The following is a 56,216-nucleotide window of genomic DNA, read 5'->3' on the forward strand; positions in this document are numbered from 1 at the left end:
TGCTTTTGCTCTCGACTTGCACTATCTTTGCGAATAAACTAAACCCCCGAACGACATGGTTAAATTCGCATTTATGTCTTTATCGCTTTTCTCGCTGGCATCGTGCTGCCACGCCCCCGAAGCAGATGCTCCCTGGATCGTCGACCGTTTCGACGACATCAAGGTCATCCGCTACGAGGTTCCCGGATTCGAGAAACTCCCCCTGGAACAGAAAGAACTGGTCTATTACCTCTCGGAAGCGGCCAAATGCGGCCGCGACATCCTCTTCGACCAGAATTTCAAGTACAATCTGGCCGTGCGCCGCACGCTGGAGACCGTCTACGAAAACTATGCGGGCGACCGTACGACCGATGAGTGGAAAGCGCTGGAGAAATACCTCAAGAAAGTGTGGTTCGCCAACGGCATCCACCACCATTACTCCAACGACAAGTTCACGCCCGAGTTCTCGGAGGAGTATCTGCTGACAGCGATCGAAACCATCCCCGAAGAAAAATTCGGCGAGCTCAACACCCTGCGCGGCGAGGTCTGCCGGGCCATCTTCGATCAGAACCTCTATAAAACACGGCTCAACCAGCGCGCGGGCGACGACCTGATCGCCACCTCGTCGAACAACTACTACGAGGGCGTCACGCAGGCCGAGGTCGAGAGCTTCTATGCCGGCATGGCCGCCGCCGATGCGGGCAATCCCCGCCCGGTCTCCTACGGGCTGAACTCGAAACTCGTCAAGGAGAACGGCGTGGTCGCGGAGCGCGTCTGGAAAGTGGGCGGCATGTACTCCCCGGCCATCGAGCGGATCGTCTACTGGCTCGAAAAGGCGCAAGGCGTAGCCGCCGAGCCGCAGAAATCGACCCTCTCGAAACTCATCGGCTACTACCGCACGGGCGACCTCAGTCAGTTCGACGCCTACAACATCGCCTGGGTGCAGGACACCGTCTCGCACGTCGATTTCGTCAACGGCTTCATCGAGGATTACGGCGATCCGCTGGGACGCAAGGCGTCGTGGGAGGCCAACGTCAATTTCATGGACACCGAGGCGTGCCACCGCACGGAGGTCATTTCCGAAAACGCCCAGTGGTTCGAGGACCACTCGCCCGTCGATCCGGCTTTCCGCAAACCCGTCGTGAGGGGCGTCTCGGCCAAGGTCATCACCGTGGCCATGCTCGGCGGCGACTGCTACCCGGCCACGCCCATCGGCATCAACCTCCCCAATGCCGACTGGATCCGCAAGGAGTACGGCTCCAAGTCGGTGACCATCGACAACATCACCTACGCCTACGACATGGCCGCCCACGGCAATGGCTTCAACGAGGAGTTCGTGCTGCGCGCCGAGGACCGCGAGCGCATGGACAAGTACGGCAAGCTGGCAGACGACCTGCACACCGACCTGCACGAGTGCCTGGGCCACGGTTCGGGCCAGCTGGCGCCGGGTGTTCGGGGCGGCGAACTGAAGAGCTACTCTTCGACGCTCGAAGAGACCCGCGCCGACCTGTTCGGGCTCTACTACCTGGGCGATGAGAAACTGGTCGAACTGGGGTTGATCCCCTCGCTCGACGTGGCGTGGGCCGGCTATGCCAAGTACATTCTCAACGGCCTGATGACCCAGCTGGCCCGCATCGAACCGGGCAAGAACGTCGAGGAGTCGCACATGCGCAACCGCAAGCTGATCTCGGAGTGGTGCTACGAGCGCGGCAAGGCCGACAAGGTGATCGAATGGGTGACCGAGAACGGCAAAACGTACGTGGTGGTCAACGATTTCGAAAAATTGCGCGAGTTGTTCGGCCAGATGCTCCGCGAGGTGCAGCGCATCAAGTCCGAGGGCGACTATGAGGCGGGCCGCGAGCTGGTCGAGCGGTATGCCGTTCGGGTCGACCCCGCGCTGCATGCCGAGGTCCGCGAGCGCTACTATGCATTGGGAATCGAGCCTTACGGCGGTTTCGTGAACCCCGAATACGAACTGGTCGAAAAGGACGGCAAGATCGTCGACGTGAAGATCTCCTATCCGGCCGACTACAAGGAGCAGATGATGAATTACTCGAAGAACTACTCCTACCTGCCGAACATCAACTGAGCCGTGGGCCTGTGAAATGCAGCGAGGCGCACCATGCAGGTGCGCCTCGTCTGTTTTGGCAGCTTGCGGGTCCCTTACTCCTGGACCTCCTCGAACTCGTCTTTGCCCACTCCGCAGACAGGGCAGACCCAATCTTCGGGAATCTCTTCGAACGGGGTGCCCGGGGCGATGCCGCCGTCCGGGTCGCCGATGGCCGGATCGTAGATCCAGTCGCATACGGTGCAACGGTACTTTTTCATCTTTCTACTGTTTTATTAGGTGAACGTTTCTCTGTAATGCAATTCCGCTGCCGGAATTTTCGCTCCCGGCCGCTTATGCCTCCTCTTCCTCTTCCGGGTCGCGGTTGCCGCCGGGCGGGGTCAGCTCGGCCACCAGGCGGTCGGCCTCGCGGCACGAGACGTAGAGCCGCTCCTCGTAAATGTCCACGATCTCGACGAAATTCTTCCACTCCGAGGCGTAGACCCTGACGCGCTCCAGCCGCCTCAGGTCGATGAAGTGGCCGTAGTATCCGAAGAAGCCGCAACCGCCGAAGAGCGGAAAGAACCACTTGATGCGTCCCGTGTCGACGCGCCGCACCGAGGCGATCTCGTCGCGGCGGATTTCGGTGATGTCCAGCAGGCAGCGCACCTCGACCTTTTCGTCCGTCACCACGATCCGTCGCGGGATCGAGAGGGCCATCAGTGCGACGAGCGCCACGATGAACGAGGTGAACCACGCCGAGAGGTAGCCGCCCTCGTAAAGGTAGAAGAGCACGACGCCCAGCAGCACGAAGACCACCAGGTAGACCAGCGACCAGTAGATCGTGTGGCGGTCGAAACGGTATTTATAGGTACTCTCCATTGGCAGGGGATTTATCGCCAGCTGCCCGCGCCTGAGGGCGTATCGCTATCTTCGGCCGAACCTGCTGCATCGGCTGTCGCATCGGCTCCGGCGGCTTCCGCAGCGGCTTGGGCTGCGGCCGAACGGTGTTCGGTGCCGTCGTCCTCCCCGCCGTTTTCGCGGGCCGCGAGGAGGGCTTCTGCGACAAGCAGGTCCTCGGGGGTGGTGATCTTGAGATTTTGCCGTTCGCCCTCGCACAGGAAAACGGTCGTGCCGCTCCGCTCCACCACCGAGGCGTCGTCGGTGAATTCGGTACAGTATGCCGCTTCGTAAGCCCGTCGCAGCACCTCGGCGCGAAACACCTGCGGGGTCTGCACCGCGCGCAGGCGGCTGCGGTCCACGGCCCGGGAGGTCGTGCCGTCGATTTCGCGCAGCGAATCGACCACCTCGACGACCGGAATCGCCGCGCCGTGTTCGGCTGCCGCGGCCGCCACGCGGCGGATCAGCTCCGCCGAGCCGAGCGGCCGCACGCCGTCCTGCACGGCGATCAACTCGGCCGCGGGATCGATCGCCGCCAGCGCATTGCGGACCGAGTGGAACCGCGCGCTGCCGCCCGTTACGATGGTGTGTCCGGCCACGTCGAAACGCGCCGCGAGGTTGCGCCAGAAAGCGATGTGCTCCGCGGGCAGCGCCACGACGAGCTGCGCCCCCGGCAGGGCCGCGGCGAAATTGGCGATCGTGCGCGCCAGCACCGGCACGCCTCCCAGCAGCCGGAACTGCTTGGGGATGCCGCCGCCCATGCGCTGTCCGCCGCCTCCGGCCACGATGATGACTGCCATGCGTTCCATGTCGCGTCTTTAGTTTGCGGCCAGTTCCGTCGCCGCAGGCGATGCGGGAAGTTCCAGCGAATCGAGTTGGGTGATGCGCAGCTCCTCGGCCAGGTCGCCGTTCAACTCGGCCGAGATGCGGTCGCGGACGAATTCGAACAGGGCGCGGTTCTCTTCGGAGATCGGTTCCGAGGGCTTCTGCGGCACTTTCAGCGGGTCGATGGGCGTCCCGTTCTTCCAGATGCGGTAGTCCAGGTGCGGCCCCGTCGAAGCGCCTGTCGAACCGACGTAGCCGATCAACTGCCCCTGTGAGACGTGCGAGCCCTTGGAGATGCCCCGGGCGAAGCCGCTCAGGTGGAGATACCCGGTCATAAGATTACCCGGATGCTTGATCTTGAGTGTGTTGCCTCCACCGCCGCCCCAGCCCTTGAACGTCACCACGCCGTCGGCCACCGCATGTACGGGCGTGCCTTTCGGTGCGGCGTAATCGACCCCCGTATGCGGGCGGTAGACCTTGTAGATGGGGTGCTTGCGGGCGTAGGTGAATTTCGAACTGATGCGCGTGAATTTGAGCGGCGCCTTGAGCAGCTGCTTTCGGAGGCTGCCGCCGTCGGCTTCCCAGTACTGGATCTTGCCGCCCTGACGGAACGGAATGGCATAGTACTCCTTACCGCCCTGCGTGAACCGGGCGCCCCAAACGCGGCCGATCCCGGCCGGGATCGTGTCGTCGATGAAACGCTCGTCGTAGATGACCGTGAAAGCGTCGCCTTTCTGGATACCGAAGAAATCGACCGTCCACTGGTAAATATCCTCCATCTCCGAGGCCAGCGCGTAGGGGAGCTTCTGCTCCATGATGGCGCCCCAGAGCGAGGAGTTGATCACGGCGCTCTTTTTCGTGCGGCGCAGGGTAAACTCCTTTTCGCCCGTGGAGACGCTCACCGAATCGTCGTGGAATCCGAAAGTCACGTACTGGGTGGCGCTGCGCTCGTAGACCAGGTAGTCCAGGTGCGGCGCATAGAGCGAGTCTTCGTGGATGAAAGCGGTGTATTTGTGCCCCGCGCGGATGTTGCGCAGCGGAAAAATGTCTTTGGCGGCGCGGTCCAGCCGGTCCACTTGCAGGGCCGTTACCCCATACCCCGCGAGAATGCCACCGAGCGTCTGGCCCGGGCCCACCTCGCCCGTTTGGGTGCGGTACTCGTCGGCATCGATACCGTAGATAAGGTTGCGCGGCGGCTCCTCGATTTCGGACGCTGCCTGCTGCGTGGTCGTGCGACAGGCACCCGCCGCCACGAGCACGAGGGCGGCCAGGTAGAATTTCAGGCTTTTCATAGATGCGGACAAAGTTAGCAAAAAATCGCAAAAAACCGCCGATTTCCTCCCCGTTTGTGACCCGGGCCCGAGATTTGCTTCCTAATGTTTTGCCGAACCGGGAATTATTGTTATCTTTGAAAGTCCCGTATACTGACCGAAAGAAAAGTAGAACATGTTCAGATGCCTGCTCGCGCCCGCGGCTTTCCTGTATAAAGCAGGGGTGGTGTTCCGTCACCGCCTCTTCGACTGGGGTATCCTCAAGAGCGAGCGGTTCGACATTCCGATCGTCTGCATCGGCAACATCACTGTCGGCGGTACGGGCAAGACCCCTATGGCCGAGATGATCGTGGGCTACATGTCGCAGATGCACAACGTGGCGCTCCTCTCGCGCGGTTACGGCCGCCGAACCAAGGGCTACCGCGAGGTGCAGGCCGATTCGCACTACCGCGACGTGGGCGACGAACCGTTGCAGATCAAGTTCAAATTCCCCGATACGGTGGTCGCCGTGTGCGAGAAGCGCGCCGAGGGCATTCGCCGCATCCGGGCCGAGCACCCCGAGGTCGACCTCGTCGTGCTGGACGACGGCTTTCAGCACCGCTACGTCGAACCCAAGATCAACGTGGTGATGATCGACGCCACGCGCCCCATCCAGCACGACCGGATGCTGCCGGTGGGTTCGCTGCGCGACGTGCCCGAGGAGCTGCACCGCGCCCACTATTTCGTGGTGACCAAATGCCCCGAGAAGATGGCCCCCATCGACCGGCGCATCCTGCGCAAGGTGCTGATCCAGGTCGCCTACCAGCGGGTCTATTTCACCCGCTTCGAGAGTTTCATGCCCCAGCCGCTCTTTGCGGATGAGGCGCCGCCGGAGCCGCTCGGTCAGGGCCGGCAGGTGATCGCGCTCTCGGGCATCGGCAATCCGCGGCCGTTCCTCGACTCGCTCCATGCGCGCTACGAGGTGGTGGCCGAGATGACCCTCGACGACCATCACGTCTACAAGGTCCGTGACATGCATGCGCTCCGGGCCCTCTTGGCCAAGCATCCGGGGGCGGCGATCGTCACCACCGAAAAGGACGCCGTGAAGATGACGCGCCGGGAGCGGATTCCCGAAGAGATCCGCCGCAGCCTGTACTATCAACCGATCAATATTTCATTCATAGAGGATTCGGCGACGGATTTTCTGCAAAAACTGGAACAAGATGTTAGAGGAAATTAAGCAAACCGCGGAGTTTATCAGGGCCCGGACCGGGGATTTCCGGCCTGAGGTGGGCATCATCCTGGGCACGGGCCTGGGCGGCTTCGGCGACCGCATCGAAGCGAACTACACGCTCGACTACCACGAAATCCCCGACTTCCCCGTCTCGACGGTCGAGGGGCACAAGGGCCGCATGATCTTCGGCCGCGTCAAGGGGCGCCGGGTAGTGGCCATGCAGGGCCGCTTCCACTATTACGAGGGATATACGATGCAGCAGGTGACATTCCCCGTGCGCGTGATGCAACAGTTAGGCATCGGCTACCTCTTCGTCTCGAACGCCTCGGGCGGTATCAATACCTCGTTCCGCGTGGGCGACCTGATGGTCATCACCGACCACATCAACCTCATGCCCAACCCGCTGATCGGCCCCAACCTCTCCGAACTGGGCCCCCGCTTCCCCGACATGCACAACTGCTACGACCGGGAGCTTATCGCCCGCGCCACGGAGATCGCCGAAGAGGAGGGAATCAAACTCCAGTACGGCGTCTACGTCGGCGGCACGGGCCCCACGTTCGAGACGCAAGCCGAGTACCGCTATTTCAAGGCCATCGGCGGCGACGCCGCGGGCATGTCGACCGTTCCCGAGGTGATCGTGGCGCGCCACATGTCGATTCCGGTCTTCGGCGTCTCGGTCATCACCAACTGCGGCCTGTCGGACGAGGCGGGCGACCACGAGGACGTGCAGCGGCAGGGCCGAAAAGCCGGGGTGCGCATGGAACTGCTGTTCAAACGAATGATTAAATCGCTGTAATTATGGTAAATAAAGTAATATTGATCGGCAACGTGGGCATCGATCCCGAGGTCCGCACGCTCGAAGGCGGTGCGAAAGTCGCCCGCGTCCGCTTGGCCACCACCGAACGGCTGTTCGACCGCCAGGCCAACGAAACCAAGGAGCACACCGAGTGGCACACGATCACCTTGTGGCGCGGTCTGGCCGATGTGGTGGACCGTTATGTCCGCAAGGGCACGCAGATCTACGTCGAGGGGCGCCTGCGCACCCGCGAGTGGATGGACAAGGACAACAACAAACGCTACACGACCGAGATTCTGGCCGATGTGATGAACCTCCTGGGCCGCCGCAGCGACAACCCCGCCTCGGCCGAGGGCAGCGCTCCGGCCTACGGACAGTCGGCTCAGGGATACGGGCAGTCGTCGCCCGCGGGCGGTTACCAGCGTCCCGCCCCGCAGCCCGCGGCTCCGGCTGCTTCGCCAGCCCCCTCGATCCCGGCCGACGATCCCGACGACCTGCCTTTCTGATTTTTGGGAACGAACCGAATTCAGCCGCGATGCAAGAGTTGTTTATTCGCTTGCCTCGCGGCTTTTGTTGCACGCGAAACTCACTTGATGATGGAACCTTTCATTTTGAACCGCATCGACGAACGGCGCACCCGAAGCGTGGGCCGCATCCTGCTCTATGCACTGGCTTTTTTCCTGGTGACGCGGGTTGTCACGGGGCTGCTGGCCGGCATTGCGATGGCGATATACAAGTTGGGCTGGGGCATCGACGCCATGAACCGGTTGCAGTTCATGGGAACGCCGGACGAAATGGCTGCCCTGGGATGGTGGGCCCTGCCGCAGCTGCTGCTCGCCGCACCCTTGTTCGAGGAGTGCGCATTCCGGCTGGGGCTGTCGTTCCGCCGTTCCCATGCAGCGATCGGATCGGGGGCGCTGACCGCTTTTTTCGCCGTGCATCTGCTCCGTCTGGCGGGCGCGGGGCAATCCATGTGGTGGGGCGTGCTGCCGGGAGTCGTCGTGGCCCTTGCCCTGTGGTGTCTGACCACCGATCATTTCTGGATGGCCCGCCGGGAGCGGTGGCTGCGACCGACGATGTGGGTTTCTGCCATCCTGTTCGGTGCGGTGCATCTGTTCGCCATGCCGGGGCTTACCTGGACTCTGCTGCCGATGGCGCTGATCATGGTCCTGATGCTGGCTCTCTCGGGTTGCGTGCTCGTTTACCTGCGCGTGAATCTGGGATTCTGGTGGGCCGTGGGCGCGCATGCGCTCATCAACCTGCCGGGAGCGCTCATGCTGCTGCGCCAGCTGCTCGGCTGACGAATTGCAATTCGAATCCGGGAAAGCGCATCCGCCGGGTGCGCTTTTTCGTTCCTCTCCTCACCGGTTGAGCCACTGCCGGAACGCCTGCACGCGGTCCGTACTGACGAACGCCTCCTCTCCCTCGGGCAGCGGCGGTTCGAGCACCACCTTGATGCGGCTGCCCGAGTAGCGGATCATTTCGCGGATCGCCTCGAACGAGACGATCAGCCGTCGGTTGATGCGGAAAAAGAGGCCCGGCGAGAGTTTCTCGCCCACGTCCGTGAGCGTGCGGTCCAGGAGATAATCTTTGCCGTCGCGCGTAATGAGGTGGAGGTACTTGCCCTCGGCCATGAAATAGGCGATCTCGGGGACGGTGACCGAGCGCATCCGGGCGCCCACGTGAACCAGGAACCGCTCCTGATAACTCGGCGCCGTCGGTACGGCGTCAGCCGGACCCCCCCCCGCCAGCAGTCCCAGTTTGGCGATTGCCCGGCGCAGGTCCTCGCGCCCGAATGGTTTCAAGAGGTAGTCGATTCCTTTATTTTCGAACGCTTTGAGCGCATACGTGTCGTAGGCCGTGATGAAGATCACGGGCACTTCGATTTCAGCCCGGTCGAAGAGATCGAAGCCGCTGCCGTCCTCCAGGTGGATGTCCATGAAGATCAAATCGTGCGGCACGCTGCCGATCACCACGGCCGCCTCGGCGACCGAGCGGGCCGTGGCGACGACCTCGATCTGCGGCGCCACCTCCCCGAGGGCCGTGCGCAGCTCGGCCGCGGAGAGGGGTTCGTCCTCGATGATGATGGCTCTCATGGTCCGTAAAATTACAAAAAAAACAGTCCGGTGCAAAAACCGGACTGTTTTTCAAGCATCGAACGGCAAGATCGAGCCGTTTTCGATCCGGGATTTCAGCTCAGATCGGGGTTGGCGTCGATGGCCGACTGCGGGAACGGCAGCGTGTAGCGCGAGTCGTTTGCACGCAGTTCGACCGGGCTGCCGTCGTGCATTTTGGTAATGGCCGGCCGGGTGGTGCGCCGCAGGTCGAACCAGCGGTGGCCCTCCATCAAGAGCTCGCGGGCACGCTCGTCGGCCACCTCCTGCAACAGGGCCTCGGCATCCATCGCCCCGATCCTCGCGCGCTGCGCATCCATCGCTTCGGACTTGAATCGCCTGGACTGCAAGGCCAGCAGGTGCTCTTTGGCTTTCGCCAGCTCAGCCGGCAGGTGCGCTCCGGCTTCGGCGGCGATCAGATACATCTCGGCCACGCGGATCGAGACGCGCGATTTGGTGTCACGAGCCACGCCCAGCCCCAGGTCGGTGGGGCCCATGATCCAGTCTCCGTCGTCGAGCATCGTCAGGTAGGCGCTGCGGTTGTCGGTCGTCTCGTCGAGCAGGGCGAGCATCCCGTCCGAGATGATGCAGGCGCCGATCAGGTCGCGCTGCGCGCCGTAGAACGGACGCTCCAGCCCCAGAATGATCTCCGGCGAGGCGGTCGCCCACGGCAGCGGGCTCTCCTCGCCCATCGCATTCAGGTCGACCAGTTCGTAAGCCGGAAGCAGCGACGTGGCCAGGTCGTAGGCCTCCTGCCACGCGCCCATGTAGAGCATCACGCGCGCCTTGAAAGCCGCCAGCGCGTTCTTCGAGAAGCGGTAGTTGTAGTCGGTCGCCTGTTTCTCGACCTCCATGCACGCTTCGGCGGCGGCGATGTCGTCTAAAATCTGCTTGTACACGGCCGCGACGGTCGAGGTGGGGTAGCGCTGTTCGATGTCGATGTAGGTGGCCAGCGGTACGGTGCGGTCCGTGGCGGCCGTGGCTGGGTCGTAGGGCGCGCCGTAAAGGTTTACCAGGTCGAAAAAGCTGAATGCCCGGAGCGTGTAGGCTTCGGCCATGATCTGATTCTTCGATTCGGTCGGCGTGTCCTCTTCGGCGCCGGGCAGGTTCTCCAGCACGGCATTGGCCTGGAAAATGGCGCTGTAATATTGCTGATAGGGGAATTCGCGCATCTGCCGGCCGTACTGCCACGTGAAGTTGTAGACCAGCGGGGCGCCGTCGTTGCCGTAGATGTTGGCCTCGTAGAAATTGCCCACCTCGTCCGAAAGCAGGCACAGGTAGGCTTTCGAGTCGAAATAGGGAAACTTGGCGTAGCCCTCGGTCATCAGGGCCCGGAATTCGGAGGTCTTGTGGGGAATGACCTGCCCGACGGGGTCGATTTCGAGGTAGTTGCACGAGCCGAGGCCCAGTGCGGCGCAAAGGATATAGAGTGTCTTTTTCATGATCGGTGCGGGTTTAGAAGATGATGTTCAGACCGAACGAGTAGCTGCGCGAAATGGGCTGCGCATAGATGTTGCCGTAGCTCTCGGGATCGAAATAGCCGTCGTAGTTCGAGGCGATCACAAACGGGTTGCGGGCTTCGAAATGGACCCTCAGCCCGGCCATGCGGAGCTTGCGGGCGATCTTTTCGGGGAACGAGTAACCCAGTCGGATGCTGTTCACGCGCAGGTAGCTCACTTTCTTGTTCCAGATGTCGAGGCTGTTCCAGAACGAGGCCCCGCCCGAGTTGGGATAGCCGTTCAGAATGTAGTACATGACGCGGTACGGATCGGGGTTTTCGTCCCACTCCCCCTGGTAGCTCGAACCGTCCGGCCGCAGGTTGCCCACAATGGCGGGGTAGATGCCCGACGGGTTGTCGGGCGACCACACCTGCCGCATCTCGGTGGTGTAGTTCTGGCCGGGATTGACGGCGATCGGGTCGTAGAACGGCGTGCGGGTCATGAGCTGGTTGACGACGAAATTGGTCGAGATCGACAGGTCGAAATTCTTGAAATAGAACCGGTTGTTGAAACCGCCCGTCAGATCGGGGTTGCGCGAGCCGATGTACGTCAGCCGGTCGCGCACGTCCTTGTAGGATATGTTCATCGCCGGAAGAGTTTCGGTGTAATATCCGTAGTCGGTCGTTTCGAGCCGGAACCCCACAAACTGTTCGAGCGAGACTTTCCGGCCGTCCTGCCAGAACATCGGGATGCCCCGCTCGTCCAGCCCGGCGGTGCGGATGGCGAATACGGCGCTCGACGAATAGCCTTGCAGCGAGGGCACGTAGCTGTCGTCGTCGATGCGGACTTTCTCCACGCGGTCGGTGTTGCGGGCGAGGTTGAACTGCGTCTCCCAGCGGAAACTGGGCGTGCGGACGTTCACCGTATTGAGCGTGAACTCGATACCGCGGCTCGAAATCTCGCCGTAGTTGGTCGAGGTCTTGGTGTAGCCGTTCTCCGAGGGGATCGTGCGCAGGGTGATGAGGTTCTCGCTGCGCCGGCCGTAGACCTCGAACGTGAAGCCCAGCCGGTTGTCGAGGGCCGAGAAATCGAGCGCCGTGTTCCACGAATAGGTCGTCTCCCACCGCAGGTTCTGGTTGGGCGGCGACGAGACGGTGATGCGGTCCTCGTTCACCCCGCCGATGGTGGCGTTGCCCCATGTGCCGAGGATGTAGGGCGAGGTCGTGCGGTCGATGTTGCCCTGTGCGCCGTACGAGGCCCTCAGACGCAGGTTGTCGAGCCACTTGGCGTTCTGCAGGAACTGCTCGCGGTTGATGTTCCACGCGCCGGAGATCGACCACATGGGGTTGAACTTGTACTTGGGGTCCACGCCGAAAAGGTTGGTACCGTCGTAGCGCATCGACCCGAAAAGGGTGTAGCGGTTGGCGTAGGTGTACGAGGCCGTGAAGAAATAGGAGAGGTAGCGGTTCTCGTAGAACGATTTCTGGTACTGCTTGAACTTGGGATGATCGACCAGGGGGCTGCCGTCCGGCAGGTCGAGGGGCTTGGTGGTCATGGTCTTGCTGTCGTAGCCGAACCCTTTGGTGTGGACCGAGGTGTTGGTCACCCCGCGCATCTCCAGACCGGCCATCACGTCCACCTCGTGCCGCTGGGCAAACGTGCCCGAATACTCGGCCTGCGCTTTCCAGTTGTACTGCGAGAGATCGCTGTTCCAGTTCTGGATCACACCGCCCTGGGGCAGCTGGGGAACCCCGTTTACGCGCGAGTCCATGGCGTATTTGCGCGTAAAATAGGAGTTCTCCTCGGCCATCTTCTCGGTCGCGGAGTTGTCCACCTGCAATCCGAACTGCGTGTAGAGACGCAGCCCCTCGACGGGTTTGTAGTCCAGGTCGAAGAGCGTCTTGATCGAGCGCGTCTTGAGCGTGTACTCCGTGCGGGCGCGCTCTTCGAGGATGTTGTAGTCGAGCGTCGTGCTCTCGTTGCCCAGGGCGTAGACCATGTCGGGGTCGTAGGCATACGATCCGTCGGGGTTATAGGCGGTCATGTAGGGGTTCACCGTGCGGGTGTAGCGGGCCGGGTTGGTGTACACGTCGGTATCGGAGAGGTAGGAAGAGTTTTTGTTCTGCCCCACGAACACCGAGGCCCCGAAGCGCAGGTTCTTCAACAGATCGTAGTCGGTCTTCATCGTCAGGTTCAGGCGCTCGAAGCCCGTGCCCACGGTCGTTCCCTGCTCGTTGTAGTAGCCGCCCGAGAGGTAGTACGAGGCTTTCTTGCCGCCGCCCGAGAGACTTAGGCTGTACTGCTGGTTGAGCGACACGCGGTAAATCTCGCGTCCCCAGTCGGTTCCGTCGCTCCGCAGCGCGTTGATCGCAGCCTGCGTCTCGGCCGTGAGGGCCGGGAAGCCGCCCTCGCGCAGGGCGGTGCGTTCGCCCGCCTTGTCCAGAATGCGGGCCACGCCGCCCATGTAGTTCATGTAGCCGAGCGTGCCGTTCGCTGCCAGCCCGAGCTCCAGATCGACCTTTTCGGAGGCGTTCATCAGGTTGAGCTTCTCCATGCTGGGGCGGTCGGTGACGAAGATCGACGCCGAGACATTTACGCGCGTGGCCTGGTTGCGCGACCCTTTCTTGGTGGTGATGATGATGACGCCGTTGGCGGCCCGGGCACCGTAGATGGCCGTCGCGGCGGCGTCCTTGAGGACGGTGATGTCCTCGATGTCGGCCGGGTTCAGCCCGGCGATCGACATGTTGTAGAGCTGGTCGATGTTCTGTTTCGACGACCAGTCCGCGGGAATATCGTTGCCCTCCAAAGGCATACCATCGAGCACCCACAGCGGGTCGGTATTGCCTTGCAGGGTAGCCGTGCTGCGGATCTTGACCTTGCTGGCACCGCCCGGCGCGCCCGTGGTCGGGGTCGAGACCACGCCGGCGAGCGAACCCGAGAGCATCTCGTCGACGCTGGCCACGCCGTCGCGTGCGATGTCGGCCATCTTGACGCTCGAGATGGAGGAGGTCAGCTTGCGCTTTTCGATGCGCTGGTAACCGGTCACCACCACGGCGTCCATCTTGGTGTCCACGGTCGAGAGGTAGACGGTGAACTCGCTCTTGCCCGCGATGTCGAGCGTCTGGGTTTCGTAGCCGACGAAGCTCACGACCACCTTTTTCACGCTTGCGGGCAGCGTGAATGCGAAACGTCCCTGCTCGTATGCGATCGTGCCCTGGGGGTTGTAGTCTTTGGCTTGGGTCTCTTCGGGGGCGATGAACACCGTGGCGCCCACCAGGGGCGAGCCGTCGGCGCGGTCGAGCACCCGGCCCGAAATCTGACGTGTCGGCTGGGCCAGGGCCAGCAGCGGACAGATCAGAACAGCGAATGTGAGTAATTTTTTCATCCTGTCGAAATATAAGTGTTTCCTGTGTTTTCGGTTTTAAATTGCAGCCATATCGGCTCGGTTTCTTCGAGATCATAACCTCCGAAGGCGACCTCCAAGGAGCCGCAAAGCCGTCTCTTTTCAGCGAGACGGCTTTGCAAACCCAACTTTTTAAATCATCCTCAATGCTTCCCTCAATCTGAGTTCAAGGTCCCGATAGTGGTTCCGGGTCGCCTGATCGCCGCTCTCCAGGCGGCCGCGGACAATGCCCAGCAGCCTGCGCAGTTCGGCCCGCTTCACCGAAGCGGTCTCGCTCACGCGCTGCATCATCGTGTAGTTGCGCACCGTGCGGACGCCCAGCTCCTCGGGCCGGGGCAGCCGCTCCATCTCCGGTTCGGGTGCCGTCTGCATCAGGCGGCAGACGCAGTTGCTTTCGTGGAGCGTCGAACCCAACTTGGTGGTCTTGACCATCGTGATGTTCGACGAGACGATCAGCGCGTCGATGTAGTTCTTCTGGCTCATGCGCTCCCAGATCGAAAGCGTCCGGCCCCCGTGGCGCAGGAAGACGGCGCGCGTTATGTCGTCGAGCATCTGCTCGGGGGTGTAGGTCTTCGGGCCGCGCCCCTGCCGGGCTTCGACCTCGTACATGCGCAGCAGCCGCTCGTCTTTCAGCAGATCGTAGTAGACCTTGTATTGCAGTTCGCGGGCGAAATTGTAGGGCGAGTACTCCATCTGTCCCACGGGCGACGTACGCTGGGGGTAGCTGCGGTCCCAGGCCTCGGCCCCGAAGAGCCATTGCGGGGTGATGAACACCTGGTCGATAAGGTAGCCAACGCTCTTGCGCTGCCGGTCGGCCGGCACCGGGACGTAGCGGTCCAGCTCCTGCCCCGAGACCACGTTGTTGAGGTAGAAGCCCCCGACGTTGGTCTTCACGTGGTCGGCATAGGCTGCCCACTGAAAGACGATCGACAAAAGGAAACGCCCGGCTTCGAACTGCAACTTGCCCTCCTCGGCGGTCCAGTCCGCGACGTGGGGGATGATGCGCTTGAGGTTCGCAAGCCCGTAGAGGCTCGCCCGCACGGCGTCGTCGCCCAGGTCCTCCGACTGCGACCGGGGGTCGATACCCTCGCCCGACTGCTCGCCGTACCAATATTCGGGATCGTTCTCGTGCTCGCGCAGCCAGGCATTGAGCGTCGGCAGCTCTTCGTGCGGGTCTTCGACATCGAGCCAGCGGTAGCCCCAGCGGATGGCGTGCTTGTCGTAGACGCCGATCTTGGGCGTGAGCTGCGCGATGCCGTCTTCGGGCTGCGCCACGTAGTTGAAACGGGCGTAGTCCATGATCGAGGGGGCGGTGCCGCGTGTCGAGGTGTAGGTCACCGAGCGGAGCGAGTCGACCGGCACGGCGAACGACGAACCGAAATTGTGCTTCAGCCCGAGGCTGTGGCCCAGCTCGTGTGAAGAGACGAAGCGCACGGCGTTACCCATCAGCTCCGTCGGCAGTTCGTTGTGACGGGCTGCGGGATCGACGGCGCCGGTTTGGAGCCGGATCCAGGCGTGCAGGACGCTCATCACGTTGTGCCACCAGATGATGTCCGCTTCGATGATCTCGCCGCTACGGGGGTCGATCACCGAGGGGCCCATGGCGTTGGCCATCTCCGATGCGGCGTATGTTACCACCGAGTAACGTACGTCGTCCACGTCGAAATCGGTGTCGCGCGCGGGGTCGACCTCGCGCGCCTGGATGGCATTCTTGAATCCGGCCTCTTCGAAGGCCTCCTGCCACTCGACGATCCCCTTTTTGATGTAAGGTACCCACACGGGCGGCGTGGCGGGGTCGATCCACAGCACGATGGGTTTCGCGGGCTCGACCAGCTCGCCGCGCTTGTAGCGCTCCACGTCCTCGGGACGGGGTTCGAGGCGCCAGCGGTTGACCAGCTCGCGCTCCTCGGCTTTCTGCTGGCGGTCGTTGAAATAGAGGTGCCCGATGGTGAAATAGCCCACGCGGTCGTCGGCGAAGCGGGGCCGCATCGGTTCGCGGGGCAGCAGCACCAAATTGGAGGTGATCTCCACGGTCAGCGGCGCCGAAGCGTCGCCCTCGGTGTGGACGGTCGTCAGGGCCGACTTGACGACGACGTTCCCGGGAAACGAGCGGGCCGATTCGATCCGCGACAGTTCCTTGCGGGCCGATGCGCTCATCGACAGTGCTTTGAAGACGTTGTTGAAGCTCTTTTCGCTGCCGTCGAAGACCTTGTTGGCCTTGATGACCACCGACGCGGAGTCCTTGCCCCATGCTTCGATGGGGAACTGCTCAATGATCGACTCGCGGTAGTTGTCCCTGACGGACCGGGTGATGGCATCGCCCTCGGGCGAGGTGATGCGCGGGTCGTAGGTCGCCACCCACACCTTTTTATAAACGGTGTCCTTTCGGAAGCGCACGATCTTCTCCCCGAAGCCCATGCCCTTGTTGATACCGGCGTCGTTCAGCAGGTAGGGGACGCCCGAAATCTTGTTGACGATCAAAATATCGCGGCCAAGAATCGAATCGGGAATCTCGAACCAGAGGTCGGTGCCCTTGCGGTGTAGGTCGAAGAGGCCCTTGTCCGTCGTCGCGCCCTTGAGCAGCTCCGCGTACCCTTTCTTGGTATCCTTGCGGGTCGTATCGCTCTTGGCCGGCTGCTCGCTTTTCGCCTTGTGCGCCGGTTTTTTGCGGGCTTCGGCCGGCAGGGCCGGGAGCAGCAGCGCGGCGGCCGCGAGGGCGGACAGGATGAAAGTTCTGTTGGTCATCTACTATTGCATTTGGGTCGGATCACACGATCCGCACGATGCAATAATAAAATTTAATTTTTTTAAGAAAAAGCAAATCGGAACGAATGCCCCGTTCGGGGGTGTGAATGCCGCAAAAAGCACCCTGTTATTTCTCGCAAGGTAGCAGCGGCAGCGCACAGCGGAAGAGACCCTGCCCGATGCGGATGTCGATGTTGCGGTCGGTGTAGAAGCGGTAGACCGTGCGGATGCTCTCGAGTCCCACGCCCAGCGAATCGCGGTCGTGCTCCTCTCGCGGGGAGTAGTTATTCTCGATCACCAGGCAGTCGCCCTCGGTGAAGATGCGGATGTGCAAGGGGTTCTGCGCCGTGATGCGGTTGTGCTTGACGGCGTTTTCGACGAGCGTTTGCAGGCTCATCGATGGAATCAGCCGCCCGTGCGCTTCGGGGGCGATGGCCGTGGTGAGGTGGATGCGGTTGCCGAAGCGAATTTGTTGGAGCGAGTAGTACTGCCACGTGAATTCGATCTCGTCGTCCACCGCGACGAGGATTTCCCGTCCCCGTTCGAGCACATGGCGGTAGACGCGCGCCAGGGTGAGCGTGAATTCGCGGGCCTGCTCGGGGTTGCAGCGGATCAGCACGTAGAGCGAATTGAGCGAGTTGAACAGGAAATGGGGGTCGATTCGGTCCAAAATCCGCTGCATCTGGAGTTGGGCCGACTCTTTCTCCGACTCGCGTCGCAGTTCGTACTCCCGCCGCCAGCGCCGCTGGGCCAGGATGAGCAGCAGGGCGAAGACTACCACAGAGATCACGGCGACCAGAATCGTGTAGAAATGGAACTCCTCGATCTCCTGCTCGATGGCCACGCGGGGTACGCCGACCACCGCCACGCAGGGGTGGCCGCCGAGCCGGATCGGGTAGTAGATGCGCTCCTCCTCCACGCCCAGATAGTCCGAGACGGGCCGGGCTGCGGCGCGCACGCCCGAGGTCACGACCTCTTGCAGCGTGGCCAACTCCTCCGGGTTCGAGAGGCGCCGCCCGATCCGCAGGCTGTCGGGGTGGTAGAGGGTCACTCCCTCGGGATCGTACACCGCGGCGTAGCTCCGGCTGAATGGGTTTTGCTCGGTCATGTAGGTATGTACGTCCATCAGCGGGAGGTCGATGCCGCAGAGGTGCTCCGAACCGTCCCGGCAGACGACGCGGCGCGCCAGGCTCCACACCGGCAGGCTGTCGGGTGCGACCACCCGGCTCCAGAGCGTGTCGGCAGCCAAAGAGCGCACCGCCTGCCGGCGGTAATCGTCCGCCGCAAGGGCGCCGCAGCGGCAAGCCCTGCCTCCGCGCGAAAAATCGCGCACAGTGCGTCCCTCCGCGTCCGAGAACCAGATGCGGCCCACCTTGGAGTCGAGTTCCATCAGCGTGGCGGTCAGGATACGCAGTTCCGTTTCGCTGACGCGGGGATGGGTGCCTGCGAAACGGCTTGCGATACGGAAAATTTCCTCGGCTTTGCCGAATTCGGATTCGAGCAGCGCATAGTGGTATTCGCCGACCTGGCGGATGATGCGGTCGCTCATCTCTTCGGCGGTGCGGTTGATGATCCGCCCCGAGACCAGCACGGCAGCGACGAGCAGCGACAGCAGGATACCTCCCGCGATCAGCAGACGTTCCCGGTGGCTGTGTCGGCGTCGTTTCATCGGAGGCAAATTTACCCAAAAATTCCGCTGCGCCAAGAAAAATCCTGCGGAAAGTTCCGCAGGATGTGTTGATGTGGTCTTTGGGGTCGTTCGATTGCTTCCCGGCTGTCTGAACGTATCCGATCCGTCTGCCCGACCCGATTTGCGAGGACGGTTGCGGTCCGCCTGTCCTTGCCGCCTACGCCTTGGTCCGGATCTTCAGCCGCTCCCACAGCCACTCGGGGATGAGCTTCCAGACCGCGACGAACACGGCATAGCGGCGGTCGATGACCACGCGGCGGCGCTCCGTTTTAAGTACCGTGAGGATGCGCCGGGCGACTTTCGGGACCTGCATCAGCATCGGATAGTGGTCCCCGTGTTTGAGCAGGGGCGTTGCGACGAAGCCCGGGCGGATGTCTGTGAAGCGGATGGCGTAGCCCTCCATGTGCGCGAGCTGCGCCAGGGCGTCGATGTAGGTGTTCTGCATGCGCTTGGTCGCCGAGTAGGCCGGAGCGGACCCCAATCCCCGGGTGCCGGCGATGGAGCTGATAACGGCCAGGTGTCCTCCGCCGTTGTCGCGGAAATAGGCGAACGCCGCCGTCACCATCCTGACGAACCCCTCGCCGTTGGTGCGTAGCGTCGAGATTTCGATGTCGGGCTTCAGTTCGATGTTGCGGCTGCCGATCCCCGACGAGTGGAGGTAGATGTCCATGCCGCCCAATTTGCCGACCAGCCGCGACAGGCACTCCGGGGCGTCGTCGCGCGTGATGTCGATCGCCTGGGTGACGACCTGTTCGGGGGCGAGGGCTTTCAACTCCGCGAGCGCCTCTTCGCGCCTCCCGGCCGCACCCACGAGCCACCCCTCGCGGATACAGAGTTTGGCGACTTCGAGTCCGATACCCGAGGTGGCGCCGACGATAACGATCCGTTTCATAGCAAGCGATATAGGTTTGCACTTGAAATATAGCCAAAATTTCGCATAAATGCAAACTCAACCGCTGCAACGCTTGTGCCGGGACGAAAAAAGACGCCTTGCGAGGCGTCTTTTCTACCGGGCTTTACGGCTCTCCGACCCGCGAGGCCCTCCCGAAGAGCGCTTCGCGTTGTGCTTCGGTAAGTTGCGAGGTGGGCTTGCGAAGCATGATACCCGTAAAATCGTTCTCCTTGCCGAACGTATAGAACTGGATCGGCTCCCAGCCGCGGAAAGCCATGTAGTGGAGTGCATCCACTACGGAATCGAACCGGATTTCGCGCCCCGCGGCATCCGTCACGAGGCGGGCTTTCTCGCGTTTGAGCTCTTGTCCGAAATCGATCCGCACGGCGACGCCTTTCCGGGTCGGCGAGCGGAAACAGCTGATCTCGCTATAGACGTATTGGGGTAGGGCGGGAGGCGTGTCGAGGATCGCCCGCACCGCTCGGGGCATCGGCTCGGCGGCCGGGGCGGCGAAGAGGCCGCCGAGGGCCGCAAGCAGGAGAATCGTTTTTTTCATTGGATGATGCGTTAAAGTCCGTCCAAGTCGCGTTGTACGCACTCGATCCCCACTCGGCGCAGCAGCTCCAGCCCCTCCTCGGAGCGGTACTCGTCGCAGTAGACCACGCGCCGAATACCGGCCTGGATGATCAGTTTCGAGCACTCGATGCACGGCGCGGCCGTGATGTAGAGGGTCGAGCCGTCGCAGTTGTTGGCCGACTTGGCCACCTTGGTGATGGCGTTGGCCTCGGCATGCAGCACATAGGACTTGGTCTTTCCGTCCGCGTCCTCGCAAATGTTCTCGAAACCCGAGGGCGTACCGTTGTAACCATCCGAGATAATCATCTTGTCCTTGACGATCAGCGCCCCCACCTTGCGGCGCACGCAGTAGGAATTCTCTGCCCAGATGCGCGCCATTTGCAGGTAGCGCATATCCAGCTGGCGCTGTTTTTCCTCTTGGTAAGACATTTGCTTCGCAATTAAGAAATAGAATGAAAATTAAAAATCAGCATTGCCGGCGGTTTATGCGGACGCCCCCCCCCTGAATTTCTAATTCTTAATTTTTCATTTTTAATTGGAACTGTCACGGCAAAGGCTCACAAGCCTTTGCCGTGACAGTTCTTGTATTTCTTGCCCGATCCGCAGGGACAGGGGTCGTTGCGGCCGATCTTCTTCTCGACGTGCAGCGGCATGGGCTTCTGCTTCTCGGCCTGCCCGGCCTGGGCCGCCGCCTGCATGCGCGAGGCCTGCAACTTGTTCACGTCGACCTTGGCGCGCTGCTGGCGCTGACGCTCCATGGCCTCGGCGTTCTGGTCGCGGACCGGGATGTAGGCCTTATTGAGGATGGCCAGCACCTCGCGGTTGACCCGAATGAGCATCTTCGAGAAGAGCCCGAACGACTCGAACTTGTAGATCAGCAGCGGGTCTTTCTGCTCGTAGGTGGCGTTCTGCACGCTCTGCCTCAGGTCGTCCATCTCGCGCAGGTGCTCCCGCCAGGCGTCGTCGATCGAGGTGAACATGACCACTTTCGAGAATACCTTGTAAATCTCGGCGCCGTCCGTCTCCTTGCAACGGGCCAGGTTCACCGGGACGTTGTAACCCAGGTGGCCGTCGGTGATCGGGAAATAGATGTTCGAATCCAGCTGGTCTTTCTTGTCTTCGTAGATGCGCTCCATGACCGGACGCACGGTGTCGGCCACGGCCTTGGCGCGGCGGCCGTAGGCGTCCTTGAGGTCCTTGACGATCAGTTCGGTGAGCTCTTCGGGCTTGGCGTCGGCGTAGACGGTCTCGTCGAACGAGGGCTCCACGGCCACCTCGCGGATCAGTTCGAAGCGGAAATCGGCGAACTCGATGCCGCGGTTCGACTCCACGAAATTGTCGGCATAGTCGTACATGATGTTGTTCAGGTCGATCTCGATGCGCTCGCCGTACAGGGCGTGGCGGCGGCGCGTGTAGATCACCTCGCGCTGCGAGTTCATCACGTCGTCGTACTCCAGGAGGCGCTTGCGGATGCCGAAATTGTTCTCCTCGACTTTCTTCTGGGCCCGCTCGATGGCGCGCGTCATCATCCCGGCCTGGATCACCTCGCCCTCCTTGAGTCCCATGCGGTCCATCATCGTGGCGATGCGGCCCGAGCCGAACAAACGCATCAGGTCGTCCTCCAACGATACGAAGAACTGCGACGATCCGGGGTCGCCTTGACGGCCGGCACGGCCGCGCAGCTGCCGGTCCACGCGGCGGCTTTCGTGGCGCTCGGTGCCGATGATCGCCAGACCTCCGGCCGCTTTGACCTCGGGCGCGAGCTTGATGTCGGTACCGCGGCCGGCCATGTTGGTGGCGATGGTCACCTGGCCCGAGCGGCCGGCTTCGGCCACTACCTGCGCCTCCAGCTGGTGCTGCTTGGCATTCAGCACGTTGTGTTTGATGCCGCGCAGCTTGAGCATGCGGCTCAGCAACTCCGAAATCTCGACCGACGTGGTGCCGACCAGCACCGGACGCCCCTCGCCGACCAGCCGCACGATCTCCTCGATCACGGCGTTGTATTTCTCGCGCTTGGTCTTGTAGATCAAGTCCTGGCGGTCGTCGCGCACGACGGGCCGGTTGGTCGGAATGACCACCACGTCCAGCTTGTAGATGCTCCAGAACTCCGACGCTTCGGTCTCGGCCGTACCGGTCATACCGGCCAGCTTGTGGTACATGCGAAAGTAGTTCTGCAACGTGATGGTGGCGAACGTTTGCGTGGCGGCCTCGACCTTGACGTGCTCCTTGGCCTCGATGGCCTGGTGCAGGCCGTCCGAGTAGCGCCGGCCGTCGAGGATACGGCCCGTCTGTTCGTCGACGATCTTCACCTTGTTGTCCATCACCACGTATTCGATGTCCTTTTCGAACATGGCGTAGGCTTTCAGGAGCTGGATGACCGTGTGCACGCGCTCCGACTTGATCGAGTAATCGTTGATCACCTCGTCGCGCTTCTGCGCCCGCTCCTCGGCCGTGAGGTCGCTCTTCTCCAGTTCGGCGACCTCGGCGCCGATGTCGGGCAAGACGAAGAAGCCGTCCTCGTTGAAATATTTCGACAGCACCTCGTGCCCCTTGTCGGTGAGCTCCACCGAGTTGAGCTTCTCATCGATGACGAAGAACAGGTCGTCGGTGATCTCCGGCATGCGGCGGTTGTTGTCCTGCATGTAGGTGTTCTCGGTCTTCTGCATCAACGCCTTGACGCCCGTCTCCGAAAGGTATTTGATCAGCGGCTTGTACTTGGGCAAGCCCTTGTGGGCGCGGTAGAGCTTCACGCCGCCTTCGTCGTTCTTGCCCGCCGAGATCAGCTGGCGCGCCTCGGCCAGCAGGGCCGTGACGAGGTTTTTCTGGAGGTTGTAGAGCTGGTCGATGGCCGGTCGGTACTGCTCGAAGAGTTGGTCGTCGCCCTTGGGCACGGGACCCGAGATGATGAGCGGCGTCCGGGCGTCGTCGATGAGCACCGAGTCGACCTCGTCGACGATGGCGAAGTGGTGCTTGCGCTGCACCAGGTCGGCGGGCGACGAGGCCATGTTGTCGCGCAGGTAGTCGAAGCCGTACTCGTTGTTGGTACCGAAGGTGATGTCGGCCATGTAGGCCTTGCGGCGGGCGTCGGAGTTGGGCTGCGTATCGTCGATGCAGGCCACTGAGAGGCCGTGGAACTCATACATGGGGCCCATCCACTCCGAGTCGCGCTTGGCCAGGTAGTTGTTCACCGTCACCAGGTGGACGCCCTTTTTGGCCAGGGCGTTCAGGAACACGGGAAGCGTCGCCACGAGGGTCTTGCCCTCGCCCGTAGCCATTTCGGCGATCTTGCCCTTGTGCAGGACCACGCCGCCGAACAACTGCACGTCGTAGTGGACCATGTCCCACCGGATGTCGTTGCCGCCCGCGAGCCAGTGGGTGGCGTAAATGGCCTTGTCGCCCTCGATGGTGACGAAATCTTTGGTGGCGGCCAGGTCGCGGTCGAAATCGGTGGCCGTGACGACCACCTGCTCGCTCTGTGCGAAGCGGCGCGCGGTGTCTTTCATGATGGCGAACGCCTCGGGCAGAATCTCGTCGAGCACCTCCTCGATCCGCTCGTCGATGCGCTTGGTCGTCTGGTCGATCTCCTTGGAGATGCGCTCTTTCTCTTCGAGCGCGGTTTCGGTCCTTTCGAGCGCGGCTTTCAGTTCGACGATCCGGGCTTCGTCCGGTGCGATGTGGTCGGCGATCTGCTGCTTGAGCGCCTCGCTGCGGGCGCGCAGTTCGTCGTTCGAGAGGGCTTCGATTCGGGGGTAGACGGCCTTGATCTTTTCCAGATAGGGCTCGATCTGCTTGCGGTCCTTGTCGGCCTTGGAGCCGAAGATGAGTTTGATTAAACTGGCAGCTATATCCATAATCGGGTTCTGTTATATGCAGGGTTGCTATTGTAAATCTTACAAAAGTAGTGATTTTCCCGGAATTTTCAAAGAAAACGGCCCCGATCTCGAAAAACCGGGGCCTCTGTCGTTCAGCTACCGCTGCCTGCGGTGGAGCCGGTAGTAGAGGATGAAGAGCGAGGCGCTGCGGTTGAGCAGCATGTAGCGGAACTTGCGCCGCGGAAACGCGAGCGGAAAGACCCCCGCCTCGCGCAGCCGGCGGATCAGTTCGCGCGTGTTGCCGTAGCGGCGGCGGACCGAGCGCTTGCACAGCAGAAAGACCGTAAGCCCGATGCGCTGGCGGATCAGTTGCGCGCCCTCTGCGTCGCCCTCTTTCTCGCGCTCTTCGGCGAACTCGGCGAGGCTCAGCATGGCCGGAACCGTGTTGAACACCTTTTCGGGCTTGTAGTCCCCCATGAACGAGTTTGCCCGTTGCAGGTAGTTGTAGAACCTGTCGGGCAGGTAGCCGATGCGGCGTGCCAGGCAGAGAGCCCGGGGCGTGAACTCCTCGTCCTCGTGCCAGATTGGCTTCATTCTCAGCGAGTTGTCATTCAGGAACCGACGGTCGTAGACGTAGACCGGCACCATCGGCATGAGGTTGGGCTGCCCGAGCAGCTCCTTTCCGCTTCGCACGCGGGTGTCGTAGTAGGGGTAGATGCGATCGCTCCAGTAGGGGAGCGGATTTCCCGCTTCGTCCACGGCCTGCAAGCGGATGCAGAGCATGTCGAGTGCTTCGCGCTCCATGACCTCGGCGATCCGCCCCAGCTTGCCCGGTTCGAGGTAGTCGTCGGCATCGAGGTAGACGACATAGCGGCCCGAAGCCCGGTCTGTGCCGTAGTTGCGCGTAAGGCCCAATCCCTCGTTCGGCTTGGTGAAGACGTGCACATTGGCACGGCCTCCGGCCGCCCGGCAGGCGGCGGCATACGATCCGTCGGTTGATCCGTCGTCTACGACCAGCACCTCGTACTCCTCGGGCGGAAGCCCCTGGTCGAATGTCGATTCGATACATTTGCAGATATATTCCTCCAGGTTGTAAAGCGGGATGACGACGCTGATTTTCATAGGCTTATGTCAAAAAGGATTTTTCGCAGGCGTGCTTCGGGGCGTGACATGCAACACTTGCAGGCTTTTTTGTAGCGATGCGCCAGCTGCTTTTTCAACGCGCGGAGATCGAAAGCACCTGCGGCGGCGTTGGCGCGGTAGATCCGTTCGAGCAGGGTTTTATAGAGCCGCACCCCCTCGCGGTCGACCGGTCCGATGCGGCGCGTGAGACGGAACAGCAACTCCGCTTCCGGTTCGGAAAAGTGCAGGCCCAGCCTGCGGGCGATGTAGTGCGTTTGCACCGCCCGGGCACTCGCGTTCTGCCCCTTGCGCTGCGTGGCCGAAAGTTGTTCGTCCCATTGGCGGTAGAGAAACAGACTGCGCGGTATGCAGGCCATGCGCATCTTCTCCGAGAGGTCGGCCCAGAGCTTGTAATCCTCGGCCATGCTCGTTTCGAGACGTACGCCCGAGCGCTCGAACGTCGCCCGGCGCATCATCGCCGAGGGCATCCCGAATGGACAGCCGAACAGCAGTTCCGTCTCGATCTCTTCGTGCGTGCGGGGTGCTTTCAGCAGTTTTCGCCGCCCGTCCTGGAAGAACATCGTGCCGTACGAGCAGCAGAGGTCTATCTCGGGGCGGCGCTCCAGCAGTTCGATTTGGAGGGTGAAGCGTTCGGGGACGATCAGGTCGTCGGCGTCCATGAAAGCGATGTACTCCCCGCGTGCGGCGTCCAGCCCCCGGTTGCGGGTTTCGGCGGCGCCCCGGTTGCGCTCGTTGCGCAGGAGGCGGATGCGCGCATCGCGGCGGGCATACTCCTCGGCCACGGCATACGATCCGTCGGTCGAACAGTCGTCCACGACGATCAGTTCGAAATCCCGGAACGTCTGCGTCAGGACGCTTTCGATGCTTTCGCCCACGAAGCGCTCCGCATTGTAGAGCGGCATGATGACGCTGATTTTCATAGCCTCCATTTAAGAATCGCTTTTTGCACACCGGTTTCCCATCTTCCCAGGCTGCGCCGGCAAGTCCATTTGAAATGCAGCAACGACGTTTCTTTCAGCGTCGTGCCATCGTAAGCGCCCGTCTGCCCGTTGGCCCGAGCCACACGGCGGAGCAGCCTGGCGTAGGCTGCGATTTGGCTGCGTGCGGGGCGTCCGGTGTGCTGGCTTAGGCGGAACCAGAGCTCCAGCTCCTCGTCCGTGGGCGCAAGGGCGAGTTTGCGCCGGAAGAGTGAGCGCTGAATCTCGCGGGCGCTCCTCTCGAGCGCGTCGCTCTGCCCGCTCGAAACCTGACTTTCCCAGCGGCGGTAGTAGAGGAGATTGTCGGGCAGATTGGCCAGTTGCATCCTGTCCTGGAGGTCGGTCCACATCTTGTAATCTTCGGCCTTGCAGGCCGTGTCGAACCGCGCGTCGCCCACCTGCGCGCGTCGCCACATGATGGAGGGCATGGCCATCGGATTGCCGAAAAGCATTTCGACGGCTATGCCGATGTGATCCGTTGGGACCGGAACAAAATTCCGTCTGCCGTCCGGATAGAATATCGTATAACCACTGCCGCAGACCCCTATTTCGGGATGGGCACGCAAAAATGCGATCTGCTTCTCCAGCCGGTCCGGGGCGGCCAGGTCGTCGGAGTCCATGAAAGCGACATACTCCCCCCCCCGCACGGCATCCAGTCCCCGGTTCTTGGCTCCGGCTACGCCCAGGTTGCGCTCGTTGCGCAGGAGCCGGATGCGCGGGTCGCGGCGGGCGTAACTTTCGGCCACGGCGTACGAACCGTCCGTCGAGCAGTCGTCCACGACGATCAGTTCGAAATCCCGGAACGTCTGCGCGAGCACGCTTTCGATGCTCTCTGCTACGTATCGCTCCGTATTGTAAAGCGGCATGATGACGCTGATGCACGGTGCGGATTCTTCCACGGTAAGGGTCGTTTGGAGTTAAGTTCCGGTAAAGATAGCGATTTTTTTTCGGATCACTCCTCGGCGAGGCGTGCCAGGAGCCGCCGGCCCACGAAGCACTCCTCGCAGCGCTGCCGGGCGCAGTATTCGGTGGCCAGTTGCAGCAGGGCCTGCGACTCGAAAGCGCTGCGGGGCGCAATGCCCCGGTCGCTCCACCGGCGCATGTAGCCGTTCTCCTCGGGCGGGAGCCGTTCGAGCAGCGCCAGGGCGTTGTCGCGCAGCGCTTCGCGGCCCGTGTAGCTGCCGTAGGCGAATTGCAGCACGGCCACCAGGTTGATGGCGATGATGTTGGCCTTGAATACGCCGATGCGCTTGGGCCGCGCGTCGCTTCGGGCCGCGGGGAGGTAGTGCGTGCGCCAATAGTCCGCGGTCTCGGCGCAGAACAGCCGCCGTATGTCCTCCTCCGAGCGGCAGGACATGGTGCGGTCCATGATCAGTTCGTCCTGCGTGAAGAACTCCGCGGCCTGCGCGATGCGCAGCACTGGGTGGTTCGCGGGGCGGATGCTGGCCAGGTGCCATGCCGAATCCTCCATCGGTTCGATGCCGTACTTGGCCGCAAGGTACTCGAACGAACGCCCCAAGTCGAGCGTGTAGGCGTCGTGGCAGTAGCGCTGGAGCAGCCCCGAAGCGCCCAGCAGCATCGCCTCGACACCGTGCGGCACCAGCCGTTCGCGCAGCACGTAGCGGTACGGAACGCGGCGTGCCAGTTCGAGGAACGCCTCGCGGTTGGTCGCATCGCCCAGGGTGCGGAAATAGAGCAGGTAGAAAGTCTGGTTCCAGTTCTCCAGGGCTTCGCGGTGCAATGCCTCCACGGTCCGCATCTTGCGGCCCAGGCGGTCGAAGAGGAGCGACGTGTAGACCTCGGTGCGTTGCAGGCCGTCGAGCGAGGCCAGGTAGCCGCCGCACGCCGCGTCCCCGGCTCCGCGCTTCAGCCGCTCCAGCAGCCGCTCTTTCCGCTCCCCGCACATCTCAGAAGAGATTGAGTTCGAGCAGCGCCTCCTCCGACATCATGCTCTTGTCCCACGCGGGTTCGAACGTGAGGATGACGTTCACCTTTTCGACGCCCCGGATCTTGGCCACCTGCACGTTCACGTCCTCGACGAGCATGTCGGCCATCGGGCAGTTGGGTGCGGTGAGGGTCATGCGGATCGTGGCTACGCCGTCGGGCGTGTAGTCGATTTCGTAGATCAGCCCCAAGTCGTAGATATTGACCGGAATTTCGGGGTCGTATATGTTCTTGAGGGTCGCAACGATCTCTTTCTCGACCCGCAGTATTTCGTCTGGCGACATGGCCTGAATTCTTAATTCTTAATTTTTAATTCTCAATTTTAATTCTCACTGCCTTTGGCTTGAAAAGCCAGGGCGTAGAGCCGCATCTGTTTGATCATCGACAAAAGCCCGTTGGCCCGCGTGGGCGAGAGGTTGGCGCCCAACCCGATCGCGTCGATGAAATAGAGCTCCGTGTCGAGTATCTCGCGGGGCGTGCGGCCGTTCAGTACGCGAATCAATAACGCGATGATGCCCCGGGTTATTATGGCGTCGCTGTCGGCCGTGTAATAGACCCGCCCCTCCTCGAGCCGCGCGTCGACCCACACCCGCGACTGGCAGCCGCTGATCAGGTACCGGTCGGTGCGGTGCGCGGGGTCGATCGGCGCGAGCTCCTCGCTCAGCGAGATCAGGTAGTCGTACTTGTCCAGCCAGTCATCGAATGCGGCGAACTCCTCGATGATCGCGTCCTGCATCTTATCCATAGTCGTTTTGCGTTTTATCCGGTTACAAATCCACGATTTCGGGCAGCACCTCGCCCTCCGAGGCCGCCGGCTCGGAGAGTTCCATGAGCCGTGCCAGCGTCGGCGCCACGGAGGTCATCTCCACGCGCCGCCGGACCTGCGCGGGCCCGGCCCCCGTGCCGCAGAAGATCAGCGGCACCTGCGTATCGTAGCCGTAGAGCGACCCGGACGACGAGCGCCGGTCGTCCTGCTCGATCCAGCCGGGCATCAGGTTCAGCACCACGTCGCCCGAGCGGCGGGGGTAGAAGCTGTTCTGCATGCGGCGCGCGTAGCCGCTGCCGAAATAGCTCGAGCGCATGGCCGTGGCCGAAAGGGCGTGCGACACGCCGCCGAACTGCATGGCGAATACGGCCACCTCGTTCTGCACGTCAGCCAGATCGAGCCCGCGCTCGTAAATCAGATTATGGTTGAGCCACAAGCTCTTGTCGGCATAGTCGAGCACCCAGTCGCCCGTTCCGTAGCGCACGTTCAGAAAGCCGTTGACGATGACTTCGAACTGCCGGGCGTTGAAGCGGTCGCCCGCCTCTGCGCCGGCGTCCCACGAGGGGCTGGTCCCGTGGTCCGAGGTGAAGACCACCAGCACCTCGCCGCCGCGCACCTGCGCGAAGAGGAACGTGAGAAAATCTTTCAGATCGCGGTCCAGCCGGTAGTACATGTCCTCGGCTTCGACCGATTCGGGGCCGTAAAGCTCCGTGATCCGGCGCGCCGGGTCGAGGTAGACGTTCAACAGGTCGGGCGTCGCGTCGGCCCCCAGCCCGTACTGGGCGATGGCCTGCTTGGCCAGCCCCAGCACGGCGGTGTTTCCCGCCGGGGTGTGCATGAGCCGCTCGTAGTCGCTGTCGGCGTCGGGCCGCCCCAGGGCGTTTTGTCGCTTCTCTTTTTTCGACTTGCTTTCCGGGGCGCCGTCCCGTTGCGGGGCGTTGAGGTAGCGCCCCGCGTCGTAGAGCGGATACCACGCGGAGGTCAGGTACGAGAGGTTGTAGCGCTCGCGGTTGTTGCGTGCGATCCATTCGGGCAGTTCGGCGGCGTAGTAGGGCGAGGTCGTCCAGCCCGCGGTGAGGGGGTCGATCCAGAACGCCTCTTTCGAACGGCCCGCCAGCATCACGGCCGCCGTCGGCTCGGCGGCCACCGTCACCGCGCGGCTGCCGGGGGCGTGGCGGAGGAGCGTTTCGGAGAGCGTCGGGGCGATCAGGTGGTAGGCTCCCGGGCCTTTCGGGCCCGCAGTGAGCTCCACGCTCTTGTTGGAGGTGTAGTCCTGCCACCGTTCCGAGATCACTCCGTGCGTCGAGGGCAGGGCGCCGGTCGAGAGGGTCGAAAGGGTCACGGGCGTCGAGGTCTGCTGGAAATCGTAGCGGGCGTCCGTGTAGCGGGTGCCGTCCTGCATGAGCCGTGCGAAGCCCCCGTCGCTCCAGTTGGCGGCGTAGCGGTCGAGGTCCTCGGCACGCATCGAGCCGACGACGAGCTGCACCACCAGGCGCGGTTGTGCGGCGTAAAGCGGTGCGGAGCAGCAAACGGCTAAAAATATCGGAATGATTTTTTTCATTGTCTCGTTGTTCGGAGGGCAAAAATACGAAATTTAGCGATACGTGCACCTTTCGAGGCGCGCTATTTCGTCGGAAAAGTCGAGCCCCTCGCGTTTTTCCAGTGCGCGCATCTGCCCGGCGGTTCGCCGGCACAGGGCGCGCCATGCGTCGCTTTCGGGGCGTCGCGGCGTGTGTCCGGCCAGCGACAGCACCCTTTGCACCTCCCCGAGCAACTCCCGCGTACGCTCCGAGAGAGCCGCCTGTGCGAACCGCTCCCAGATGTACTCCACGGCTGCCGGCGCGGGATGTACCAGGTCGTCGGCGTAGAAGCGGTAGTCGCGCAGGTCGTCCACGAGCAGTTCGTAGGCGGGAAAGTAATGCACGTTCTCGTGCCGCTCCTCCAGTTCGGCGCAGGCCACGCGCAGGATCGACTTGCTCAGGCAGTTGCCGTCGAGCCCGTCGCCCAGGTGGCGCACGGGGCTGACCGTGAGGAGGACCTGCCGTCCGGCCAGCGGCCCCGCGAGCAGCTCCGACCAGTCGGCCACGATCTGCGGAACCGTGAGCCGCTCGCGGCTGAACAGTTCCGCGGGCTGCTTGTGGCAGTTGGCCACTACGGCGCCCGTATCGCGCAGGCGGTAGACCCACGCCGTGCCGAACGTAACCACGACGTGCCGCGCCTGTTCGAGCGCTTGTCGCAGGGCTTCCTGCCCGGCGTTGCAGCGGGCGAGCACCTGTGCCGGGTCGGGGTCGTCCGCGAGGGTGTGGGTATCGTAATGAAACCACCACCCCTCGGCGTCGCGGTGCAGCTCCTCGGCTCGGACGGCGCGGCCCTCTGCGGCGCGGCGCACGGCCGAGGCGATCGACGCGGGGTTGAAGAGCGGACCGCAGAAATCGCCCGAGGCGCGGAATTTCAGGCTCCGGAGCTTTTCGCGCATCCGGTCGGCGAAGCACGAACCTATGAGCAGCACGGGATCGGCGTAGTCGATCGGGTGCGGCAGCGGGGCGATTTCGAGTTCGGTACGGAATTTCATGGTCGTACAAATGTACGACAATTAAAAATTAAAAATGAAGAATTAAAAGTGAAAAAAGCGCTATATTTACCGCATGATGCTACGGGCAAACTGCAAAATCAATCTGGGACTGGATGTGCTGCGCCGCCGCGCGGACGGCTACCACGAGCTGGAAACCGTGCTGTTCCCCGTGAGGGAACTCTTCGACGAGGTGGAGGTCGTGCGGACCCCGCGGCCGGGCGTGCGCTTCGAAGCGGCCGGAATCGCGGTGGACTGCGCCCCCGTGAACAACCTCTGTCTGCGGGCTTTCCGCCTGATGCAGGAACGCTATGGGGTGGACGGCGTGTCGATCCGCCTCGTGAAGCGCGTGCCTTTCGGCGCGGGACTGGGCGGCGGGTCGTCGGACGCGACGGCCGTGATCCGGGCGCTCGACGAACTGTTCGGTCTGGGGCTCGCGGAGGCGGAGCTGATCGGCTGCGCCGCCGCGCTGGGCAGCGACACGGCCTTTTTCGTGCGCAACGAGCCGCAGTTGTGTACGGGCCGCGGCGAAAGAATGACCCCTTTCCCGCTCGATCTGGGCGGCCTGACGCTCGTGGTTGTCAAACCCCCGGAAAAGGTCTCCACCGCCGAAGCATATGCCGGTGTGCGCGCACACACTCCCGATTTTCCGCTCGCCGAGCGCCTCGCGCGACCCCTGGCCGCGTGGCAGGGCACGGTGACCAACGATTTCGAACCTTCGGTCTTCGCCGCGCATCCGGTTATCGCCCGTTTGAAAGCGCAACTGCTGGACGCCGGGGCGCTCTACGCCTCCATGTCGGGGAGCGGTTCGGCCGTTTTCGGTCTGTTCGAGGGCGAAGCGCCCGACCTCACTTTCGCTCCGAACGTGTTCGTCCACCGGGAGACGATCCGCTGAAAAACGGCAGTGTGTGCGCACACACTGCCGTTTTTGCTGCCTATTTGCAGGCCGTGGGGATCTTCTTCAGCCGGTTTTCGTGGCGGCCGCCCTCGAATCGGGCGGCGAAATAGGCGTCGAGCATGGCGACGGCCTCGTCGTTGGAGATGAAGCGCGCCGGGAGGACGATCACGTTGGCGTCGTTGTGGCGGCGGATGAGCGCGGCGATTTCGGGTTCCCAGGCCAGGCCCGCGCGGATGCCCTGGTGCTTGTTGAGCGTGATCGCCATTCCCTCGCCCGAGCCGCAGAGAGCCACGCCGCGCTCCAGTTCGCCCCGTTCGATGGCCTCGGCCAGCGGATGCGCATAATCGGGGTAATCGACGCTCTCGGGCGAGTCGGTCCCGAAATCGAGCACCTCGAAGCCCTTGGAGCCGAGGTAGCCCACCAGAAATTCTTTCATTTCGTAGCCGGCGTGGTCGCTGGCAATGCCGATTTTTTCCATATCGTTCGTTTTTTATGTGTTCCGTTTTATGCCCGTCCATGCAAATCGCAGGCGGTTCGGCGGTGCTTTCGGACAAAGATACGCAAAATTCAGGATGCGCCGCGGGACGGGTGGTTATTTTGCCTATTTTTGCCCCGTGAAACTGCTGCTTGTCCTGCTGGGTTGTCTGGCGTTCGCGCTGGGCGTGGTCGGTATCTTCGTGCCGCTGCTGCCCACCACGCCCTTTCTGCTGCTTGCGGCGGCGCTCTGGGTGCGCTCCTCGCCGCGGTTGTATGCCTGGCTGCTCGCGCATCCTTTCCTGGGCGAATACGTCCGTTCGTACCGCGAAAACCACGCCATTCCGCTCCGCGCAAAGGTCTTTACGCTGCTCATCATGTGGGCCTCGATGCTCTGGTGCATCCTCGTGCCGCTCGGTGATCTGCACTGGGCGCAGGCCGGACTGCTCGCCGTGGCCGCCGGCGTGACGTGGCATATCCTCTCGCTGGCGACACTGAAAAAGTAGCATGAAAAAACGGACCCGCGGGTCCGTTCTGTTTTAAGCCAGATAGCGCTCGGCGACGCCGATCAGAAATCCCAGCAACAGGGCATTTGCCAGCACAATGGGGATGGCCTTGCGGTCGCGGCCCGTGAAAGTCATCACCACCGGCAGGGAGATCATCACCGTGACGGCCATGCCGTCGGCCCACCACGGCAGGTAGGGCAGGTCGCTGTGAAAGACGAGCACGGCGGCGAAGAGATAGACCGCAAAGGCGGAGAGACACGACCGGAACGGGAGTTTCTGCGCCAGCATCGGAATCACGTCCAGGACGCCGGCCGCGGCGCCCACCGCGAGCGAAAGGGTCAAATGGTCCATCGCTATTTCGATTGCCGTTTGCGGTCGACCTCGTGCAGCAGAATCTTCCGCAGGCGCATCGCATGCGGAGTGACCTCGACGTATTCGTCCTCCTTGATGTATTCGAGGGCCTCCTCCAGCGAAAAGACTTTCGGAGGCGCGATGGCGGCCTTGTCGTCCGAACCCGAAGCGCGCATGTTCGTCAGCTGCTTGGATTTGGTGACGTTGACCGTAATGTCGTTCTGGCGCGTGTGCTCGCCGATCACCTGCCCCTCGTAGACGGGGTCCATCGGCGAAATGAAGAAGCGGCCGCGGTCCTGCAACTTGTCGATCGAGTAGGCGTAGGCCGTGCCGGTCTCGCCCGAGATGATCGAGCCGTTGGTGCGCATCTCGATCTCGCCCATCCAGGGCTCGAAATCCTTGAGCCGGTGGGTCATGATCGCCTCGCCGGCCGTGGCCGTGAGCATGTTGGACCGCAGGCCGATGATGCCGCGCGAGGGGATGTCGAACGTAAGGCGCGTGCGGTCGCCGGTGGTCTGCATGTCGGTGAGCGTGCCCTTGCGCCGGGTCGTCAGCTCGATGACCGTGCCGGCCTGCTCCTCGGGGCAGTCGACGGTCATCTCCTCGATGGGTTCGCACCGCTTGCCTCCGATCTCCTTGACGATCACCCGGGGCTGGCCCACCTGCAGCTCGTAGCCCTCGCGGCGCATGGTCTCGATCAGCACCGAGAGGTGGAGCACGCCTCGGCCGAAGACGTTGAACGAGTCGGCCGAGGGGCCCGGCGTCACGCGCAGGGCGAGGTTCTTCTCCAGTTCGCGGTCGAGCCGCTCCTTGATGTGGCGCGAGGTGACGTACTTGCCGTCCTTGCCGAAGAACGGCGAGTTGTTGATCGTGAAGAGCATCGACATGGTCGGCTCGTCGATGGCGATCGGGGGCAGCGGTTCGGGATTATCGGCGTCGCAGATCGTGTCTCCGATCTCGAATCCGTCGATGCCCGTCAGGGCGCAAATCTCGCCGCAGGGCACCTCGTCGACCTTTTTCTTGCCCAGCCCCTCGAAGATCATCAGCTCCTTGATGCGGGTCTTCTGCATCGTCACGCCGTCGCGTTTGGCCAGGGTGACCGTCTGCCCGGCGCGGAGCGTGCCGCGCGTGATTTTGCCCACGGCGATGCGGCCCGTGTAGGCCGAGTATTCGAGCGAGGTGATGAGCAACTGGGGCGTACCCTCGACGATCGCCGGCTCGGGGATCTCGTCGATGATTGCGTCCAGCAGCGGAACGATCGAGTCGGTCCGCTCGTTCCACTTGTGCGACATCCAGCCCTGCTTGGCCGAGCCGTAGATGGTGCGGTAGTCGAGCTGCTCCTCGGTGGCGTCGAGCGAGAACATCAGGTCGAAGACCTGCTCGTTGACCACCTCGGGGCGGCAGTTGGGCTTGTCGACCTTGTTGACCACCACGATGGGCTTCTTGCCCAGCGCGAGCGCCTTTTGCAGCACGAAACGGGTTTGGGGCATGGTGCCCTCGAACGCGTCGACCAGGAGCAGCACGCCGTCGCACATGTTGAGCACGCGCTCGACCTCGCCGCCGAAATCGGCGTGGCCCGGGGTGTCGATGATGTTGATCTTGTAGTCCTTGTAGATGACCGAGACGTTTTTCGAGAGGATCGTGATGCCCCGTTCGCGTTCGAGGTCGTTGTTGTCCAGAATCAGGTCGCCGGTCTGCTGGTTGTCGCGGAGGATATTGCCCGCCAGAATCATCTTGTCGACGAGCGTGGTCTTGCCGTGGTCCACATGGGCGATAATCGCAATATTGCGGAGTTTTTGCATAGAGTTCTTTTTTGTGGTGCAAAGGTAACAAATTCCGGGGAAAATATACTATTTTTGTTCGTTTCTCAATTTGTCCAAGATATGGAACCCGCTTTCAATATCTCCTCCGTCAGCGCCGTTTATATCGGTTCGGCGGCCGAACTGCTGCCCCGCCTGCTGCCCCAAGGGCGGGTGGTGGTCATTACCGACGCCGCCGTCGACCGGCTCTACCGCCCACTGCTGGCCCCGTACGAGAAAGTGCTGATCGGCCGCGGCGAAAGCAGCAAGACCCTCGAAACCGTCCAGACCCTCTACCGCCGTTTCATCGAACTGGGCGTCGACCGCCGGACGTTCATTCTGGCCGTCGGGGGCGGCATCGTCACCGATGTGGCCGGATTCGCCGCCGCGACCTACATGCGCGGGCTGCGGTTCGGCTTCGTCCCGACCACGCTCCTCGGGCAGGTCGATGCCTCGGTTGGCGGCAAGAACGGCGTGAATGTCGACGGCTACAAGAACATGGCCGGCACGTTCACCCAGCCGCAGTTCGTCCTCTGCGATCCGGCGCTGCTCTCCACGCTGCCCGGGCGGGAGTTCCGCGCCGGGCTGGCCGAGATCGTCAAGGCGGCCGTCATTGCCGATGCGGAGCTGTTCGCCCGGCTCGAGGGGGTGATGCTGGGGGCGTTGCGTACGGATACGACCCTCCTGTCGGAGGTCGTCGCCGCGGCGATCCGCGTCAAGGCCGAAATCGTCGGGCGCGACGAGCGCGAGCGGGGCGAGCGGCGCAAGCTCAACCTGGGACACACGCTGGCACACGCCATCGAGAAATGTTCGGACCGGATGAGCCACGGCGAGGCCGTGGCCGTGGGCACGGCGCTCATCGCCGATGCGGCGGTCGAAATGGGCGTGCTTTCCCCTGCGGACCGCGACCGCATCGTGGCGCTGCTGGGCTCGCTGGGATTCGAGCTGCGGCCCCCGGTCGAGTTGAAGCGGCTCCTGAAAGAGGTCGAAAAAGACAAGAAGAGCGAGCAGGGGGTGCTGCATGTGGTGCTGCCCCTGCGGATCGGCGACTGCGAGGTGCGGGCGATGACGGTGGAGGAGTTTCGGGGGTTGTTTGCAGAATAGATAGGCCATTCGGTCGTTTTTGTTGTCTGTCCGGTTATTTTTCCGTATATTTGTTACCGGAGATTGTTTAAACAGTGGAATTATGGAAAAATTATGGTTGCTCGGCTGCTTATTGCTGGCGGGTGCGGGGATCGCGTCCTGCGAAAAGGAGGGGACGAAAAGGCCTGCGGAGGTGCCGGGCGCGGTGCCTTACGGAGAGCGGGTCGGTTATGAGGAGGCGTGCCAAATCGCCCGCGCGGCGGTCGGGATGCTGAACTACGACGATGAGGAGCGCGAATTCGATCCTGCGCGTGTCCAGCGTTACCCCGTCGCGGGGGAGGATCCGCTGCTCTATGTTTTCTCTTTCGGCAGGGGATATGATGGCGGTGGTTTTGTCGTCGTGTCGACCGATCGCCGGGTCGGACCCCTGCTGGCGGTTGTGGAGTCGGGCTTCTACAATCCCGGACGTAAAACACCGCGGAACGTGAGGTGCGGGTACGATCTCTACGTGAATGCCGCATTGGATTTGCTGGAGGGGCTGCGGTCCGTTCCCGATGATTTCGACCGGCCGCAGGAGGCGGGGCGGATGGTGATCCGCTACGATTCGCGTCCGGTGACGGCCGGGAAGCCGATGATTCCCACCATTTGGGGACAGGAGTCGCCTTTTTTCATTTTTTGTCCGATGGTCTCGGGCAGACTGGCACCGGCAGGCTTTGCAGCCGTTGCCGTCGGGCAGATCATGGCGGCTTACACCTGGCCGGCGACCATGACGTTGACCTATCCCGATGCCGGTGCAGCGTCTATCGCACTCAACTGGCCCGGGATTCTGCAGCATCATACGATGAATGACGACTCGGAAGAGTGCCTCGAGCACCGGGCCATCGGTCGGTTATGCCGCGAGATCGGGCAGCAGTTGAATACGGTCTACGACAGCGATCGCAGCACGGCCGATTTTTCGCTCATGCCCGCCTGCCTCGCTCGTTTCGGCTTTGCGGCCGATCCGGTTGCGGATTACACGCCCGAGGCGATGCGGCGGATCGGCCAGAGGGACGGACTGGCCTGTATGCGCGGTGCGGTCGTCGATGTGCTGACACGCTACGAATTCGTCTGGGCGGTGGACGGCAGGGCGCAGATGGTCCACGATACCGAAATTTGGTTCGTGCCCGAAAACGGCGGTCCAGCCCGGTTGGTCGGGGAAAAGTCCGCAACGCAGGAGTTGGTGCATTGCAACTGGGGGCACGACGGATACTGGAACGGCTATTTCGACCCCGTGGTTTTCGATCCGGCCAATCCGGCCAAAATCGAAGAGGAGAGTTTGAAACTGCGGCTTGCCCAATTCATCCAGTCGCTCCAAACCGTCACCGGAATCAAGCCGCAGCGATAGGCTGCCGGACGGTGTTTTTCTCTCGGAGCCCGGCAGTGCGGCTGCGGGAGGAAGTAAAGAAAATATGGTAAAAATTTGTATGATATAGCCTCGAAATTGTATAATTTTTTCGTATATTTGTTGTTGGAGATCAGTTTCATTAAAAAACAGTGAGGTTATGAAAAAGTTAATCTTATTCGGGTGCATCCTGCTCTTGGGAGCGGGGCTCATGTCCTGTGAAAAAGACGGGACCCAAAAGCCGGAAAAACCGGCGGTTCCACAGATCGAGGGTGCCGTACCCTACGAGCCATTTGTCAATTACGAGGAGGCGTGTCAACTGGCCCAGATAGCCATCGACATGCTGGAATCGGATCAGAAGACCCGTACTGCTGCCGGGCGTTCGATCGATGAAAACCGGGTGGTTCGCTATACGGTCAAGGCGACCCGTTCGGAGGACCCGGACGACACCCTGTTGTACGTGTTCAATTTCGATGGAGGCGGCTTTGCCGTCGTAGCTACGGACCGGCGGGTCAACTCCCTGTTGGCCGTAGTAGACGAGGGGAGCTACACCCCGGTGCGTAAAACGCCGCGCAATGTGCTGAGCGGATTCGATCTTTACATGAATGCTTCGCTGAACCTGCTGGAGGGACTGCGTGCTATTCCCTACGCTATTCCGCCGCAGGAGCCTGGACGAATCCTGATCAAGCATATGCCTGTGCAAGTAACCGAGGTCGAACCGATGATTCCGGTAAAATGGGGTACAGAATTTCCGTACAACGGCTATTGTCCGATGGTTTCGGGAGTGCAGGCTCCTGCCGGTTATGCCGCTACGGCCATAGCGCAGATTATGACGGCATACACTCTTCCTAAAACCATGCAGTTGACCTATTCGGGTGCTGATGCCGAGTCCGTGACGTTTAATTGGCCGGGTATTCTTCAGCATATCAGAACGTTGGGAGATAAGTTCGATTGTCCAGAGCATCGGGCCATTGCTCAAATGTGCCGCGAGATCGGTCAGCAGTTGAATACGATCTACGACAAGAATTCGAGCACGGCCGATTTTGCGGCGATTCCCGGTTGCCTCAATCATTTCGGCTTTGCGGCCGATCCTGTTTCGAATTACAGTTACGAAGCGATCCGGCAGAGTTATGAAAACAAGGGAATGGTATGTATGCGGGGAACGGCTGTCGATAGTGGTAAAACCACCGATCATGTATGGGTCGTCGACGGAATATGGCATAATATTACGGATACGGAAATATGGTTCATTCCAGATAGCGGAGGTAAAGGTCGGTTAATGGAGAGAAACAGGGATATAAGGAAAATGACGCATTGCAACTGGGGCTTCGAAGGCGACAGAAACGGCTATTACAATCAGGACATATTCGATACAGCAAAATATTCTTCGCTCGATAAGGGAAGTACAGCGTCATTGGAAGCGATTAATTTCACGCAATCCCTGAAGATCATTACCGGAATCAAGCCGCAGCAATAGGAGAGGCTGTCGAACAGTCCGGTTGAAAAATGATTTCACCCCCGTCGGAATAACGCTGGCGGGGGTGATTTTTGTCTTTGGAGATGTCGGCAGAGATTTATTCCGTCAGCCGGCCGAGCCGCTCGGCGTAGGCGTCCCAGTCGCGGATCGGCTCGCGCGCTACGCCCGACTCCATCGCCGCACGCGCCACGGCGGGGGCGACGGTGGTCAGGAGCCGCGGATCGAGCGGCTTGGGAATCAGGTAGTCGCGGCCGAACGAGAGCTTCTCGACCCCATAGGCCCGGAGCACCACGGCCGGGACGGGCTCCTCGGCCAGGGCGGCCAGCGCATGTGCCGCCGCCAGTTTCATCGCGTCGTCGATCTTCGTGGCCCGCACGTCGAGCGCCCCGCGGAAGACAAAGGGGAAGCCCAGCACGTTGTTGACCTGGTTGGGGTAGTCCGAGCGGCCCGTGGCGAAGAGGATGTCGGGACGCGACAGCATCGCTTCGCGGTAGGAAATTTCGGGATCGGGGTTGGCCAGCGCCATTACGATGGGGCTGCCGGCCATGGTGCGGATCATCTCCTGCGTCAGGACGTCGGCTTTCGAGACACCCAGAAAGACGTCGGCGTCGTGCAGCGCTTCGGCAAGGGTGGTGATGCGGCGCGAGGTGGCGAATTCGCGTTTGAGCGGGTTGAGGTCGTCGCGGTAGACGGTCACAACGCCGCGGCTGTCGCACAGAACCATGTGCTCGCGGCGGATGCCCAGCCTGAGAAAGAGCCGCGCGCAGGCGATGGCCGCGGCGCCGGCGCCGTTGACCACCACGCGCAGGCGGTCGAGTTGCTTGCCGGCGATCTTGGCGCCGTTCAGCAGCGCCGCCGAGGTGATGATGGCCGTGCCGTGCTGGTCGTCGTGCATGACGGGAATGTCCAGTTCCTCGCGCAGCCGGGTGTCGATCTCGAAGCACTCGGGGGCCTTGATGTCCTCGAGGTTGATGCCTCCGAACGTGGGGGCGATGGCCTTGACCGTGCGGATGAACGCCTCGGGGTCGGTCTCGGCGACCTCGATGTCGAAAGCGTCGATCCCGGCGAAAGTCTTGAACAACATGCTCTTGCCCTCCATCACGGGTTTCGAGGCCAGGGCGCCGATGTCGCCCAGCCCCAGCACGGCCGTGCCGTTCGAAACGACCGCCACGAGGTTGCCCTTGCCCGTGTAGCGGTAGGCCTCGGCCGGATCGGCGGCAATGGCGCGGCTCGGAGCCGCCACGCCGGGCGAGTAGGCCAGCGAGAGGTCGTGTTGCGTGAGGTGGGGTTTGGTCGGCACGACGCCGATCTTTCCGGGACGCCCCTCGCTGTGGTAGCGGAGCGCCGCGCGGTCGAGTCTATTTTTCGTATCCATCTTCTTTTCCGTTTGTCATTCGTTATGGAATGACAACGGACCACGGCGTGCAATTATTGCGCCCGAACGCCTCAGAAATAGAAACGCAGGCCCCCGTGGAGCGAGATGCGCGTGATCCCGGCTTTCTTGTCGGAGTAGTTTTGGGCCAGCTTGTCCATCGAACCGAACCGGGCACAGTAGACTCCCGTGCCGAGGTTGATGCCCAGGCCGCGGGCGATCTTGTACTCGATGCCCAGGTTGACGTGGTAGCCGAATCCTCCGACCTTGGCGGACAGCCCGTCGGTGCTTTCCCGGTAGATCACGTAGCCGACGCCGATGGATTCGTTGATGCTCCACCGCTCTGAAAGGGCCTGCCGCAGCACGAACTCCGGAGCGAAATAGTGGAGCCGTATCCGGTCTTTTCCGTAGGTGAAGAGTTCCGCCGAGGCGTAGTAGCCCGAATAGCGCAGGCCGAAGCCGATGCCCCGGGCCGTATACTGGTAGCCGGCGTTGATGTCCAGCCCCCGTTTGGGATTGCCGCTCTTGAGGTTGCCGGTGAGAAATTCGCTGATAATGAATCCGCAGCCCGCATTGACGAAGAAATTGTTGCGGTACTCCGACTGCGCGCCCCGGCGGTTGCGGGCGTGGGGCGCATAGAGCGCCGTGAGGGCCTGCTGGCGGGCGAGGTTTTCGGCATAGTCGGCCCGGTAGAGCGAATCGGGCAGGGTGAGTATCTCGGCCGAAAGCTGGTGCCCCTGTCCCGGTCCGGCGGGAGTTTGGTGCCAGGTGATGTGCAGGCCGTTCCCGCCGGCGCGGTTGGTCTGGTTGCGGGCCAGTTGCATGGCTTCGTCGTAGTTGCAGCGCGCGGAGCCTTTTTCGTTTTTGATCAACAGGCCGCCGAGCACCCCGGCCGAAGCGGGGAGCGAGTCGGCGGGTTCGTAGACCAGCACCTCGGCGTTGGCTGCACGCGCGGGCAGGCGGGCCTGGAGCGAGGTGTAGATTTTCGGGGCGCATCCGGTGGCGACGAGCGGCAGTGCGGCCGCGAAGAGACGAAACAGTGGGTTCATATCGGGTTGGGTTTTGATGGTTGGCTTGGGTCAGAAGAGCGCCGCATCCGCGCGCGGAGGCGTGAATCCCAGGTGGCGGTAGGCCAACTCGGTGGCCTCGCGTCCGCGGGGCGTGCGCTTGAGGAATCCCTCCTTGATGAGGAACGGCTCGTATACCTCTTCGATGGTTCCGGCCTCCTCGCCGACGGCTGTGGCCACGGTGTTCAGCCCCACGGGGCCGCCGCCGAATTTCTCGATGATGGTGCCCAGAATCCGGTTGTCCATCCGGTCCAGACCGCGGGAGTCGATATTGAGAGCTGAGAGGGCGATGCGCGTAATTTCCAGATCGATGTGCCCCTCGCCCTTGACCTGCGCGAAATCGCGCACGCGGCGCAGCAGGGCGTTGGCGATGCGGGGCGTGCCGCGCGAGCGCAGCGCCACCTCGTGGGCCGCGTCGTCGTCGATCGATACGTCCAGGATGCGGGCCGAACGGCGGACGATACCCGCCAGCACGGGGGTGTCGTAATATTCGAGGTGGCACGTGATGCCGAAGCGCGCCCTGAGCGGCGAGGTCAGGAGACCGCTGCGCGTGGTGGCCCCGACCAGCGTGAAAGGGGCCAGTTCGATCTGGATCGAGCGGGCCGAGGGGCCTTTGTCGAGCACGATGTCGATCTTGTAGTCCTCCATGGCGGAGTAGAGGTACTCCTCGACGATGGGGCTGAGACGGTGTATCTCGTCGATGAAGAGCACATCGCCCGGGTTGAGGTTGGTCAAAAGACCCGCCAGGTCGCCCGGCTTGTCGAGCACGGGGCCCGACGTGACGCGCAACTGGGCCCCCATTTCGTTGGCCACGATGTTGGCCAGCGTGGTCTTGCCCAGTCCCGGAGGGCCGTGCAGCAGCACGTGGTCGAGCGAGTCGCCGCGCATGAGCGCCGCCTGGATGAAGATGCGGAGGTTCTCGACGATCTTCTCCTGCCCCGAGAAATTGGCCAACTCCTGCGGGCGGATTTTGTTTTCGAATTCGAGATCGCTCTCGGTGTTGCGGATGACAGACATAGGGCAAAGATAGGAAATGCCGGGTGGATCGCCAAATTTTTGGGTGCCGGATAAGCCCCTGCGGGCACAAAAAAATCCGGTCCGCAGGGGGTGCGGACCGGAAAGAGCGTTCGGATCGGGTTTTACTTGCCCAGATCGAATTTGAAATAGCGCGTGCCGTCGTTCATGGTTTCGAATTTCACGATAATGCCTTTCATGTCCTGCAACTCGGCCGTGAACTCCGTGAGGTTGAAAGTCATCCACTCGCTGACGGTCGTGCCCTGGGTATCGTCGCCCGTATCGTGACGCAGTTCGAGGTTGTAATAACCCGATTCCGTCATTTCGTACGATACGCCGGGAGTGTTGTTGCGCACGAGCGTGAAAGTATGCTTCTTGGCGTCGGAGGCGTTGAAGAGCAGGCTCAGGTTGAAATTGTAGCGCGTAGTGGGGCACCACTGATACGGAGTGGCCTTGGCATCTCCCAGGGCATCGAGCTGGTCATGGGTCGTGACCGTGGCGGTTTCGCCCATGCGGACGGTGGCGATTGCGTAGAGGGCGATGTTCAGGTCGAAGCCGTCGGCCGGCGTGTCGAGCTTGTTGTAGGTAAAGACAACGCGATCCCCGTTGTTGGGGGTGAAAGCGCCGATGCGCGTCTTGTCCGAGGGGTAGGCGCGCTGGCCGTTGTCGAGCGTGAAATAGTAGTCCGACGCGACGCCCATGACATGCACCGAACCCAGCGTGATGGCGCTTGCGTAGTCGCCGTTGTCGTCGTCGTTGCACGACGAAAGGGTAATTGCAGCCGCGGCCGCGAGGAGGAATAAACCGAATTTTTTCATTTTTAAACGAATTTTGTGTTATCTTTCACCCCAATAAACGTTCGTATTGCCGTTTTACTGCGTCGAGGTGAAAAAAAATTCGCAAAAGATGCAGTCTTTTCGTGTCGGCGTCATTTATATAACTGAACTCAAAGATGGGAATGGAGGAGCAGATACTGGCCGAGGGGTGCAGCAAGGGGGATGATACGGCCCGCCGCGAGCTGTACGACCGATACGCCGGCCGTCTGCTGGCCGTGGCGCTCCGCTATGCGGGCGACCGCGCCACGGCCGAGGACCTGATGCACGACGCGTTCCTCAAGATTTACGGCGCCGTCGGCCGCTTCTCCTACCGCGGACCCGGTTCGCTGAGGGCCTGGATGGAGCGCATCACCGTCAACGTGGCGCTCGAATGGCTGCGGAACCGCAACCGCCTGGGATGCGTGCCGCTGGACGAGGAGCGGAAGCTCCCCGAGGCGGTGGAACCCGCCTCGGAGGAGGTGGCCCGCATTCCGCAGGCGGAGCTCCTCGGCATGGTGGGCGAGCTGCCCGACGGCTACCGCGCGGTTTTCAACCTCTACTGCATCGAGGGGTATTCCCACCGGGAGATCGCCGAGATGCTGGGGATCAACGAGAAAAGCTCCTCGTCGCAACTGTTCCGCGCACGGGCGATGCTTGCACGCAAGATAAAGGCTTATTTGGATGCACATCGATTATGAAACAAGATAGAGACTGGACGCAACAACTGCGCAGCGCGCTTCGGGATGCCGAGCTTACGCCTCCGGAGGGCGGTTGGGAGCGGCTCGAACGCGCATTGCGCGCCGCTCCGCCGCCCCGAGCAATTCCGCTGCGCCGCTACGGGCTGCGGCTCGCGGCTGCGGCCGCTGTGCTGGTTCTGGCCTTTACGGGCGGGTTGCTGTGGCTCCCGGACAGGGAGTCGATTGAACGGGCTGGGGAGCTCCTCGCCGAATCGGTCGTCACGGGGAGCGCTGCAACAAACCCGGAAGCCGGGGGAGTATCTGCCGGCCGGGCATCGGACGACGGGGCTGGCGGTTCCACAGCCAAAACCGTCGACGCTCCCGCAACTCGGCATGCTGCGGGACTGTTGGCCGCGAACCGGACCGGGCGTTCATCGCAAGCGGTCGCTGCGTTTGCTCTGAGCGGTCCGGTTCCCGACCCGACTGCCGAGCGGGAAGCCGATCCCGAGGCTGTCACCGATCCGGAATCGCAGGACGGCGAGGCGCGGGATTCCCGCGCCGCAGCCGATGAACGGGCTGAGCGGCAATCGGCGGCAGCAGCCCGCTCCTCGCGTGCATCATTCGCGGGCGAACCGTTCGTGGCCCGGGCGCCGCTCCGCAAGCGGGCTTCGCTGGGGTTGTTCGCCGGGGGCGGCGTTGCGGGGAACGTCACCGGAATGGGCGGTCAGACCCGTGCCTACTCGATGATGGTTCCCTCGAACGACGCGGGCGGCGCCCTGCTCGTGCCCCGTTACGACTACCGCGAAGCCTCGTTCCGCCACCACCAGCCGCTCAGTTTCGGCCTTACGGTTCGTCGGCATTTCGCACACGGTCTTTCGCTCGAAAGCGGTGTGGTCTACACCTTGTTGCGCTCCGACGTGACGCTCCGGCCGGGGGCCGACGAACTGAGCCAGCGGCTGCACATGATGGGCATTCCCCTGCGGCTGAACTGGCAGTTTTTCGAACGCGGACGCTTCTCGTTATATATAGGTGCGGGCGGCATGGTCGAAAAATGCGTCTCCGCACGGCTGGGCTCCGACAAGTTGGACGAGTCGGGCGTCGAGTGGTCGGTAGCGGCTGCTGCGGGCGCACAATACCGTTTGGGGGGCCTTGTCGGGCTCTATTTCGAACCCGAAGGATCGTACTATCTGAACGAAACCCGGGCGCGTACGGCGCGCACCGAGTCGCCGCTGACGTTCACATTGCGTCTTGGCGTACGTCTTAATTTCTGATATTCACTGTTTTAATCCTTGCAGTCTGCCAAGAATAAGTCCGCACCTTGGGTGCGGACTGTTTTTGTTTTGGAACCGAAAATGCTATTAAAAGGCTTAAATGTGATATTTTTTGTTGTTGGAAAGAAATTTGTTATTATTTTTGTTGAATAAAAAGTTGTGCAGCCGTACCTATGAAAAAACACAAGCGCAGACTGCGCTGCACTTGTGTTCTGGTAGACCCGACGGGAATCGAACCCATATCGTAAGAACCGGAATCTTATATTCTATCCATTGAACTACGGGTCCGGGTGTGCAAAGATGCAAATTTTTTTTAAACGAAGCAACAAAAATGCAAGAAAAGCAGAATAATTGGCAAAGAATCGAGGCGGTGATCAAGTGGGCGAACATGTCTACCAACTATTTTGCCCGCTATATCGGCCTTGCGCGGGGCGAGAACCTCTATCAGATAAAACGCGGAAACAACGGCATTTCGCTCGATGTGGCCGACCGCATCGTCACCCGGTTTCCGCAGATCGACAAACTGTGGCTCTTGACGGGCGAGGGCCAAATGTTCGCCGACGAAGACCTGCGGGGAGCGCAGATCCCTTTTTATAACATCGATGTCGAACAGGGGATCGGCCTCATGGAGCACCTCGAGTCGCAAAGTTCGCTGATTATTCCCCAGCTGGGCGACTGCGACCTGGCGATGACCTATACGGGACGCGCGATGGGGGAGATGGTCCCTTCGGGCACGATCGTGATTTTGAAAAAGGTGGACCGGGAGGCGATTATTCCCGGCGAAGAATATGTGATTGTCAGCCGAAAAATTGTAACTTTGCGCATAGTACGTGTCGCCGAGGGGGAGCAAACGCTGCGCCTGGTGGCCGGCGATCGGGAGAATTACGACGATATTCTTCTGAACGCCAACGATATAGTGTCGTTGTACAAAGTCAGGGGAAAGTTGATAATTAACAATTGAACGTATGTTTTCAGGCATTGTGGAATGCACGGCCGAGGTCGTGGCGATCCGTGCGGACCGCCAAAACAAGGATTTTACGCTGCGCGCGGACTTTGCGCGGGAGTTGAAAATCGACCAGAGCATAGCACATAACGGCGTTTGTTTGACAGTTGTGGACATCGCGGGCGACACCTACACCGTAACGGCGATGAAAGAGACGCTCGAGCGGAGCAACCTGGGCGCACTGCGCGTGGGCGATCTGGTCAACCTCGAACGGTCGATGAAACCCGATGCACTGCTCGACGGCCACATCGTGCAGGGACACGTCGACCAGACGGCGGTCTGCACCGCAAGGGAGGATGCCGATGGCAGCTGGTATTTTACGTTCGAATACCAACCGCAGGGCGGCGGGCTGTGTACGGTCGAGAAAGGTTCGGTGGCGGTCAACGGCGTGAGCCTTACGGTCTGCGACTCGAAACCGGCGTCGTTCCGCGTGGCCATCATTCCCTACACCTACGAGCACACCAACTTTTGCCGCATCGAGCCGGGCTCGGTCGTCAACCTCGAATTCGACATCGTGGGCAAGTACATCGCCCGGCTGATGCAACAATACACCCGGTAACCATGGCAGTAAAGACGAAAGAGGGGGCCTCGCTGTGGATAGCCCTGCTGGCGACGGCGATTGTCGCCGTGACGATGACGCTGCTCGATGCGGTGTGGTGGACGACGCTCTCGGTGGCGGCCGGAGTCTTCGTGGTCGTGGCGCTGGTCTCGCTGTTCATCATTCGCAAGTATGTGGCTTACAAGCTCAAGCCCATCTACTCCATCGTCCTTTCGCGCGACGTCCACACCCAGGAGATTTTCTCCGAGCTCAAGGACAAACGCGTGGAGAACATCGGCGAGGAGCTCACGGCCTGGGCCGACACCAACGACCGCGAGATCGCCCGCCTCAAGGAGACCGAGCGTTTCCGCAAGCAGTACCTGGGCAATGTGGCGCACGAACTGAAAACGCCGATCTTCAACATCCAGGGCTACATTTCGACGCTGCTCGACGGCGGGCTGGAGGACGAACTGATCAACCGCAAGTACCTCGAACGGGCCGAGAAGAGCATCGACCGCCTGATCAACATCGTCAACGACCTGGACACCATCTCCAAGCTCGAAAGCAACATGAACCGGCTCGAACTGGAGAAATTCGACATCGTGGCGCTGGCCCGCGAGATCGCCGAGCAGGCCGAGATGGAGGCCGACAAAAAGGGGATCAAAATCACGGTCAAGGGGGCCGAGAACCTGCCGTCGCCTTTCTGGGTGCTGGCCGACAAACACTACATCGGCCAGGTCTTCGTCAACCTGATTATCAATTCGATCCGCTACGGCAAGGAGGGCGGACAGACGCGCATCCGCTTCCGCGACATGCTGGACAAGATTCTGGTCGAGGTCGAGGACAACGGCCAGGGCATCGCCAAGGAGGACCTGCCGCGCGTCTTCGAACGCTTCTACCGCACCGACAAGGGCCGCTCGCGCGAGCAGGGCGGCACGGGGCTCGGGCTGGCCATCGTCAAACACATCGTCGAGGCCCACGGAGAACGCATCTCCGTGCGCAGCGAACCCGGCGTGGGCAGCACGTTCTCGTTCACGCTCAAAAAGGTGAGCCTCCAGGAGATCAAATAACTACTTATCCCGCATTCGTTATGATTCTACCGCTGAGCATCGTCTGGGATTTCAATCCGGTCCTTTTCCGCATCGGAGGGCTCGACATCCGCTATTACGGACTTATGTGGGCGCTGGCGATTCTGATCGGCGCCAAGTTCTTCGATAATTTTTGCAAACGCGAGGGCCTGCCGCCGAAAGTCTCGGAATCGATATTCCTCTACGGCACGCTGGCCACGATCCTCGGCGCGCGGCTGGGGCATTGCCTTTTCTACGACACGATGGACTACCTGCGCCAGCCGTGGACCATCATCACGGGGTTCCGCGACGGCGGCATGGCCAGCCACGGCGCTGCCATCGGCCTGTTGATCGGTCTGTGGCTCTTCTCGCGCAAGAACAAACTGCCCTATATCTGGTCGCTGGACCGCATCATGATTCCCGTGGGGATCGGCGGGGCCATCGTGCGGCTGGGCAACCTCTTCAATTCGGAAATTTTCGGCACCGCGACGACCCTGCCGTGGGGCTTCGAGTTCATCCGCTCGCAAAAGTGGCTCAAAGAGTTCGCACCGGCCGCCGTGCATCCGACGCAGATTTACGAGGCGCTCTGTTACCTCCTGACGTTCGGCATCCTCTGCTGGCTCTATTACCGCCGGGACCTGGCGCGCCGCCGCCCGGGCATCCTCTTCGGCATCGGGCTGATCGGCGTGTTCCTCACGCGCTTCTTCATCGAGTTCATCAAGACCGAGCAGGTAGCGTTCGAGCAGGGTTGGGCGCTTGATATGGGCCAGTGGCTGAGCATTCCGTTCATCGTGCAGGGTATCTGGATGATCTGGCGGGGCATGACGCAGCCGGAGATCGTTCCGGCTCCGGTTCGCAGGCCCGCGGCCACGCAACCCGAAAAGAAAAAACGATGAGCAGCTATCCGATGGTCGACGAGGTGAACCGCCTGGTGGGCAACCTGCTCGCCGGCGGCAGCGAGGTGTGCCTGCCCGGGGTGGGAACGCTCGGCACGGTGCGGCGTCCGGCGCAGCGGCTTTCCCGTCGCAAGGTCGTGCCGCCCGGCCGCGAGGTGACGTTCAGCTCGCAGGAGCTGGGCGTGGCGCTTCCGCTGGCGATCGCCTCGGCCGCCCGTTGCGGCACGGAGGAGGCCCGCGCCATCTACGAGCGCTGGCTGGAGCGCACGTATGCCGACCAGGTGCTGACTATCGAGGGGATCGGGGTGCTCCGGTTCAAACATTTCACGCCCGATCCGGCTTTCGAAGCCAGGCTGAACCCCGCAGGCCGCCAGCCCGTGCGCATCCGCAGTGCGCGCCGTTTCGACTGGGCCATGTGGGTGGGAAGTGCCGCCATCGTGATCGCCCTCTTCTTCGGTGGACGCGAATTTCTGATGCTCTATCCCGACGAGGAGCTCTTGTCCGGGACCGAGTTACTCGCGGAGAACGGCTCCGAAGAGCTGCCCGATGCCCTTGCCGTGGCGGAACCCGTCGTGCCGGAGGGTGTCGGAGCGGGTGCGACCGCAGCAGGGATGAAAGACCCGGCAGTTGCAGGGAACGAAAATTCCGCAGCCCTTCCGAGCGGTGCCGAATCCCCCGCGAACGTTGCGGACGCTCAATCCTCCACGACCCTGGCAGAGACACAATCCGCCGCGACCGTTTCCGGGACGCAATCCGTTTCGAATGTTTCGGGAGAGCAATCCGCGGCAACCGGGTCCGGAACGGCGGCTGCAACCGCATCCGGTGGCGCCGCTTCGGTCCGAACCGCCGGCCCGTCCGCTCCCTCGGAGGCGCCCGCCGCGTTGACCTCCGGCCGGTATTACGTCGTGCTGGGAGTTTTCAGCACCCCGGAAAACGCCGCACGGGCCGTTTCGCAGGCTGCGAAAAGGGTATCCGACACGGATTACGGCATCTATCGTTTCGGCAGTAAATTCATGGTCTCGGCTTTCGAAGCCGCCGACGCGGCGGCCTGTGCGGAGTTCATCCGACGATACCGCGACACGTTCCCCGATCTGTGGACCTATCGCGCCCGCTGATGCGTTTTTCGGAGTGGATAATCCGTGCGATCGACTGGTTCTATATCCCGCCCGTCGCTGCCATCCTGCCACGCCAGACGTTCCGCTATGCAGTTTGCGGCGGACTGAACTACCTGGTGCTCAATCCGCTGCTCTACTTTCTGATCTATAATTTCATTATCTGCCACCGCTATTTCGATCTGGGCATCGTGGTGCTGTCGCCCCACATCGCTGCGCTGATCGTCGTCTTTCCGGTGATCTTCTTCACGGGCTTCTGGCTCAACCGCAACGTGACGTTCCTCCGTTCGCCCGTCCGCACGCGCACGCAACTGGTCCGCTATGCGCTCTCGATCGCGGGGTCGGTCCTCCTGACCTATGCGGGGATGAAATTCTTTGTCGAGGTGTGCGGTATCTGGCCCACGCCGTCCAACGTGCTTACGACGCTCCTTACGACCGTTTACAGCTATTTCGCAGCCAAGTATTTTTCGTTCCGCCACGCCGCGCGGGAGTGATCGCGTACGAACCGACCGATGCCGCGCAGGTGCAGCCGATGACAAGGGTTTATCGCACCGGCTCGTAGTCGATCTCGGCCTCCTCGTCGGTGCGCTCGATCTTCATGATGACGGGCCGCAGGCCGTCGTTGCACGAGCAGACTGCCACGCCCTCGCGGTCGATCCAGTCGCCGAAATAGAACTTTCCGGCGCCGTGCGCAAGCGCGAAGACATATTGGTAGACGGCTTTCCACGCCTCGTCGCAGAAGCCCTCGGGCTTGGCGTAGTCGGCGTAGAAGACCTGTCCCCGGCGCATCATCGGGCATGGGCCCAGTCCGGGAGCGCCGTACTCCCGGGCCAGCTCTTCATCGAGCGTGGTTTTGAGGATGGTGATCTTGCAGCGTTTCATTGCATGGGGTTTTAACCGCGGCGGCCGGTGCCGCCTCGGGATTATCGGTTGTTCTCGTCCCGGAGCTTCTGCAACTCGTACATCCGGTCGCGGAACCGTGCCGCGGCGAGGAAATCGAGCGACTTGGCGGCCCGCTCCATCTCCTCGCGCGCCTTGTCGATCAGTGCGTCGAGGTTCTCGCCCAGGCGGCTGTCGGCAGCCGAATAGCCTTTTCCCACATCCGCCGCCACGGCATAGTGGTCCTCCAGAATCGGGTAGACGGTCGTGTCGGGCATGTCGGCATGGCCGCCCAGCAGGGCGCTCGGGCCCGTGCCGCTCTTCTGGGCCCGGCGGGGCAGCATCGCGTGCTCCATGTTGTAGCGGACCTGAATCTCGCGGCGGCGGTTGCTCTGCTCGATGGCGTAGCGCATCGAGTCGGTGCAGGTGTCGGCATAGAGGATGACGTTGCCCTGAGAATGGCGAGCGGCGCGGCCCGCAATCTGCGTGAGGGACCGAACGTTGCGCAGGAATCCCTCCTTGTCCGCGTCGAGGATGGCCACCAGCGCCACCTCCGGGAGATCCAGCCCTTCGCGCAGCAGGTTCACGCCCACCAGCACGTCGAAAAGTCCGTTGCGCAGGTCTTCGAGAATCTGGATGCGTTCGAGCGTGTCCACGTCGGAGTGGATGTAGCGGTTGCGCACGCCCACGCGGTCGAAATATTTCGAAAGTTCCTCGGCCATGCGCTTGGTGATCGTCGTCACGAGCACCTTGTCGTCCTGCCTCACGCGCCGGTCGATCTCCTCGATCAGGTCGTCGATCTGGTTGAGCGTCACGCGCACCTCCAGCGGCGGGTCCACCAGCCCCGTGGGGCGGATGAGCTGCTCGGCGACGATCCCCTCGCTCTTCATCAGCTCCCAGTCCGCGGGCGTGGCGCTCACATAGATCGAGGTGCCCTGCAACTGTTCGAATTCCGAAAACGTGACCGGCCGGTTGTCGCGGGCCGCGGGGAGCCGGAATCCGTACTCCACCAGGTTCTCCTTGCGCGCACGGTCGCCGCCGAACATGGCGTGGACCTGCGGCAGGGTGACGTGGCTCTCGTCCACGACCATCAGGTAATCCTTGGGGAAATAGTCGATCAGGCAGAACGGCCGCGTGCCGGCCGCGCGGCCGTCGAAATAGCGCGAATAGTTTTCAATGCCGGGGCAGTAGCCCAGTTCCTTGATCATCTCGAGGTCGTACTCCACGCGCTGCTTGATCCGCTGCGCCTCCATCGGGCGGCCTGCGCGCTCGAAGAACTCGACCTGCTTGCCCAGATCGAGGTAGATCTGCTGCACGGCGGCGTGGATGCGTTCGCGGGTGGTGACAAAGAGACTGGTGGGGTAGAGCGTCAGCTCGTCGAGCGTGTGGATGCGCTGCCCCGTCACAGGGTCGATGGTCTGAATGGCCTCGACCTCGTTGTCGTAGAACATCACGCGGAAGCACTGGTTGCCGAACTCGCCGAATGCGGCCATGATGTCCACCGTATCGCCGTTCACGCGGAACGTCGCCGGTTCGAGGTCCCGCTCCGTGCGGGTGTAGAGCCCCTCGACCAGCTTGTAGAGAAAGTGCTTGTAGCTGATGATCTGCCCGACTTTCACATGGATGGCCGTGGCATGGAAATCCGCCGGGTTGCCCGCGCCGTAGAGACACGAAACGCTCGATACGACGATCACATCGCGGCGGCCCGAGAGCAGCGTGGCCACGGTGCTCAGCCGCATCTTCTCGATCTCGGCGTTGATCGAGAGGTCCTTTTCGATGAACGTGTCCGACGACGGCAGGTAGGCCTCCGGCTGGTAGTAGTCGTAGTACGAAACGAAATACTGCACGGCATTCTCCGGAAAGAAATTGCGGAACTCGCCGTACAACTGCGCCGCGAGGGTCTTGTTATGGCTCAGCACCAGCGTCGGACGGTTCAGCTCGGCGATGACGTTGGCCACGGTGAACGTCTTGCCAGAACCCGTCACGCCGAGCAGGGTGTTGTGCTTCGAGCCGTGGCGGATCGAGCCGACTAACTGCGCGATCGCTTCCGGCTGGTCGCCCATCGGGGCGTATTCCGATACGAGTTTGAAATCCATAGTACAAAGGTAATCAAAATTCAGCATTCTCAATTCAAATCTGTGGATACCGACCGGTTGTTCAAATGGACGGCATACCGCTCTTCAAACGCCCGACAGGCCCTCGATCGTGTGCTCGTGCAATCGTGCAGGGAAAAATTTTTGGATTGTGAATTCCGTATTGTGAATTCTTCGTACCTTTGCACATATGATCGACCGGGAAACAGTAGACCGCATTTACGCCGCCGCCAATATCGTGGATATTGTCGGTGAATACGTCACGCTCCGGCGCAAGGGCGTCAATTACCAGGCCTGCTGTCCGTTCCACAACGAAAAGACCCCGTCGTTCGTGGTCTCCCCCTCGAAAGGGGTCTACAAGTGTTTCGGCTGCGGCAAGGGCGGCAATGCCGTGACGTTCCTCATGGAGCACGAGAGCGTCACCTACCCCGAGGCGCTGAAGATGGTGGCCAAGCGCTACGGCATCGAGGTCCGCGAAAAGGAGATGACCGAGGAGGAGGTGCGCCGCAACGACGACCGCGAGTCGATGTTCGCCCTGAACGGCTGGGCGGCGGACTATTTCGCCGACTACCTCCTCAACCGGACCGAGGGGCAGAGCGTGGGGCTGACCTATTTTCGCCAGAAGCGCGGCATGACCGACGCCACGATCAAGAAATTCGGACTGGGTTTCTGCCCGGCCAAGGGGGACCGCATGTCGCAGGACGCGCTTGCGGCCGGGTACAAGGAGGAGTTCCTCGTCTCGACGGGTCTCTCGCTCAAGAGCGACCGCGACGGCTCGCTCTTCGACCGTTTCCGCGACCGGGTGATCTTCCCAGTCCACAACATCTCGGGCCGCATCGTGGCATTCGGCGGCCGTACGTTGCGCACCGACAAGCAGGTGGCCAAGTACCAGAACTCGCCCGAAAGCGAGATTTACAGCAAGAAGCGCGAGTTGTACGGCCTCTATTTCGCCAAGAAAGCCATCCAGCAGCTCGATTATGCCATTCTGGTCGAGGGCTATACCGACGTGATCTCGATGCACCAGGCCGGGGTCGAGAATGTCGTCTCGTCGTCCGGCACGTCGCTCACCACCGAGCAGATCCGCCTGCTGAACCGCTTCACGAAGAACATCACGGTGATCTACGACGGCGACTCGGCGGGTATCCACGCGTCGCTGCGCGGGATCGACATGATCCTCAAGGAGGGGATGAACGTGCGCGTGGTGCTGCTCCCCGAACCCGAGGACCCCGATTCGTTCGCCCGCAGCCACACGGCCGATGAGTTGCAGGAGTATATCCGCCGGAACGAGCAGGATTTCCTGGCTTTCAAGGCGCGGCTGCTGCTCGAAGACGCCAAGGGCGACCCGATCCGGAAAGCGGCCCTGATCGGCGACATGGTGCAGTCCGTGGCGCAGATTCCCGATCCGATCCAGCGTTCGGTCTATATCAAGGAGTGCGCGCGGATCATGGACATCGACGAGCAGATCCTTATTTCGGAGGTCGCCCGCAAGCGCATGGCCTCGACGGGCGACCGCGAGGCGGACGATTTCGTGCGGCGCCAGACGGCCCTGCGGCGCGAGGAGGCGCGGCCCGAGACGGAGTTCGTCCAGCGGGTCGAGGCCGGCAGCAGCACCGAGGCCCTCGAGCGGGAACTGGTCAAGTACCTGCTGAAATACGGCCACTGCTCGTTCGATTTCAAGGAGGGCCGGACGATGGTCCCGTGCAACGTCGCGGAGGTAATCTTCGCCGAACTGGACGAGGATAACCTCACGTTCCTCAACCCGCTCTACAACCAGCTGCTCGCCACCTACCGCGAACAGTGGCGCATCGCGGGACGGGGCGTGGAGATTCCGCCGTACCATTTCATCAACCACCCCGACCCCGAGGTGTGCAACGTCTCGGTGGACATACTGACCGGAGACGACATGTACGTGGCCAGCGAGCTGTGGCGGCGCAAGGACATGCACGTCGAGACCGACGAGGAGATACTGGCCGTGGGAGTTCCCAAGGCCGTGACGCTCTACAAATCCAAGGTCATCGAGCGCTTTATCCGCGAGTGGCAGGCCAAACTCACGGACGAGCGCACCGAGGAGGAGGAGTGCGAAGTCATGCAGCGGCTTTCGGCGCTCAACAAGGCCAGGGTGGCTTTAGCCCATAAATTGCAACGGTTGATCTTGTAGTGAAAAAAGGGGTGGGTCTCGTGTCGTACACGCATCACTGCGCATACCGTGTGCAAACAGAAAATAAACAGAAAGATGTGTAAAACATATCAAAGATAAAAGAATTGGTTACCTTGACCGATTCCCACCCCTGCGAAAGAAATTCGCAATATTTATGCCGTTTTTGAACAGACGATGGAACAAAAGAAGATAAATATCCGGAACAAGCGCGCCACTTTCGACTATGAGATTCTCGAAGAGTGGGTTGCGGGCATCGTGCTCGCCGGAACGGAGATCAAGTCGATCCGGGCCGGCAAGGTGTCGATGACCGACTCCTACTGCTATTTCGAGCAGGGAGAGTTGTGGATTCGCGGCGTCAACATCGCCGAGTACGCCTGGGGCACGTGCAACAACCACACCCCGCGGCGCGACCGCAAGCTGCTGCTCACCCGCCGCGAACTGGAGAAGCTGCGGCGCGAGGGGCAGGACCGCGGCCTGACGATCGTGGGGCTCAGGCTCTTCCTCAACGAGCGCGGTCTAGCCAAGGTCGTTGTCGGTCTGGCTCGCGGCCGCAAGTCCTACGACAAGCGCGAGTACCTCAAGGAGAACGACGCGCGCCGGGAGATGGACAAGGCGATGAAGAACCACCGGTGACTGGTCGTGATGACGGCGAACTCCGGCACTTCCCTCGCCGGCTTCGACAGTCGCATACGCAGGTATGCTCCTGCCTCGCCGACTTTGCGAAGCACCGGATTTCATCCGTCCTGACGACCAATTTGTGACAGATACACTATGGAAAACAACACAATAAAAGCCCTTTTTCTCGACGTGGACGGCACGCTGGTGAGTTTCCGCACGCATCGTGTGCCCGCTTCGGCGCGCGAGGCGCTTCTCAGGGCGCATGAGCGGGGTGTACGGCTCTTCATCGCCACCGGACGCGCCGCCGCCGACCTGGAGATTCTCGAAGGAATACCCTACGACGGCATCGTCGCCCTGAACGGCTCGGAGTGCGTGCTGCGCGGCGGCGAGGTCGTGGCGCGTCATCCGATTCCGCGCGCCGCCTTCGAACGGGCCATGCGGTTGTCGGACGAATACGGTTTCTCGCTGGCGTTCGAGCTCGACGAAGGGCTCTTCGTCAACCGCCTTTCGCCCGCGGCCGAGGAGTGGGCCCGCATGGTGGCCCATCCGGTTCCGGTCGAAGCGGA

51 protein-coding genes and 1 tRNA gene (1 of these 52 only partly in view) are annotated in these 56,216 nt (G+C 62.0%); 21 read left to right on the forward strand and 31 right to left on the reverse strand.

Annotation, left to right across the window (positions count from 1 at the left end; translation table 11 throughout):
- Positions 1-73: 73 nt before the first annotated feature.
- The gene (locus tag ACMQ11_RS01050; protein WP_418990803.1) at positions 74-2,068 is read left to right on the forward strand and encodes a dipeptidyl-peptidase 3 family protein; all 1,995 of its coding nucleotides are present in this window, start codon (positions 74-76) and stop codon (positions 2,066-2,068) included.
- A gap of 74 nt (positions 2,069-2,142) precedes the next feature.
- Here ACMQ11_RS01050 and rd read toward each other — a convergent pair whose 3' ends face one another.
- From rd to ACMQ11_RS01070, 4 genes are all read right to left on the reverse strand, one after another.
- Positions 2,143-2,307, reverse strand: a complete 165-nt coding sequence (gene rd / locus ACMQ11_RS01055) for a rubredoxin (protein WP_418990804.1) — start codon at positions 2,305-2,307, stop codon at positions 2,143-2,145.
- Positions 2,308-2,380: 73 nt separating this feature from the next.
- On the reverse strand, positions 2,381-2,908 hold the full coding sequence (locus tag ACMQ11_RS01060; protein ID WP_418990805.1) for a PH domain-containing protein: 528 nt from the start codon (positions 2,906-2,908) through the stop codon (positions 2,381-2,383).
- An 11-nt stretch (positions 2,909-2,919) separates the two neighbouring features.
- Positions 2,920-3,735, reverse strand: a complete 816-nt coding sequence (locus ACMQ11_RS01065; RefSeq protein ID WP_418990806.1) for a 2-C-methyl-D-erythritol 4-phosphate cytidylyltransferase — start codon at positions 3,733-3,735, stop codon at positions 2,920-2,922.
- A 9-nt stretch (positions 3,736-3,744) separates the two neighbouring features.
- The gene (locus tag ACMQ11_RS01070; protein ID WP_418990807.1) at positions 3,745-5,043 is read right to left on the reverse strand and encodes a M23 family metallopeptidase; all 1,299 of its coding nucleotides are present in this window, start codon (positions 5,041-5,043) and stop codon (positions 3,745-3,747) included.
- Between the two features lie 154 nt (positions 5,044-5,197).
- Here ACMQ11_RS01070 and lpxK point away from each other — a divergent pair, with 154 nt between their 5' ends.
- From lpxK to ACMQ11_RS01090, 4 genes are all read left to right on the forward strand, one after another.
- Positions 5,198-6,241, forward strand: coding sequence for a tetraacyldisaccharide 4'-kinase (gene lpxK, locus ACMQ11_RS01075; RefSeq protein ID WP_418990808.1), 1,044 nt, complete (start codon positions 5,198-5,200; stop codon positions 6,239-6,241).
- Positions 6,225-7,031 (forward strand): purine-nucleoside phosphorylase, encoded by an 807-nt coding sequence (locus ACMQ11_RS01080; protein ID WP_418990809.1) that lies wholly within the window; start codon positions 6,225-6,227, stop codon positions 7,029-7,031. Before lpxK ends, ACMQ11_RS01080 begins: the two co-directional genes overlap by 17 nt.
- Positions 7,032-7,033: 2 nt before the next feature.
- On the forward strand, positions 7,034-7,537 hold the full coding sequence (locus ACMQ11_RS01085; protein ID WP_418990810.1) for a single-stranded DNA-binding protein: 504 nt from the start codon (positions 7,034-7,036) through the stop codon (positions 7,535-7,537).
- A gap of 90 nt (positions 7,538-7,627) precedes the next feature.
- Positions 7,628-8,332 (forward strand): type II CAAX prenyl endopeptidase Rce1 family protein, encoded by a 705-nt coding sequence (locus ACMQ11_RS01090; protein WP_418990811.1) that lies wholly within the window; start codon positions 7,628-7,630, stop codon positions 8,330-8,332.
- A gap of 60 nt (positions 8,333-8,392) precedes the next feature.
- Here ACMQ11_RS01090 and ACMQ11_RS01095 read toward each other — a convergent pair whose 3' ends face one another.
- From ACMQ11_RS01095 to ACMQ11_RS01175, 17 genes are all read right to left on the reverse strand, one after another.
- Positions 8,393-9,127 (reverse strand): LytR/AlgR family response regulator transcription factor, encoded by a 735-nt coding sequence (locus tag ACMQ11_RS01095; protein ID WP_418990812.1) that lies wholly within the window; start codon positions 9,125-9,127, stop codon positions 8,393-8,395.
- Positions 9,128-9,222: 95 nt separating this feature from the next.
- Entirely contained in the window at positions 9,223-10,587 is a 1,365-nt protein-coding gene (locus ACMQ11_RS01100; RefSeq protein ID WP_418990813.1) for a RagB/SusD family nutrient uptake outer membrane protein, read from the reverse strand.
- 13 nt (positions 10,588-10,600) lie between these two features.
- A complete protein-coding gene (locus ACMQ11_RS01105; RefSeq protein ID WP_418990814.1) occupies positions 10,601-13,969 on the reverse strand; it encodes a SusC/RagA family TonB-linked outer membrane protein in 3,369 nt (1,122 codons plus the stop codon).
- A gap of 150 nt (positions 13,970-14,119) precedes the next feature.
- Entirely contained in the window at positions 14,120-16,732 is a 2,613-nt protein-coding gene (locus tag ACMQ11_RS01110; protein WP_418990815.1) for a zinc-dependent metalloprotease, read from the reverse strand.
- Between the two features lie 127 nt (positions 16,733-16,859).
- Positions 16,860-18,401: a histidine kinase gene (locus tag ACMQ11_RS01115; protein ID WP_418990816.1), complete on the reverse strand. Its 1,542-nt coding sequence runs from the start codon at positions 18,399-18,401 to the stop codon at positions 16,860-16,862.
- Between the two features lie 178 nt (positions 18,402-18,579).
- Positions 18,580-19,314 carry an SDR family NAD(P)-dependent oxidoreductase gene (locus tag ACMQ11_RS01120; RefSeq protein WP_418990817.1) on the reverse strand — a complete coding sequence of 245 codons (735 nt, stop codon included), beginning with the start codon at positions 19,312-19,314 and terminating at the stop codon, positions 18,580-18,582.
- Between the two features lie 124 nt (positions 19,315-19,438).
- Positions 19,439-19,870, reverse strand: a complete 432-nt coding sequence (locus ACMQ11_RS01125; protein WP_418990818.1) for a hypothetical protein — start codon at positions 19,868-19,870, stop codon at positions 19,439-19,441.
- Positions 19,871-19,881: 11 nt separating this feature from the next.
- Complete coding sequence (locus ACMQ11_RS01130; RefSeq protein WP_418990819.1) at positions 19,882-20,319, reverse strand: deoxycytidylate deaminase; 438 nt, start codon at positions 20,317-20,319, stop codon at positions 19,882-19,884.
- Between the two features lie 128 nt (positions 20,320-20,447).
- Positions 20,448-23,741 (reverse strand): preprotein translocase subunit SecA, encoded by a 3,294-nt coding sequence (secA, locus tag ACMQ11_RS01135; protein WP_418990820.1) that lies wholly within the window; start codon positions 23,739-23,741, stop codon positions 20,448-20,450.
- Between the two features lie 117 nt (positions 23,742-23,858).
- Positions 23,859-24,824, reverse strand: coding sequence for a glycosyltransferase family 2 protein (locus ACMQ11_RS01140; protein WP_418990821.1), 966 nt, complete (start codon positions 24,822-24,824; stop codon positions 23,859-23,861).
- Positions 24,821-25,774 carry a glycosyltransferase family 2 protein gene (locus ACMQ11_RS01145; RefSeq protein ID WP_418990822.1) on the reverse strand — a complete coding sequence of 318 codons (954 nt, stop codon included), beginning with the start codon at positions 25,772-25,774 and terminating at the stop codon, positions 24,821-24,823. The genes ACMQ11_RS01140 and ACMQ11_RS01145 overlap by 4 nt, the downstream gene beginning before the upstream one ends.
- Positions 25,762-26,721, reverse strand: coding sequence for a glycosyltransferase family 2 protein (locus tag ACMQ11_RS01150; RefSeq protein WP_418990823.1), 960 nt, complete (start codon positions 26,719-26,721; stop codon positions 25,762-25,764). Before ACMQ11_RS01150 ends, ACMQ11_RS01145 begins: the two co-directional genes overlap by 13 nt.
- 53 nt (positions 26,722-26,774) lie before the next feature.
- A complete protein-coding gene (locus ACMQ11_RS01155) occupies positions 26,775-27,728 on the reverse strand; it encodes a DUF2851 family protein (protein WP_418990824.1) in 954 nt (317 codons plus the stop codon).
- 1 nt (position 27,729) lies between these two features.
- Positions 27,730-28,050, reverse strand: a complete 321-nt coding sequence (locus ACMQ11_RS01160; RefSeq protein ID WP_418990825.1) for a metal-sulfur cluster assembly factor — start codon at positions 28,048-28,050, stop codon at positions 27,730-27,732.
- 38 nt (positions 28,051-28,088) lie between these two features.
- Complete coding sequence (locus ACMQ11_RS01165) at positions 28,089-28,511, reverse strand: SufE family protein (protein ID WP_418990826.1); 423 nt, start codon at positions 28,509-28,511, stop codon at positions 28,089-28,091.
- A 22-nt stretch (positions 28,512-28,533) separates the two neighbouring features.
- Complete coding sequence (locus ACMQ11_RS01170; RefSeq protein WP_418990827.1) at positions 28,534-30,093, reverse strand: alkaline phosphatase family protein; 1,560 nt, start codon at positions 30,091-30,093, stop codon at positions 28,534-28,536.
- Positions 30,094-30,126: 33 nt separating this feature from the next.
- Positions 30,127-31,104, reverse strand: a complete 978-nt coding sequence (locus ACMQ11_RS01175) for a GSCFA domain-containing protein (protein ID WP_418990828.1) — start codon at positions 31,102-31,104, stop codon at positions 30,127-30,129.
- Positions 31,105-31,177: 73 nt separating this feature from the next.
- Here ACMQ11_RS01175 and ispE point away from each other — a divergent pair, with 73 nt between their 5' ends.
- On the forward strand, positions 31,178-31,996 hold the full coding sequence (ispE, locus tag ACMQ11_RS01180; protein WP_418990829.1) for a 4-(cytidine 5'-diphospho)-2-C-methyl-D-erythritol kinase: 819 nt from the start codon (positions 31,178-31,180) through the stop codon (positions 31,994-31,996).
- Between the two features lie 40 nt (positions 31,997-32,036).
- Here ispE and rpiB read toward each other — a convergent pair whose 3' ends face one another.
- Complete coding sequence (gene rpiB, locus ACMQ11_RS01185) at positions 32,037-32,477, reverse strand: ribose 5-phosphate isomerase B (protein ID WP_418990830.1); 441 nt, start codon at positions 32,475-32,477, stop codon at positions 32,037-32,039.
- A 136-nt stretch (positions 32,478-32,613) separates the two neighbouring features.
- On the opposite strand from rpiB, the gene ACMQ11_RS01190 reads away from it, so the two are divergent.
- The gene (locus ACMQ11_RS01190) at positions 32,614-32,979 is read left to right on the forward strand and encodes a YbaN family protein (RefSeq protein ID WP_418990831.1); all 366 of its coding nucleotides are present in this window, start codon (positions 32,614-32,616) and stop codon (positions 32,977-32,979) included.
- A 33-nt stretch (positions 32,980-33,012) separates the two neighbouring features.
- On the opposite strand, the gene ACMQ11_RS01195 is transcribed toward ACMQ11_RS01190, so the two are convergent.
- Entirely contained in the window at positions 33,013-33,330 is a 318-nt protein-coding gene (locus ACMQ11_RS01195; RefSeq protein WP_418990832.1) for a hypothetical protein, read from the reverse strand.
- Positions 33,331-33,332: 2 nt separating this feature from the next.
- The gene (typA, locus tag ACMQ11_RS01200; protein WP_418990833.1) at positions 33,333-35,132 is read right to left on the reverse strand and encodes a translational GTPase TypA; all 1,800 of its coding nucleotides are present in this window, start codon (positions 35,130-35,132) and stop codon (positions 33,333-33,335) included.
- An 81-nt stretch (positions 35,133-35,213) separates the two neighbouring features.
- Here typA and aroB point away from each other — a divergent pair, with 81 nt between their 5' ends.
- The 3 genes from aroB (at position 35,214) to ACMQ11_RS01215 (ending at position 39,070) form a co-directional block, all read left to right on the forward strand.
- Positions 35,214-36,233 (forward strand): 3-dehydroquinate synthase, encoded by a 1,020-nt coding sequence (aroB, locus tag ACMQ11_RS01205; protein WP_418990834.1) that lies wholly within the window; start codon positions 35,214-35,216, stop codon positions 36,231-36,233.
- Positions 36,234-36,315: 82 nt separating this feature from the next.
- On the forward strand, positions 36,316-37,596 hold the full coding sequence (locus ACMQ11_RS01210; protein WP_418990835.1) for a C10 family peptidase: 1,281 nt from the start codon (positions 36,316-36,318) through the stop codon (positions 37,594-37,596).
- A gap of 157 nt (positions 37,597-37,753) precedes the next feature.
- A complete protein-coding gene (locus ACMQ11_RS01215; protein WP_418990836.1) occupies positions 37,754-39,070 on the forward strand; it encodes a C10 family peptidase in 1,317 nt (438 codons plus the stop codon).
- A gap of 97 nt (positions 39,071-39,167) precedes the next feature.
- On the opposite strand, the gene ACMQ11_RS01220 is transcribed toward ACMQ11_RS01215, so the two are convergent.
- The 4 genes from ACMQ11_RS01220 to ACMQ11_RS01235 form a co-directional block, all read right to left on the reverse strand.
- The gene (locus ACMQ11_RS01220) at positions 39,168-40,445 is read right to left on the reverse strand and encodes a malic enzyme-like NAD(P)-binding protein (protein WP_418990837.1); all 1,278 of its coding nucleotides are present in this window, start codon (positions 40,443-40,445) and stop codon (positions 39,168-39,170) included.
- 71 nt (positions 40,446-40,516) lie between these two features.
- Positions 40,517-41,491, reverse strand: coding sequence for a hypothetical protein (locus tag ACMQ11_RS01225; RefSeq protein WP_418990838.1), 975 nt, complete (start codon positions 41,489-41,491; stop codon positions 40,517-40,519).
- A gap of 30 nt (positions 41,492-41,521) precedes the next feature.
- Positions 41,522-42,526 (reverse strand): Holliday junction branch migration DNA helicase RuvB, encoded by a 1,005-nt coding sequence (gene ruvB, locus ACMQ11_RS01230; RefSeq protein ID WP_418990839.1) that lies wholly within the window; start codon positions 42,524-42,526, stop codon positions 41,522-41,524.
- A gap of 122 nt (positions 42,527-42,648) precedes the next feature.
- Positions 42,649-43,341 carry a hypothetical protein gene (locus tag ACMQ11_RS01235; protein ID WP_418990840.1) on the reverse strand — a complete coding sequence of 231 codons (693 nt, stop codon included), beginning with the start codon at positions 43,339-43,341 and terminating at the stop codon, positions 42,649-42,651.
- 140 nt (positions 43,342-43,481) lie between these two features.
- On the opposite strand from ACMQ11_RS01235, the gene ACMQ11_RS01240 reads away from it, so the two are divergent.
- Positions 43,482-44,036, forward strand: coding sequence for an RNA polymerase sigma factor (locus tag ACMQ11_RS01240; RefSeq protein WP_418990841.1), 555 nt, complete (start codon positions 43,482-43,484; stop codon positions 44,034-44,036).
- Entirely contained in the window at positions 44,033-45,286 is a 1,254-nt protein-coding gene (locus ACMQ11_RS01245; RefSeq protein ID WP_418990842.1) for a hypothetical protein, read from the forward strand. The genes ACMQ11_RS01240 and ACMQ11_RS01245 overlap by 4 nt, the downstream gene beginning before the upstream one ends.
- Positions 45,287-45,499: 213 nt before the next feature.
- Here the strand turns inward: ACMQ11_RS01245 and ACMQ11_RS01250 are convergent.
- Positions 45,500-45,574: transfer RNA gene (locus ACMQ11_RS01250), tRNA-Arg, on the reverse strand.
- Positions 45,575-45,617: 43 nt separating this feature from the next.
- Here ACMQ11_RS01250 and ACMQ11_RS01255 point away from each other — a divergent pair.
- The 6 genes from ACMQ11_RS01255 to ACMQ11_RS01280 are packed head-to-tail and all read left to right on the forward strand — an operon-like array spanning position 45,618 to position 50,396.
- Positions 45,618-46,247 (forward strand): hypothetical protein, encoded by a 630-nt coding sequence (locus ACMQ11_RS01255; RefSeq protein WP_418990858.1) that lies wholly within the window; start codon positions 45,618-45,620, stop codon positions 46,245-46,247.
- A 4-nt stretch (positions 46,248-46,251) separates the two neighbouring features.
- Positions 46,252-46,848 (forward strand): riboflavin synthase, encoded by a 597-nt coding sequence (locus ACMQ11_RS01260; RefSeq protein WP_418990843.1) that lies wholly within the window; start codon positions 46,252-46,254, stop codon positions 46,846-46,848.
- A gap of 2 nt (positions 46,849-46,850) precedes the next feature.
- Complete coding sequence (locus ACMQ11_RS01265; RefSeq protein ID WP_418990844.1) at positions 46,851-47,897, forward strand: sensor histidine kinase; 1,047 nt, start codon at positions 46,851-46,853, stop codon at positions 47,895-47,897.
- 20 nt (positions 47,898-47,917) lie between these two features.
- Positions 47,918-48,790, forward strand: a complete 873-nt coding sequence (gene lgt, locus ACMQ11_RS01270; RefSeq protein WP_418990845.1) for a prolipoprotein diacylglyceryl transferase — start codon at positions 47,918-47,920, stop codon at positions 48,788-48,790.
- On the forward strand, positions 48,787-49,905 hold the full coding sequence (locus ACMQ11_RS01275; RefSeq protein WP_418990846.1) for an SPOR domain-containing protein: 1,119 nt from the start codon (positions 48,787-48,789) through the stop codon (positions 49,903-49,905). The genes lgt and ACMQ11_RS01275 overlap by 4 nt, the downstream gene beginning before the upstream one ends.
- Positions 49,905-50,396: a GtrA family protein gene (locus ACMQ11_RS01280; protein ID WP_418990859.1), complete on the forward strand. Its 492-nt coding sequence runs from the start codon at positions 49,905-49,907 to the stop codon at positions 50,394-50,396. Before ACMQ11_RS01275 ends, ACMQ11_RS01280 begins: the two co-directional genes overlap by 1 nt.
- A 49-nt stretch (positions 50,397-50,445) precedes the next feature.
- Here ACMQ11_RS01280 and ACMQ11_RS01285 read toward each other — a convergent pair whose 3' ends face one another.
- Together ACMQ11_RS01285 and uvrB are read right to left on the reverse strand one after the other, a co-directional pair.
- Positions 50,446-50,784, reverse strand: coding sequence for a TIGR04076 family protein (locus ACMQ11_RS01285; protein WP_418990847.1), 339 nt, complete (start codon positions 50,782-50,784; stop codon positions 50,446-50,448).
- 41 nt (positions 50,785-50,825) lie between these two features.
- Positions 50,826-52,877 carry an excinuclease ABC subunit UvrB gene (gene uvrB, locus ACMQ11_RS01290; protein WP_418990848.1) on the reverse strand — a complete coding sequence of 684 codons (2,052 nt, stop codon included), beginning with the start codon at positions 52,875-52,877 and terminating at the stop codon, positions 50,826-50,828.
- A 187-nt stretch (positions 52,878-53,064) separates the two neighbouring features.
- Between uvrB and dnaG the strand changes: the two genes are divergently transcribed.
- From dnaG to ACMQ11_RS01305, 3 genes are all read left to right on the forward strand, one after another.
- Entirely contained in the window at positions 53,065-55,032 is a 1,968-nt protein-coding gene (gene dnaG / locus ACMQ11_RS01295) for a DNA primase (RefSeq protein ID WP_418990849.1), read from the forward strand.
- A 174-nt stretch (positions 55,033-55,206) separates the two neighbouring features.
- Positions 55,207-55,665: an SsrA-binding protein SmpB gene (gene smpB, locus ACMQ11_RS01300; RefSeq protein WP_418990850.1), complete on the forward strand. Its 459-nt coding sequence runs from the start codon at positions 55,207-55,209 to the stop codon at positions 55,663-55,665.
- Between the two features lie 138 nt (positions 55,666-55,803).
- Positions 55,804-56,216, forward strand: partial view of a Cof-type HAD-IIB family hydrolase gene (locus tag ACMQ11_RS01305; RefSeq protein WP_418990851.1) — the 5' portion only. Its footprint extends 376 nt past the window's final position; only the first 413 of its 789 coding nucleotides appear in the window; its start codon is at positions 55,804-55,806; the stop codon falls past the right edge of the window.

This window comes from Alistipes sp., from assembly GCF_048465575.1.
Classification (GTDB): Bacteria; Bacteroidota; Bacteroidia; order Bacteroidales; family Rikenellaceae; genus Alistipes.

Excerpts from the sequence above, each read along its gene's own strand:
- ACMQ11_RS01050 (WP_418990803.1), top strand. The coding sequence starts at position 74 with ATGTCTTTATCGCTTTTCTCGCTGGCATCGTGCTGCCACGCCCCCGAA.
- rd (WP_418990804.1), bottom strand. The coding sequence starts at position 2,307 with ATGAAAAAGTACCGTTGCACCGTATGCGACTGGATCTACGATCCGGCC.
- ACMQ11_RS01060 (WP_418990805.1), bottom strand. The coding sequence starts at position 2,908 with ATGGAGAGTACCTATAAATACCGTTTCGACCGCCACACGATCTACTGG.
- ACMQ11_RS01065 (WP_418990806.1), bottom strand. The coding sequence starts at position 3,735 with ATGGAACGCATGGCAGTCATCATCGTGGCCGGAGGCGGCGGACAGCGC.
- ACMQ11_RS01070 (WP_418990807.1), bottom strand. The coding sequence starts at position 5,043 with ATGAAAAGCCTGAAATTCTACCTGGCCGCCCTCGTGCTCGTGGCGGCG.
- lpxK (WP_418990808.1), top strand. The coding sequence starts at position 5,198 with ATGTTCAGATGCCTGCTCGCGCCCGCGGCTTTCCTGTATAAAGCAGGG.
- ACMQ11_RS01080 (WP_418990809.1), top strand. The coding sequence starts at position 6,225 with ATGTTAGAGGAAATTAAGCAAACCGCGGAGTTTATCAGGGCCCGGACC.
- ACMQ11_RS01085 (WP_418990810.1), top strand. The coding sequence starts at position 7,034 with ATGGTAAATAAAGTAATATTGATCGGCAACGTGGGCATCGATCCCGAG.
- ACMQ11_RS01090 (WP_418990811.1), top strand. The coding sequence starts at position 7,628 with ATGGAACCTTTCATTTTGAACCGCATCGACGAACGGCGCACCCGAAGC.
- ACMQ11_RS01095 (WP_418990812.1), bottom strand. The coding sequence starts at position 9,127 with ATGAGAGCCATCATCATCGAGGACGAACCCCTCTCCGCGGCCGAGCTG.
- ACMQ11_RS01100 (WP_418990813.1), bottom strand. The coding sequence starts at position 10,587 with ATGAAAAAGACACTCTATATCCTTTGCGCCGCACTGGGCCTCGGCTCG.
- ACMQ11_RS01105 (WP_418990814.1), bottom strand. The coding sequence starts at position 13,969 with ATGAAAAAATTACTCACATTCGCTGTTCTGATCTGTCCGCTGCTGGCC.
- ACMQ11_RS01110 (WP_418990815.1), bottom strand. The coding sequence starts at position 16,732 with ATGACCAACAGAACTTTCATCCTGTCCGCCCTCGCGGCCGCCGCGCTG.
- ACMQ11_RS01115 (WP_418990816.1), bottom strand. The coding sequence starts at position 18,401 with ATGAAACGACGCCGACACAGCCACCGGGAACGTCTGCTGATCGCGGGA.
- ACMQ11_RS01120 (WP_418990817.1), bottom strand. The coding sequence starts at position 19,314 with ATGAAACGGATCGTTATCGTCGGCGCCACCTCGGGTATCGGACTCGAA.
- ACMQ11_RS01125 (WP_418990818.1), bottom strand. The coding sequence starts at position 19,870 with ATGAAAAAAACGATTCTCCTGCTTGCGGCCCTCGGCGGCCTCTTCGCC.
- ACMQ11_RS01130 (WP_418990819.1), bottom strand. The coding sequence starts at position 20,319 with ATGTCTTACCAAGAGGAAAAACAGCGCCAGCTGGATATGCGCTACCTG.
- secA (WP_418990820.1), bottom strand. The coding sequence starts at position 23,741 with ATGGATATAGCTGCCAGTTTAATCAAACTCATCTTCGGCTCCAAGGCC.
- ACMQ11_RS01140 (WP_418990821.1), bottom strand. The coding sequence starts at position 24,824 with ATGAAAATCAGCGTCGTCATCCCGCTTTACAACCTGGAGGAATATATC.
- ACMQ11_RS01145 (WP_418990822.1), bottom strand. The coding sequence starts at position 25,774 with ATGGAGGCTATGAAAATCAGCGTCATCATGCCGCTCTACAATGCGGAG.
- ACMQ11_RS01155 (WP_418990824.1), bottom strand. The coding sequence starts at position 27,728 with ATGTGCGGGGAGCGGAAAGAGCGGCTGCTGGAGCGGCTGAAGCGCGGA.
- ACMQ11_RS01160 (WP_418990825.1), bottom strand. The coding sequence starts at position 28,050 with ATGTCGCCAGACGAAATACTGCGGGTCGAGAAAGAGATCGTTGCGACC.
- ACMQ11_RS01165 (WP_418990826.1), bottom strand. The coding sequence starts at position 28,511 with ATGGATAAGATGCAGGACGCGATCATCGAGGAGTTCGCCGCATTCGAT.
- ACMQ11_RS01170 (WP_418990827.1), bottom strand. The coding sequence starts at position 30,093 with ATGAAAAAAATCATTCCGATATTTTTAGCCGTTTGCTGCTCCGCACCG.
- ACMQ11_RS01175 (WP_418990828.1), bottom strand. The coding sequence starts at position 31,104 with ATGAAATTCCGTACCGAACTCGAAATCGCCCCGCTGCCGCACCCGATC.
- ispE (WP_418990829.1), top strand. The coding sequence starts at position 31,178 with ATGATGCTACGGGCAAACTGCAAAATCAATCTGGGACTGGATGTGCTG.
- rpiB (WP_418990830.1), bottom strand. The coding sequence starts at position 32,477 with ATGGAAAAAATCGGCATTGCCAGCGACCACGCCGGCTACGAAATGAAA.
- ACMQ11_RS01195 (WP_418990832.1), bottom strand. The coding sequence starts at position 33,330 with ATGGACCATTTGACCCTTTCGCTCGCGGTGGGCGCCGCGGCCGGCGTC.
- typA (WP_418990833.1), bottom strand. The coding sequence starts at position 35,132 with ATGCAAAAACTCCGCAATATTGCGATTATCGCCCATGTGGACCACGGC.
- aroB (WP_418990834.1), top strand. The coding sequence starts at position 35,214 with ATGGAACCCGCTTTCAATATCTCCTCCGTCAGCGCCGTTTATATCGGT.
- ACMQ11_RS01210 (WP_418990835.1), top strand. The coding sequence starts at position 36,316 with ATGGAAAAATTATGGTTGCTCGGCTGCTTATTGCTGGCGGGTGCGGGG.
- ACMQ11_RS01215 (WP_418990836.1), top strand. The coding sequence starts at position 37,754 with ATGAAAAAGTTAATCTTATTCGGGTGCATCCTGCTCTTGGGAGCGGGG.
- ACMQ11_RS01220 (WP_418990837.1), bottom strand. The coding sequence starts at position 40,445 with ATGGATACGAAAAATAGACTCGACCGCGCGGCGCTCCGCTACCACAGC.
- ACMQ11_RS01225 (WP_418990838.1), bottom strand. The coding sequence starts at position 41,491 with ATGAACCCACTGTTTCGTCTCTTCGCGGCCGCACTGCCGCTCGTCGCC.
- ruvB (WP_418990839.1), bottom strand. The coding sequence starts at position 42,526 with ATGTCTGTCATCCGCAACACCGAGAGCGATCTCGAATTCGAAAACAAA.
- ACMQ11_RS01235 (WP_418990840.1), bottom strand. The coding sequence starts at position 43,341 with ATGAAAAAATTCGGTTTATTCCTCCTCGCGGCCGCGGCTGCAATTACC.
- ACMQ11_RS01240 (WP_418990841.1), top strand. The coding sequence starts at position 43,482 with ATGGAGGAGCAGATACTGGCCGAGGGGTGCAGCAAGGGGGATGATACG.
- ACMQ11_RS01245 (WP_418990842.1), top strand. The coding sequence starts at position 44,033 with ATGAAACAAGATAGAGACTGGACGCAACAACTGCGCAGCGCGCTTCGG.
- ACMQ11_RS01255 (WP_418990858.1), top strand. The coding sequence starts at position 45,618 with ATGCAAGAAAAGCAGAATAATTGGCAAAGAATCGAGGCGGTGATCAAG.
- ACMQ11_RS01260 (WP_418990843.1), top strand. The coding sequence starts at position 46,252 with ATGTTTTCAGGCATTGTGGAATGCACGGCCGAGGTCGTGGCGATCCGT.
- ACMQ11_RS01265 (WP_418990844.1), top strand. The coding sequence starts at position 46,851 with ATGGCAGTAAAGACGAAAGAGGGGGCCTCGCTGTGGATAGCCCTGCTG.
- lgt (WP_418990845.1), top strand. The coding sequence starts at position 47,918 with ATGATTCTACCGCTGAGCATCGTCTGGGATTTCAATCCGGTCCTTTTC.
- ACMQ11_RS01275 (WP_418990846.1), top strand. The coding sequence starts at position 48,787 with ATGAGCAGCTATCCGATGGTCGACGAGGTGAACCGCCTGGTGGGCAAC.
- ACMQ11_RS01280 (WP_418990859.1), top strand. The coding sequence starts at position 49,905 with ATGCGTTTTTCGGAGTGGATAATCCGTGCGATCGACTGGTTCTATATC.
- ACMQ11_RS01285 (WP_418990847.1), bottom strand. The coding sequence starts at position 50,784 with ATGAAACGCTGCAAGATCACCATCCTCAAAACCACGCTCGATGAAGAG.
- uvrB (WP_418990848.1), bottom strand. The coding sequence starts at position 52,877 with ATGGATTTCAAACTCGTATCGGAATACGCCCCGATGGGCGACCAGCCG.
- dnaG (WP_418990849.1), top strand. The coding sequence starts at position 53,065 with ATGATCGACCGGGAAACAGTAGACCGCATTTACGCCGCCGCCAATATC.
- smpB (WP_418990850.1), top strand. The coding sequence starts at position 55,207 with ATGGAACAAAAGAAGATAAATATCCGGAACAAGCGCGCCACTTTCGAC.